The organism is Streptomyces marianii, from assembly GCF_005795905.1.
Taxonomy (GTDB): Bacteria; Actinomycetota; Actinomycetes; order Streptomycetales; family Streptomycetaceae; genus Streptomyces; species Streptomyces marianii.
Window position 1 is genome coordinate 1 of the sequence record NZ_VAWE01000004.1, and the last position, 57,441, is coordinate 57,441.

Below are 57,441 nucleotides of genomic sequence, written 5' to 3' on the forward strand. Positions count from 1 at the left end.
TTCGGCCGATCACTTGACAGCGTTTCACGCTGTCTGCTATGCGGCCCGCTTCGCGGGCCGCTAGTGATCCGCTTCGCGGATCACGTCTGTCGGCTGTCTCTTGACTCTGGGGAACTAGGTGGAACCCGCCATACGGTGCACCCCTGTGGATAACCGCATTTCCGCAGTTCATCGCACGTTTCAGGGGGGTACCGGCCTCGACTCCTGATCGTAAGTGATCGCTGAGACCGCCATTTCGTGCACCCTTTTTCCACATCCCGGAAATCGAACAAGCGTGGGGGGTGCACGGGGTGGCGGGTTCGGGAGTGACCAGGGGGAACGGCCGGTCGGCGCGAGCCTTATTGGGAGCGATTCCCAATAAGCTGTTCGAGTAAGGGTCACCACCAAACATTCACCCCTTACCGATCATGGTGCACCCGTGGCGGGTTCGAGCCTGATTGGGACCGTTTCCGCTGGTCAACGCCGAAACCGCCACCCCGTGCACCCTTTTTCCACAACCGACCCCGGGCCGAGGAAAGCCGCTGTGCGGCCGTCTGACGGCCTGAGTCCCTAGGTGGACGGTAGGGCGCCGAGGCGGTGCTAGGCCCGTAGAACGGCATACAGCCCCCTTCCTGGCCCCCTTTTGGGTGACCTCCCCCCGTCGGATGGGCGCGCGGGCCGAGCGTTCCGGCGCACACGGTGGCGGGTTCGGTCGCCGTCCGTGGCGGGTTCGGTCTCGGCGCGCGAGAATCACACCCAAACTCACAGGTGAACTTGTAACTCAACTACAAGTTGGGTTACTGTGGGGACCGCACCAAACGCCGCGGGCAAGCCGCGGCGGACCGAACGAAAGAGGCTCGAATGACCACCACCACAGTCCCGATGCCCGTTGCCGAGGCTCTCGCCGAGGGGGCCCCGAAGAACCTTGGTGCGCTCGCCGGCGCGGCTACCGGCCGTGGGTGGGGTGCCATGGTGGAGCGGAACGGGGACGCGTGGACGCTGGTCATCACTGGCGTTTCCCGTACGGAGCGCTACACGTGGCGCGCGGGCAAGTGGGTGTCGTCGAACCCGCGCGGCTACCGCGCGGCACTCGCCCACTACCGGGCCGAGGCGGACGGCGCGGCGACGGTCGCCAAGTCTTCCGAGGCTCCGGTCACGGCGGACGGCGGAACGGCGGCCATGGGCGCGGCTGTTGCTGCGGGCAAGGATGCGCGGGAAGCACTGTCGGAGATTGGCACGCTCGCCAACCGTGCCGAGTCGCTCGCGCAGGAAGCGGCGGAGTGGTCGACCGAGGCGGACGACGCTGCCACGGTGGCGCGTGTCGAGGAGTCTTGGGCCGAGTGTGAGGACGTGGCCGGACTGATCGGCCGTACGGAGATCAGGGCCCGGAAGTACGACAGTGAGGACGCGCGTCCGGCGTCCGGTCTGGTCAAGGAAGGTGCGGCGTTGCTGCGCCGAGTGCTGCGGGCCCGCCGGACGCTGTCTGACGCTGCGATTGCTGCCCGTGGGGACGACTCGGCCGAGTCCGTGTGTGACGAGTGGAGCGCGATCGTGTTCAAGGCCGAGGAGGACGCGCGCGAGTGCCTCGGCCGGATTGAGGACGCGTCAGATCAGGCGTGGGAGTCGGTTGAAGCGTGCGAGTCGCGCGCCGAGGCTGTTTGCCGGAAGTGCGAATGCCTGATCGTGCCCGGGGTGGACGGGAACGGCCGCAAGGACATGAACCTTGGTTCGTGCGGGTGCCGCGCGATCATGGCCGCAACGCTCGCCGACGGTGGGAGCGTTCACCAGAACGCCGACGACGTCCGTATCGGGCGCCTGTTGGCGAGTGACTGTGGGTGGGAAGTTTCGGCCGGTCAACTCGCCCTGATCGGGGACGAGTCGGGGGCCCTTGAGTCTCTGGCGGACGCTGCCCGGTACGACGTTGACACGGTCGACGAGGGAGCGCAGGAACGGCGTACGGCCGTAGCGGCGGCGGAGCAGCGTACGGCGCGTGAGCGCGAGTGTGAGCGTCCGGCGGAAGCTGCGGCGGCGGAGTGCCGCGCGTTCGCGAGCATCGCGGATGATCACGCGTCACGTGCGGGTGAGGCGTACGACGTGACGGCGCACGTTGCCCGCTACACGCGCAGCGCGTACGACATGCGGCCGGTCGACTGTCTGCCGGACGCCGAGGCGGACACGGTTCGCGCTGCGCTGCGGCGGATTGACCGGCGCGCGATTCGCGCGAACGCGTGCGCGTCTCGCGCCCGGTACGACGCATGGTGCAACCCCCAGGATGACCCCGAGTACGCGCGACAGTGCGCCGAGCGTGCCCGGATTCTGGCGGACGCTGCGGAACGGGACGCTCGGCGCGCGGGTGAGCTGTTCGCGTACGCGGAGTACGCGACCGAGGCGGAGTTGTGGGCCGAGCGGGAGGCAGACAGGGAGCGTGAGCGCGCCGAGGCTGCCCGGATCGATGGCGGGTACGCACTCGGCGAGCCTCGCAAGGTCGAGGGAGACGCGCGCGCCACGCTGCCCGTTGGGTCTCTCGTGAACGTTCCGGGCCGCGGCTCTTGGGTGCGCGTGGTCCGGGTGCGGCTCGATGGGTCCGGCGCGTGCGTGGTCGACGGTACCGAGGTGATCGGCGACGTCCCGGGCCGCGGTCACGCCCGGGTGCCCGTCGACTACTCGACGCCGGACTCTGGCGCGTGGGTGGTGGCCCAGGTCGCCGGCGAGGGTGCGCCGGTCCGCGCGCGGACTGCGGTCGACGCTGCCCAGGGTGGGCCGACGGGCGAGACTGCCCCCGAGGGTGACCAGCGCGCGGAGGAGCCGCAATCCAGGGAACTTGACGCGGACACGTCAAAGAACGACTCGGCCCCCGGTGGGGAAGGGGGGTTTTCCCGGGAACTTGACGCGTACGCGTCAAAAGAGCGTCCGGCGGTGTTGCCTGACGTCGTGTCGGACCCCGGCGGGGTGGACGGGTGGGAGACCGACGGGGGCGCGGTCGAGGTGCTGCCGGTGATCTGCCACGGCAAGGGGGGCGGGGTGTTCCCGGTGGCGTTCCGTGGCCCGTATGAGGGCACGGTGCGGGTGTCGCGGGCGTGGCTGACGGAGCGTGCGCGCCGCGCGCTGACCGTGGCGCGTGAGCGGCTGACGGTGGCGGAGGAGTACGCGGAGACGTGCGCGGCGTGGCGGCGGGACGCGTACGACCTTCACCAGGAAGTACGCCGGTCGGCTGGTGTGCTGGGTGAGCGGGTGGCGGTGCATTACGAGACGTCCGGCGGGTGGTCGGAGCGTGCCCGCGAGGCGTCTTGGGCGGCGGACAGGCGGCGGATGGACGCGCGGGCCGCGGTCCGGCGGTGTGAGCGTGAGCTGTCCGGTTTGGAGGAGGAGGCCACGGAACCGGGGCGCCGGTCGCAGTCGGCGCGTGCGTTCCTCGCGCGTGCCGTGTCTGGGGATGTTCCGGCCGGTCGTGGGGCGTGGGTGTCCGCCGACGGCGGTACGGCGGTCATGTTCGAGCTTCCCGCCGATGCCGGGGTGAACCCGGACATGGAGCTCGCGCCGGGCATGGCGGAGCGTCGCGCGTTCGTGGATCTCCTCGCGGATGCCGTGTCGGCCCGTGACGAGGGGCGGGCGCTGATCGGGCGTGACCTCCCGTCGAAGAAGACGCACGGGCGTACGGGCGGGATTGAGAAGGGGCAGGCGTCAGCGTCGGTCAAGGCCCTTGTTCAGCTGTGGAAGGCGCCGAAGATCCCGGCGGCGGGTAAGGCGCCGACGGCGGCCCAGTTGGAGGACTGGCAGGACGGTTACGCGGGTGCGCCGGTCGTGGCGGAGACGGAGGCGGCGCCGGGTGTGTGGCTGCCTATGGCTGCCGTGGCGTTCGCCGAGACGGCGACGGCGAACGGGTGGACCGTCGCAATGCAGCGTCAGGGCGCCACGGTGACCGTGCGCGCTGGGGGGCGGGCCACGGGCAAGGTTCCGGGGGAAGTGCGCGCGGTGTGGTCGGCCGGTCTGTACGACGTGACCGCGTCGGGTGCATGGGTGGACGGGGTCCGGCTGGACATCGTGGCGACGCTCCACGCGGTGAACGCCACGATCTCTCAGGAGTGCAAGGCGCCGGGGGTTCTGGCCGAGGACGCGCGGCCGGACGCGCACGCGGATGCGGTCGACCTGGACGGGTGGGAGGGCGAGGGCGGAGCGCTCGCGCGGGAGGGCGGAGAGCTCCCCCCGCCGGCACCCCGTGACGAGATGTCCGCGCGGGCGGCTGACGTGGTGTCCGACCCGTCCGGGGTGGACGTGTGGGAGGCAGAGGGCGGCGCGGTGCCGGGCGTCGCCGTCCCTCGGGGGGTGGCGCAGTTCCGGGAACTTGACGCGAACACTTCAAAGAGCGACTCGACCCCCGGCGGGGAAGGGGGGCTTTCCCGGGAACTTGACGCGTGCGCGTCAAATATGACCCCGGGAGAGGAGGCCGAGGCGGCGGACATCGTCATTCGGCACACCCACGAAGACGGCACCACTGTGGAGGGCTCCGCCAGGGGTGACGGGGTGTGGGAAGCGTTGCGCTCGCTGGGCTGGACCTACCGGCGTACCCCGGGAATCTTCATCCGTGGCAGCCGCTACAAGGGCGCCGACCGGTGGAAGATCAACCGGGCTGCGGATGCGGTGCGCGCACTCGGCCTGTCGTGCGCTGTGGTGATCGAAGAAACCATGTCGTTCGCCGAGCGGGAGGCCGCCCGCGTGGATGCGGCCGAGGACCGGGCGCAGCGGTACGCGGACCGCGCCGGACGTGCGGCGGCATCGTCGCAGTCGGCGCGGGATACCTCGGACCGGATCGGCGAACGGTTCTGGATGGGGCAGCCGATCTTGGTGGGCCACCATTCGGAGGGGCGCGCCCGCAGGGATCAAGAGCGCATGCACAACGCGATGCGTAAGAGCATCGCCGAGGGCGAGCGGGCCGGTTACTGGGCATCCCGTGCGGCGGCGGCGGACGCGTACGAGCGGTACCGGAAGAACCCGGGGCGCACGCTGCGCCGTATCGAGAAGCTGGAGGCGGAGCGGCGCGGCGTTCTGCGGGAGCGGGACGGCGTTGACGACAAGGGCCGTACGGCTGATGTGTGGCGACGCGAGCCGTCCGAGGCGCGCCGGGAGGAGTTGACGCGCCGTCTGGCCGAGTACGACGAAGAACTGACGTACTGGGCGGAGACGATCAAGGAGGCGGAGCGGCGCGGCTTCAAGGTGTGGGGTCGGGCCGACTTCCTGAAGGGCGATTTCGTGCGGTGGCGGGGGTCCTGGTACGAGGTGACCCGGGTCAACGCCAAGACAGTGACCGTGCCGCACATCCACGCCGCGTATGACGGCGGCGCCGTCGGCGCCGTCGGCGGCTGCCGAGTGGTCACCCGCGCGGCAACAGCGGAGACCCGGCACAAGGGCAGCACGTACACGCTCCCCTATGACGAGGTGAGCGGGCGCATGTCGGCCGAGCAGATGCGGGCCGCCCTGGCGGGTGAGGAGATCCCCGCCGACCCGCGCGACGTCACCCCGGAGCCCGCTCCGGAGGCCGCCGAGGCGGAGCGGGCGGCCGAGCACCAGGACCAGGCCGCCCCGGCGCCGGTCGCGCCGGCGGCGATGGTGAGCGCTCCGGCTCCGGCCGGTGTGTCCGACCCCGGAACTGCGGCGGCGTGGGAGGGCGACGGCGGCGCCGTGCCGGGCGTCGCTGCCCCTCGGCCGGTGGCGCAGTTCCGGGAACTTGACGCGAACGCATCAAATGAGGGTGCGGCCCCCGGTGGGGTAGGGGGGTTTTCCCGGGAACTTGACGCGAACGCGTCAACCAATGCGGCGGGCAGTGCCGCCGAGGGGGCGCCGGTCGCTCCCGTGCCGCAGGACGGTGCGGCGCTGCGTGATGCGCTGATTGCTGCGCACGGCAACGAGGATGCGATGCGGGCGGCTGACTGGTGGTGCGACTCGCACTGTGTCACCTGCGCCGACGGCCGCGAGTGCGCCGACTGTGAGACGTGCACGGCGTTCGCCGCGCCGTGGCCTGCCCGCTGGGCGCGGCGTCGCGTCGCGGGCGCTCCGGAACGTCAGGTGCACATCTGCCACGGCCCCGGCGGCATGTCGGAGGGGCAGCGCCTCGCCCTGGGCGGCGACGACAGCGCAGACGTGGACGCGGTGGGAATCGAGATCGAGGCGGACGCGGCGGCGACGGCGCGCGCCGCCGGGTACACGATCATTCACGCGGACGTGCGCACGGTGGACCCGCGGCACCCCGTGCTGATGACGGTTGAGCGGCTGCACTTCTCCACGCCGTGCCCCACGATCAGCCGGGGCGGGAAGGGGTCGGGGGTCAAGCCCGCTGAGGTTGAGCGGTTCATGGACGTCATGTTTCACGCGGCGGAGTGGCTCGGGCACATCGAGGTTGAGGACGTGTGCCAGGACTACGGCGGCCCGCACGACTACGAGCCGCAGCAGGAAGGCGACAAGTACCGCGAGGCGGCATGGGACCCGGACGCGTACGAGGGTTCATGGCAGATGGTGTGCGGCACGCACGACGAGGACACCGACGAGTGCGGCGACGACTGCACGCAGTGGATCGAAACTCAGCACTGCATGAGTGGGCGCGCCGCCGCGGCGGGCACCCCGGATGAGTTCCGCGCCGCCGCGCTGGAGGCGTGCGCCGACCAGCGAACCGCGCTCATGGCGGAAGTTCTCCTGTGGCCCATGGTCATGATCAAGGGGGGCGGTGCTCTCCAGTCGGTGACCATGGAGCAGTCGGACAACCTCATGAAGTCTGCGGCCCCCCTGTGCGCGGCGATCGAAACCGAACTCCGCGAGTCGCTGGAGTTCGATTGGGTGTCGTTCCAGGTGGAATGCGCATCCCGGTACGGGGCCGCGTCGCGCCGGTCGCGTACGTGGATGGTCGCCGTACGCGACGGGGAGCCCGCGGGCGCCGTGTGCACGGCCGACCGTGACGAGGTGCGCGCCTATGAGGCCGGATTGTGGGGCGGCCGGAAGGACAAGATCCCCGCCAACCGGCCCGATATGGCGTACCGGGTTGACTTCCTGGGTGGACGTCAGCCGCTGCCCGCGCTCACCGTGGCGCAGGCGCTCGGGTGGGATTCCGGGCTGGTGGTGGACACGCGCGGCGTGCGCGGCATCGACCCCAAGACGGGCAGGCCCAAAGGCGGCGGCTCGTTCTCGGCTGACGTGGTGTCCCAGTGCGTCACCGCCACGTGGTACGGCGCCACCCTGCGGCGTGCGGACGAACCGCAGGGCTGCGCCTCCCTGGGGAAGGCGTTCACACAGCAACAGCTAGCGCTGTTGGTCGGCTTCCGGTGGGATTACCCCTGGCAGCACGTAGGGCGCGGGGTCGGCATCCGGAACATGGCGCAGATGGCGGCCGATGCGGTGTCGCCGTTCATGGGCATGGCCGTGACCGGTGCGACCGTCAAGCGCGCCCGACGCGTCTGGTACCGGCGCGCCCTGGCCTATCAGCGCGCCCTGTACGCGTTCGCGGAACAGCTCTGGACGGATGAACAGCGGGCCCTAGTCGCCGATCACGTGCGATCCGGGGACGTGCAGGCGCAGGCAGGCGCGCACGGGTTCCCGCGCGTCCAGGTGCCCCCGATGCTCCCCGCCCCGCCGGTCCGGCTCATGCTCGAACGCGGGCCCGTACGCCTCGAACTTCCCCCGGGGTCCCAGGTGCTCGCCGATACGCGGGTCACCCTCGACGGCCGCGCCCACGGCGCGGCGGCCCGTCCCTCGGCGCGCCGGGCGCCGGTGGCGGCGCCGGTCCGTGGGATGCTCGCCGCGGCCCCCGGGGCAGGGGGCGCGGCGCCGCGTGAGCCGCACTCGGCCGCGGCGGCGGCCCCTGTCGGCGGACCCCTGTCGGGTCCGGCCGAGGCCCGGGGGAACAGGGGTGTTCCCGCAGGTCACAGCACACGACAGGGCGCCACGCGACAGGGCACGCGACAGGGCACGCGACAACCGTCCGGGGGTGCAGAGCGGGCGTTGCCGACGGGCGGACTGGGGCGAACACTGCCGAGGAGTGGGGGGCGGGCGCCGCCCTCCTCGGCCCGGCCCCGGGCCGGTCGGGACAGGCGCCGGCACTTCCCCAGAACTTGACAGGTGCGCGTCAGGAAAGGGGCCGGGCCCCGCGCCGGTCCGGACCCCTGTCCGCGAGGTCCCTCGTCCGGGGGACGTCTGTCGGCGGCCTGTGGGACGGTGCCGCCATGACCGACACCGCCCCGTCGTCCGCACCGCTCACGACGGCTGACCTACCGATCCGCGTCCCGCTCATCCACGGCGAGACGACGGCCTCGTTCCTCGCCCGCACGGCCGCCGCCAACGGCGTTGACGTTCCCCGCCTCCTGGCCGTCCTCGACGACGGCCTCGACCTCCCCGACGACGGCCTCGACCCGCAGCGGGAGGAGGCCCTCCTCCCCGCCGAGGCCCTCGCCCGGCTCGCCGCCCTCGTCGAGCGGGAACCCGACCAACTGTCCCGCGCCCTCCCCAGCACCCACCCGGACCGCGTCGCCGACGTCGAGGCCGTACGCATCGAGCCGTGGCCCGAGGAGCTCGCCGCCGCTCCCCTCCCGGCCTGCCCCCTGTGCATGGAACCCGGGGCGTGGCTCGCCGCCACCGGCCACCGTTGGCGGCCGTGCCCCTGCGGCCGTCGGTGGCTCGCCGGGGATGACGGCGGATACCTCGTCGACACCGGTCCCGTCCCCGAGCTCGGCCGGGCACTGCACCGACACCGACAACTCGTCCACCGCCTCGGACCGGTCGGTGACGCCCTCCTCGCGGACGCCCATCAGGTCATGCTCTGGTGGTGGGTCTCCCTCCCCCGCCGCCGCGGCCCCGGCCGAGAGCTCGGGAAGGACGTCGCCGACCTCTGGCACGCACGCGAGGACACCCTCGGCATGACCCGGCACCGCCGCCGGGCCGCACCGGTCGTCGTCTACCCCGAGGCCGTCGCTCTCGCCGAGCTCATGTGGAAGTGGGAGGAGCGGCGCAGGAAGCGCGGAGCCTCCCCCGAGGCGTGGGTCGAGGCCGTCGTCGCCGAGCTCGTTCCCGCCGGCGCACTCTCGCGGCAGGAACGCGCACCCCTCGACTACTGGCTAGAGCAGCACCGGACCGAACCCGCCGGGAAGCCATCGGGCCGCACGGCCGCCGACCGCCGATGGAACCGGCTCCCGCCCCTGCACCGACGGCCGACCGAACCCGGCCCCTTCCGGGCGCCCTCCTGCCTCATGTGGGTCTACGGCCTGCCCCTGACGTCCACCACGGCCGTATGCCCGCGCTGCAACGGCCGCGCGCCGAGCTGCCGATGGGTGCCCTACCCCGGGTGCACTGGCCTGCCCCGGAAGTAGGGCCGCCCCCGGTTCGCCGCCCTGTTGTCGGTGCCCTCCGATACGGTTCTCGGTAGGGCGGGACCGCCGCCCATACCGCCGCCCGCGCGCCCACGCCGTGCCAGGGCACCGACGGTAGAAGGTCCCTCGGGAAACCGGTCCGCAGGCAGTGAGCTGACGATCCGTTCCGTACCGGGCGGGTGGCGTGGGGACCGTGACCCGGAACCGGGAGGGCATCGCCATGCCGAAGCGTGACGCCGCACGGAAGCGGGCGCGAGAGATCCAAGACACCGAGGGTATCGGGTATCACGACGCGCTGAACCGCGCACGGGCCGAGGCCGCAGCCGCAGAACCCGCCACCACCGAGGAGGCGCCGGCACCCGCCCCGGCCGCAGTGGCGTACGTCCTCGAACCCACCGCCGCCGAGGCCGAGCTCGGCATCACCGCCGAGGAGCTCGGCGTCCGGGCACTCCCCGCCGAGGCCACCCCCGAGCAGAGGGCGCACGCCGAGGCCGTGTGGCGCCCCACCGAGGCTGAACAGCCGTGCCGGTGCTCGGGGCCCAAGTGCTACCACGGCGCCCCGTGCGGGATCGAGTACGTCGACGAAGGGCCGTGCCCGGGGCCCATGCAGCACGTCGACCGCCACCCGGGAAGCATGTTCAGCCTCACCGCTTGGTACGACGTATACCGCTGCACCGACTGCGGCGAGACCTACGAGACCACGGTCGAACTCCCCGAGCTCCCGTGGGGCGCGGTCCGCAACCGGGACGAGCTCGACGGGACCGAACGGACCCTGTCGGACGGACTCGGCGGCCCCACCGTGACGGTGATCTATCAGGGGATCAGGCACCCCAACTTCCCCGACCACGACCCCGAGGAAGGGGACGAGGAGGAACTCGACCCCGACAACTACCCCACCCCCGAGGACGACTACGACCGGTACGACGACGAGGACCAGGAGCACGAGGAGCCGCTCGCCGAGGAGGGCCAGGAGGACGAGCCCGACTACCTCGACGACGACCCCGGCCCCGACGACTACGCCGACCCGATCGGCGCACCGCCCGAGGACTACGACGGCCCCGACGAGAACGAGCTCGGGCCGCCGTCGCTGGTGCCGGCCGTCGACCACGACCCGCAGCCCACGGCCGCCGACTGGTCCCTGATGGAGCCGCGGTCATGGTGAACATTCAGGGACATGAGCAGCGTCAACGGAATGTGCCGCAGTTGATCGCTCAGCCGACCGCGTTCCCCGTCGGCGAGGCACTGACGGCGGCGGTCGTGCTCTCGCCCTACGGCGGCGCCGGACAGGCGGAGATCGAGCGGTTCCCCGTGTACGCCTCGCTGACTCCGCTTGACCAAGAGGCGCCGGGCGACGGGGGTCCGTGGCACTTCTGGCAGGACCCCACCGGCCCGGTTCTCCTGGCGCTCAACAAGCCGGGTGCTGAGGGAGAGGTGCACGTGGTGATGGAACTCGCCGACCCCCCGTCCCTGTGGTGGGACCTTGCCCGTCAGCGCGCACAGGTGGTCGTGGTCTGGCTGCCGGACGTCCGCCACCCGACCACTGATGAGATGAAAGCAGCGCTCAAATCCCGGTCGGGGTGGATGGCCTCTGCGCGCTGGATTCCGCCCGTACAACTGCTGTAGAACCGCAGCCCCGATGGAACGCCGAGGGGCCCCGCCGCGTGGTGCGCGGCGGGGCCCCTCGCTCGGCGCCCGGCTCCCTGGTGGGGCCGGGCGTTGCTGTTACGCCTCGGCGGACGGCCGCCAGACGAACACGCACCCGTGGGGACCCGGCTCGATCCTCCACCCGGCCGCGCGGAACTTGTCGGCGATGATGCGCAGCTCGGTGCGGTGCGGCTTCCGGCGGTCCGCCGTCACGTAGAGACCCTCGACGAGCCAGTACACCGCCACGCGCCCGTTTCCGCGCGGATCAACGAGGGCGCCGTTCGCTGTCTTGTCGTAGTCGTCGCCCCCGGTGATGTCGTGCTCGTCCGTGACGGTGGCGAGGCGCAGCTCGGCGAGGACGGCGAGCGCCGCCACGGCGTCGGGGTCGGTGGCGTCCTCGGGGGCAACACCCGCCACGGCCGGGCGGACCGGAAGGCACTCGTCGGCGAGCCACTCGGCCCCGCCCTCGACGACGACCCGGGCAGGCTCGCCGGGCCGGTTGGTGGTGCCGGTCACGACGCGCTCGCGGCCGTCACCGCACACGACCCGCTCGGGCGCCGGGGCCTGCGGCGCCTCGACGGCGGCCTCGGTCGACTTCCGGCGGCCCGCGCGGATCAGGACGGGGGCCGCGGCCGGAACCGGGTCGCACGCCTCCCACGGCGTCTCGCCCTCGGGTGCGAGCGTGACCACCGGGCCCGCCCAGGACTTGGCCTGTTCGCAGCCGGGGCAACCGCACGCCGGGTCGTACGGCCGGGGATTGGCGGTGTACGGGTCCGGGTGCTCGATGACGTCCCGCAGGGTGGCGCTCTCGACGCTCACCCCCTCGACCGTGCACCCGAGGACGGTGTCGCCCGCCCGGACCTCGGCGGCGCGGACGATCACGAGAACCTCGCCGAACGAGGGCCGCGCGGCCGGGACCACGTCGGCGAACATGGGCCGGGTGTCGGCGTCGACCAGGAACATGCGCCCCTCGACGGCGTCCTCGGGGTGGTCCCACAGGTGACCCGCACGGCGAGCGATCCCGGCGAGGGTGGCGAGGTGAGTTGTACCGGCGGCCCACGTCATGAGGCGACGGAACTCCTCGGGGGCGCCCGTCTGGTCGACGTGCGGCCACAGCGACGCCGTCCAACGTGCGAGCAGGGACAGCGACGACGTGTTGTTCGTGCGGGTGACGCTGTCCATCGCGTCACGGAACCGGCGGTTCGCCTCGTCCGCGTCGGCGACGACCTCGGCGAGCTCGGCGGCGGCCCGCGCGGCGGGCGAGGCCGCGGCAAGGCTCTTGGCGTAGGCGATTTCTTCGGCCCCCTTCACGCACGGGGCGCACAGCTCGTCGCCGCGGTCGAAACGGGCCGCGGCCTCCTCGATGCTCAGGTACGAGGTGATCCCCCGGCCGCACACGCTGTCGTCGTTGCCCGGGGAGTAGTGCACCCGACGGCCGCGGCCGACCTCCGCGTGACGGAGCCCCGCCCGCTTGTAGAGGGGTGCACCGCCGGTCGTCGTCTCGGCGGCCTTGCTGTGGTTGCTGTCGGTGTTGGGCATGTGGGGCGGCTTCCTCTCGGTTGGTGCGGAGCCCCCATCGTGGCACAGTTTGTAGGTCAACTACAAGGTGAGTTACAAAATGCGGGAGGCGTGGCCCCGCACTCCGAGCCCGAGTGGCGTATGTCCCCAGCTCATGAAATATGGGCAAGCGGCATAACCGCAGGCCATAAGGGGGGTGCACCGAATGGCGGTTTCAGAGCCACCGGCGGGACCGAACTCCCTCAGGTCACAGGCGCAGGACCAGGCGCGACGTCCCGCAGGGGTGCACGGGATGGCGGACTCGCCCCCGAGGGGGTGCACGGGATGGCGGGTTCGGTCCCACCTGCGGAATTGCCGCGCGGGCCATGGCGGGGCCTCGACTGCCCGTGCACCCGTGGCGGGTTCGGCCGATACCCTCGCCGTCGCGGGGTGAACGGGAGAGACTCGACCGGCGCCCGCTCGAACCCCAGGAGGACGCCCGTCCATGACCAACACCGAACCCGCCACGGTCGGCCCGATCGTGGCGCCGGTCCCCCTGCCGGCCCCTCTGCGCATCCTCGACGCCGACGAGTACGGCCGCGCTATCGACGCCGCCAGGGAGGCAGGGCGCCGGGACGGCGTCGGATGGAAGACGGCCGAGGAGATGGCCGCCGCCGCACTCGTCGCCGCGGGTCTCTTCCCGCCGCCGCCGGACGCCGAGGAGCTCGAAGCCGAGTGCTGTACCGCGCTGAGTGTGGCTTGGGAGGCCGAGGCGGTCGACCCTCACTCTCTCGGGGAGTGGAACCAGTGTGGTGACGAACCCGGCCACGACGGCGACGATCACGACAACGGCGAGTTCGCATGGTCAGACGGAATGCCCGGCACCGTCCCGGCCCGCACGGCTGAGGGGGGATGAGACCGAGCTCCCCGCACGCAACGGCGCGGCCCCAGGAACGCAGAGAGTTCCCGGGGCCGCGCCGTCCGCGTCTGACGCGCTAGCCGCGCCAGATGCCGGGCGGAACGTCCTCGGCGGGGAGGTCGGTGTCGCAGTAGTAGAACGTGCCGCGCTCGGGGTCCTGAACCTTCCAGATCACGAGCCTGTCGCACGGCTGGCCGTTCGGGCGGATCGGCGCCGCGCACAGCGGATTGACGAAGCCGGACGCCGGATGTCCCTTGGGTTGCCGCTCGGCCGTCCGAACGGTCTCCGCTCCGGCAGGGCGCCACTCGAACCGTGCGCCCCCGTCGCCGAGCTGTTCGCCGTAGCGGCTCTCGACCCGGACGGACAGGGCCGGGAGAGGGGGCACGCCGTTGCGCGCCGCGTACTCCAGGACCAGGCCGACGACGTCCGCCACTGCGACCGGCACGCGGTGGCCGTGCGAGAGGTGATCGGCTACCTGCTTGAACACGGCCGCCACAGGGGCCGGGACATGGGTCGTGATCGGTACGCCCGCGGGAGACGCCTCGGGCTCACGCTGCCCGCCGCCCGCCGTCTCCTCGCCCGCCGGCGCGGCCTCGACGGCGGCCCGCTGCTCGGGCAGTACCACCCCGTTCGAGTTTTCCGCGGAAAATTCCGGGCCCGCCGACGAGGAGTCACCGGCCCCGGCGGGTGCCTTCGAGGGCTCCGTCGGTGTTGACTCGGAAGGCTGTGGGCCCGGGTTCGGGGCAGGCTTGTCGGAGTTCTTGCGGGCCCTGCGCCGGACGGCCTTCCGTTCCTTGCTCGCTTCAGCGTCGGCGCGAAGGAGCTCGGCGAGGGCCTGGCGCTGTGCGCCGAGCTCCATGCCGCTGATCCCCTTCACGGCGCCGAGGCGCCGAGCGACGTTGATCGAAAGGCCCTCCTCGCCGCGGGCCCTGGCCCGTACCTCCTCCTGAAGTACGGGATGAATCTTGAGCAGGTTCTTTCGGTGCGAGATCCACGGCTGAGACCAACCCTGTGCCGCAGCGGCATCCTTGGCGGTCGCGTACTCCGCCACGATCCCCACGACGGCGAGGGCCTCCTCGATCGGGTCGAAGTCGCGTCGCTTCGTGTTCTCGTCGTACGCCGCCCTCATCACGTCCGCGCGACTCGTCGCGATCGTGTCGTCAGTGACGACGTACAGGTTGATGCGCCCGTACTTCTCGGCCGCGCGTCGGCGCCGGTTGCCGTTGATGATCACGACGTTGGCCCCGGCCTCGAAGTGCTGCCGGTCTGCCGGCCACAGACGCAGATAGGCGCCAACCGTGATGGCAAGACAGCTTTGGAGCTGCCGCTCCTGGATTCCTTCGAGGTCGGACAGGTCGTCGGGGAGGCCGTTGTCTCGGGGATTGCGGGGGTTGAGTGCGCACTCGGCGAGGGGCATCCAACGCCCTTCGGGGGCCGTCTCTTCCTGGTCCATGCGCTCGGCCAACTCGACATGCGACGTCTGGTCAGTCATCAGACACCCCCCGTACCGCGCTCATCATCATGCAAGTATCCGTCGGGCACGCCGGATCGTGATCACGGATTTCCGTCGGAGTGCCCGCTCGAACGCCGAGGGCCCGTGTCTGCGAGCACTTCGCAGACACGGGCCCTCGGCCTGACTGTCTCCTACACGTTCGGGAAGTTCTCCGCCGCACGTGCCATGTGGTCCCGCACCTGTTTGGCGATCTCGTCGGCCTTGGCCTTGTCGACGCTCGCGGCCTTGTCGTAGGCCGCCGACATGCCGCCGGTCTTCTCCGCGAACGCCTCCACGATGTCCACGTACTTACGGAACACTTCGACCGGGTCGGTAGCGACCTTCTTTGCGGCGGCTTCCTTCTCGGTCTGCTTCACGGCCAGGGTGCGGACGCGCTCCTTGAGCTCGTCCTCGCTCAGCTCCGTGTCCTTCTTCCGGGGAAGCTGCTGCACGATGCCGGTGATGGTCTTCTGGCTGACCTTGTCCTTGCCGGTCACTTCGGCGACCGTGCGGTACGCGTCGGCCGCCGCCGTGGCCCCATAGTCCTCACGTACGCGGGTGAGGGCCTCGGCCGCCCGCTGGCTGATCACCAGGGGCTCGGAGCCGGGGCCGGGCTCGGGGTCCTGTGTGGGTTCGGGGTCCCGCACTTCCGCCGAGTCCCGCATGCGGGACAGATCGTTCGATTCAAGTTCGATTCTTGGGGGAGAGGCCAGTACCGCCGCGACCTCCGCACCCGCGATCTGACGGTAAGCGTTCGACGTCGACATGCCCGCCACATCACCGATGAACGCCTCGGCCGTGTCGTACTCGGCACGCCACAGCCGCCCCCGGAGCGAGATGTCCAACGCCTTGGCTGCCACCCACCAAGCCTGTCGGTACTGCTCAAAGCTGCGCTTGCACAGCTCCCACCGCTCCGCTTCGTCACTGCTGAGGGGGCCTTGCGCCTCGGGCGCGTCGATGGGGTCCGGGAGATCCTCGACCCTCAACATCGGCTGTGGGCGCCCCTGAGCGAAAACCGGCTCTCCGCGCACCTCGACGGTCCCGGAAGCGCCGCTCTCGGGACCGTCCGAGCTATCGCCCCGGCCGCGACGCTCGCGCCGCCGCCGACGCAGCTCCTCAGGATCTACCGTCGGGCTCACTTGCTGATCAGCCCCCGGTGTTCCATCTCCGTCACGAGCTCGTCGAACGCCGACCCGGCCGCCTTGATCGGTACTCCCTCGGCGGTGCTCGCGTACAACTGAATCGACGGGATCATGGTCGTGAAGACGTTCCACTCGTCAGCCATCAGACCCTTGCGGATGCCCTTTGGCTGCACAGTGCTGCCCGGCTGGACACGGCACAGCAACACCCATGTGTTGGGCTTCTTCTTATCCGCGCGCTTCGGAATGACTTGGTTGATGAAGTGGTCCATCGGAAGTTCTTCCATACGCTCGACGTCGCTGTTGGTCGCAGCGCACGCGACGATGGCGAGGTCCGCGACACGAAGGACGCTCCAGCCGATTCCCGCGTGATTCTCCAAGTGGCCGCAGTCGACACCGCCAATGTGCCCGTCGGGCAACAGCCTCGGAGCCTCCTCATGGAACCGGCCGTTGGCGAGACGGTGAACCTCGAAGGGGTAACTACCGTCGGGGCGTGCCTCCCACCAGCGGTACAACTGCTCGGATTCGTCAGCGTCGAACCCGGTGACGGGATAGCCGCGTTCATGTAGCGCATGCAACAGCCACGCCATGATCGTCGTCTTCCCCGTCGAACGGGGGGAGATGGTGGCAATGAACATGAGCCGCACGATACTGCGCCGCCCATGGTCCACTCACCGTTTGGCCCTGGCCGTACCCGCATTGTTGACCTCTGCGACCGGCTCGCGGCGAGTGGCTACCGCCCGTAAGTGTCGTGACACAGCTCGACCTGTGACGGGGCGGTGATTCCCCGCGCCGCCCGGCATAGCCGTGCCCGATACCGGCGGACTGTCCCCCCGCCGCGCGACGCTCCACCGGTTCGAGGGACACCCGCCCCCGACCCGGCGCCCCGCAGCCTTTCGGGTCGGCCGCAGGGCCGGGGAAAGGAGGAGTCTGCCCAGGTTGACCCGCACGACAACGCAGGGCGCGACAACCCGCGCGACAAGAGCCGCGACCAAGCGGCCGAGGGGGCGAGCTCGACCGGCCGCGCCGGGGCGGGGGAGCCGTGGAGTTCGGCGGCCTCCTGGCCCTGGTCCTCGACGACGTCCTCGGCCGCCGTCTCCTCGACGAGCTCGACGACGTCCTCGGCCGCGGTCCGGGCCGGGGAGTAGATGTCAGCGAGGCGGGCGAGCTGCTCGCCGATCCCGCGCGTGCCCGCGAGGAGCGCGGTGAAGTCGTCCCAGACCTCCCCGGCGAGCTTGACGTACGCCTGGCCGCCGAGGACCGTCACGGCCGCCCCGGAGATCCCGAGCTCGTGCGCCTGCCGGCGGAGCGTCTCGCCGTCGACCGTGCCCGGGTCGCCCGCCTTCAAGTCGTAGTTCAGGATGTGCCGGTCAAGCTCGACGAGCCCCCACTTTGCCGACAGGATCAGCACGCGCCCGCTCCGGCCGCCGCGGGTGAGGACGTCGGCCGCCCGCCGCATCGCGCGGTGATAGTCCCCCACGTAAAGCTCACCGGCCCGCGCACCGATCACCGGCTTCCCCTTGTGGATGCCGTCGGCGTACACCGCCTTACGGCGCCCGCACGCCACGATCACGACGCGCTCGCGCTCCTCGTGCGCTGCCCGGCGACGGCCCGCCGCCGAGATTTGGACTACGCCCGGGTTCGGCTTCAACGAGTCGGCGATCCGCACACGGCGGCCCCACGCGTAGCGCGGTGCGATCTCGACACACCCGGCGGCCTCAAGAGCGGCGAGCGTCCGCAGGTTGCAGCCGTTCGGGAAATGACCCTCGGGGTGCGCGGCGGCGGTGTGCAGCCAACGGCGCTGTACCCGGGTGAGCGGGACGAGGGGGAGCTCCTCGTCCTCCTGGTCCTCGACGATGTCCTCGGCCGCGGCCTCCTCGACCGGCGCCTCGGCGGGCGCGAGCTCCTCGCCGTCGAGGGCGGCGAACAGGCGGGCGCTGCGGCGCAGCTCGGCGGCGACGAGCTCGGCGGACTCGCGGTCGTGTGCCTCGGCGTAGGGGTTCGGGGTGTCGTCCGCGTTGGCGAGGAGCTCGGCGGCCTCGTCTTCGTCGTGCATCGCGTACAGGTTCACCGGCCCCTCGTCTTTGACGAGGTCCCACGCGACGCGGGCGGCCTGGTCCCACATCGGGGCGGCCGGGTCGACGTAGCGGGGAAGGGCGGAGATTCCGAAGTAGTCGACGGCCGCCTCGAACGCGGCGGCACGGAATCGGGCGGCGTACGCGCGGCGCCCGCCGGCATCCACGTATTCGAGGGCCTCCTCGGCGGCCACGCTGCGGGCCCACCGGCCGTAGACGCGGGCCGCCTTGGTGGCGAGGGCCTCGACGCGGGCGAGGTAGCGCGGGACGGCGGACAGGAAGCGGGCGACGCGCTCGGGGCTGCCGGACAAGTCGAGGTGCAGCTCATCGGGAGTCGGCAGGGGAGCGTCAGGGCTGGCCGGGTTGTAGTGCAGCGTCCTGTACGGATGACGGGCCTCTACCCGGTAGATCACCGCGAGGCGGCGGACGGCGGCGGCGCGGGCCTTGCCCTTCCCGGCGGCGCGCTCGAAGTCGAGGGCGGCCTCGGCGCGGCCACGGTCGATGGAGATCCGGCTCCGGGTGGCGTACTCGGTCGGCATTCGGTGGGGCTCCTGTGCTCGGGTGTGCGGCGTCCGACCACAGTCCCACATTTGCATTAGAGCTACAAGTTAAACTGTTAGTTGAGTTGAAAAGTTCGGGATGGTGTGGGGAACGCGAAGGGGCCCCGGCAGATAGCCGGGGCCCCTTCACGGGCGCCTTTCAGGAGGCTCCCCCAACGTCCTCGGGTTCGATGCCCAAGGCATAGAAGACCGCTTGACGAGCGCGGTAGTAGTCGGGCTCGGAAACCGTCTCGTCGTCCTCGACCTCCCCGAGCCACTGCATGAGCTCGTTGGGGTGCCAGCGGTCGAACCCCGCCGGAATCTCCACGGTGGTAGAGGCTCGGCACAGCTCCTCGAACTGGCCGGGAGTGCTGATCAGGGTCATGGGCTGAGTCATCGTGTCTTCCCTCTCGGGCTGTGACGGAATCGGACAGGGGCGCGTACGCCTCTATTCGCCCTCGCGGACGGCGTCCCGGCCTTCCTTAATGAACCGGGCAGGGTTGGCGCCATTGGCTACGGTCTCCCGGTACCACTGCATCGGGCGGACGCCCTCCTCCTTGCAGTAGCCGGGGTTCGGCCCGAGGCGGAACCCGCCGGGCAAGGGCGTGCCGTCCGGCTTGCGCGGCACCACCGCGCGGGCCGTCGGGTGCGCCGAGGGGTAGATGATGCAGTCCGACAGGACGGCGAGCGGGACGAGACCCGTTGCGTTCCACGTCTTGACCATCTTCCTGTGGGCGCCGACCCGCGCCGCGCTGATCACCGCGGCGCGAATGTCCGGCCGCCACGTCGGCCGCTTCAGCGCAGGCCACGGCGCGTGACGGCCCTCCCGCTTCCCCTGCGGCCTCTCCCTCAGCTTGCCGATCCCGCCTTTCGCCGTCTGCTTGATTGCAGACAGGAGGGCGACGGCCTCGGGGTCACGCTCCTTGATCGTGGCCATGGCCGCGAGGAAAGCCTCCTCGGGCATGTCGGGCGTGATGCCCAGATCGGCGAGGGTGTCCATGTAGGCGTCCCTCAGCCGGTTGTGCCACAGGTCGAGGTACCCGCCCGCTTCGGGTCGCAGCCACGCCGCGATGGGCCGGACCTCGATCCCCAGCTCGACCGCGTACGCGAGAGTCGGCGTGGCGTACCAGGCCGGTCCCGCCGGCGCCTTGCCGTCCGGGGTGAACGGACTCGGGAACTCGGCCGGGAGGGTCTTCCACTCCTTCGTGACGAGATCCTTCGTCCGCAGCTCGGCGCCGGACAGGTCGACGAGCCACGCCCCCGGAACCTTTTTGTCGAACCGCGGCCCGTCGGTGTAGACGGCCTCGCCGAGGCCCACCGTCAAGCGGCTGGCCGCCGCGAGGAACGCCACGTTCACATCGACGCCCACGACGTACGGCGCGGCGGCCTCGGCCTCGGTCGGCGCGCGATGCCAGACGAGGGCCTCCTCGACCATGACGTGACCCGGGTCCTGGGCCTCGTCGCGGGTGCGGTCCTTGGCGAGGGGGTGCTCGTTCGGCGCCTCGGGCGGGGCCGGGTCGACCGGCGCCGAGAGGGAGCCGTCGACCGGCACCCGCATGAGGCGGTTCGTCGCGCGGTCCCGGACGAGGCGAGTCGGCGGCCGTACGGCGGTCATCAGGGCGAGGCTGCAAGCGGCCGTCGAGCCGCTCGGGGTGATCACGCGCGAGGCGTACAGGCCGAGGACGTACGCGAGGGCGCCCGGATCGAGCACGTCCCCGATACCGCCCCACCGCAGATGATCGGAGAACGCGCCCCACGGCACGACGGCGACGTGAACCTCGGTGCGGTTCTTGAACAGGAAGGACCAGGGCGACAGACCCGCGCGGGAGAGCTTCCACCCGGCCTCTTCCACGGCCTTGACCGCGGGGTGATCGTCCCCCACACGCAGCCGCTTACGGTCGTCGAGCTGCGCGGGCAGGCCGAGGGCCTCGACAGCGGCCTCGGTGAGGACCAGGAGCGGGCCGGACCCCTCCCCGTACTGCGAGAGCGGACCAGCGCCCAGGCCGTACGCGACGGCCCACTCGGCGGCCGTCGCCAGATCGACGACGTCCGCCGGCACTTCCACGCTCTGCACGTCGGGACGGTGGCCGACGAGGACGCCGTCCTTGGCGTCGAGGACCAGGAGAGAGGCGGCGTAAGCGGTCTCGGTCAACGTCATCACCGGAGGTCCAATTCGATGTAATCAATGTCCGTGAACTCGACGTCGAGTTCCGCGGCTTCAGTACCGGGCGTGCGGAAATACTCCTCGGCGAGGCCCTGCCCGAGGAGCTCGGCGAGCCTGTCCTCGTCGTTGTCGCGCAGAGCCTCGAACACCTTCGGAATCAGGTCGCTCGGGACGTCCTCGGTGAGGCGACGCATCCGGGGATCGTCCGTGCTTCCCGCATCGGACGTGAAACCGAACCGGGCCCGCGTCTCGATGGTCATCCCCTGCCGCTGGGCCTCCTTCTGGGCCCTCGCGGTGACGCGCGGCTGATGATCCTTGGCGGCCTCCTTTTGCAGCCGGTCAAGGATCTCGGGCTTCGACTTGGCGATGTTCCGCTCACCCTTGACGTACCGCTGCACCGTCCGGCGGGAGACGCCGAGACGCTCGGCCACCTTCGCCGTGTTGCCCTTCTCCTTCCTCATGAGCGCGTTGAACTGTCCGCGCGCCGTCTTCGGGGTGCTGCGCGTCTGGAACCGCGCCCGCATCGCGTCGATGATCTTTCCCATGGCAACGGCTCCTTTCAGGCGATCCGGAAGACGGGCGCGGCGGGCGGCTGGTCACTGCCGACTTCGAGGCACACGAGGCCGCCGCACAGGACACGGCCGGGCAACGTGGTCTTGACGGCGGTCCGGCAGATCCGGCACTCGGTCATACGCGGCGCGGTGCGCTGGGTGACCACCTGCCGGGCCGGGACGACGTACGACGTCGGGAGCTTGCGCAGGAGCTTGGACAGGTAGCCGTTCGGCCGGTACGCCTGCCGGTTCTCCGAGGAGTCGAGCGCACGAAGGAGGGCCTCCTCGGGCCACCCGTTGCGCAGGCACCACGCAACCGACTTGACGGCGAGATCCCGCTCGTCGTCGGTGACCCCGACGAACCAGCGGACCCGGTCGACGACCGACTCGGCTCGTGCCGGCGCCTCGTCCCATGCCGCCCCTTCCAGGCGGGGCGCGGTGAGTCCGGACATGAGGGTGAAGCGGTCCGCCTTCCGGCCCAGGTTCTTCCCGTCCTTACGGACCGGCACCGCCCGGAAGTGGACGAGGTCCGCGCGTACGAGGTGCGGCCGGTGGCGCTCGATCGTCCGCAGACCAACGCCCGCGATCTTGGCGAGCTCCTCCATGGAAACTTGCCCCTCCCACCCGATCCCGGCGAGAGCGACGAGACATTTCGCACAGGTGGGGTCCGGCGCTACGACCTTCGACGCCCAGTCTTGCGCGCCCGGCAAGAGCGGCTGACCGATCCCGCCGCCCAGGGGTGTGCGCCGGTCGGCGTCGATACGGGAGTGCGCGAACAGGTGCGCCAAGTGGTCCTGCGTAGCACGCTTTTTGAGGCCGACCACCCGGCCGAGGGTCTCAGTGGTGAGCCACGTCTCGGGGTCGGCGGTCTGGTGTTCTTCGAGGGCCCCGTACACCTTCCGGCAGTTGGGGCAGTCATCGGGACTGATGTCGCGGTGGGGTGCCACTAATTGGCCTTTCCGTCCGCTGCGGGTGTCTGGCCACGCGGTGCGCGGGTAGACTCCGCCGCAGACCTAGAGCAGGGTCCACGCGGAAGCCTCGGCCGGGTAGGAGTGCCACCTCCCATGACCCCGACGGGGCTTTTCGCATGTGTGGAGCTAGGTCGAGGACAGGCGCACGGCCTGTGCAGGGGGTCAGACGGTGATGACCTCCTGCGATCCGCCGACGACGGCGGCGATCCGGCGAGGCGACAGCTTTTCCACGGCGTGCGTCGGGCCGCACAGGAGATCCGGAACCGGGATGCCGTAGTGGGCGGACAGGCGGTCGATGTCGCCGAGGGACCACGCCGCGCTTCCGTTCTGCTTCCGGCTGACCTGTCCCTGAGTGATCCGCAGGCCGCGAGCCAAGGCCGTCTGATTCTCACCGCAGGCGCGCATCAGGGCCGCGACCGTGATCCGGAGCGTCTTCTCGCTCGAACTCAGGGCGGCAGCGAACTTCCCCATATGCTCTGACCTCACTTTTTGTGAGCTGGACTCATAACGGCAGCTAGACGGGTCCGGCGGTTCCGGCCCACCCGGGGGATCACTCTTCCACACTCTCACCTGAGCTACAAGTCTCGCTTGTAGTGCATCTGTCTTCGTGTCATCCTCGGTGCATGACTACCGAATCGCGAATCGCCAAGCTGCGGGCGAAGGCCGAGGCGTCCGAGGCGCAGGCTAAGAAGGACAAAGAGGCCCTGTTGGATGCCGCCGTTGAAGAGGCCGTGAAGTCGACCGCATGGGGTCACCTGTCCTCCGTGGCCAAAGACGCCGGCATCGTCTCGCAGTACCTACGGACCTTGATCGAGAACAAGCACCCCGGATGGCTCGCCAAGGCCGCCGAGGAGCGCGAAGCGGCCAAGGCCGCAAAGGGCACCCGAGCGGCGTGATCACCGAGTGGGGGAAGGCTGTCGCCCCCATCGAGCACCGGACCCGCTCCGCTCTCGTCAAGGCCACTCCCTGACCGCCCGGAAGGACTCCCATGGACAGTCAGCCCGAGCCCGCCCCCAAGGCCCGCGGGCGCGCCGCCCCGCAGGACCGCCCCGAGCCGCCGCTCGTCGTGATTGAGGACCTGGCCCCCGCCGTCTCCGATCAGGCGCGCGAGCTCGCCGAGCGCGTGATCGCCGTGGGTCGCACGAGCGGGATCTCGCCCGAGGCGCAACGCGCGCTGTTCCTCTCCCAACGGGAGCTGTTCCCCGGTGGCATGGGGTCGGGGAAGACGTCCGCCCTCGCCGTCACCCGGGCCCAGCTCGACGCCGCCGGCACCCCGTACGAGGAGAGCGACGACGGCCGCGGCACCACCACCATCCGCATCCGCCCCGCGGGTGCCGAGTCCACCGAGGAGTGACCCCGTGAGCGCCCTCCCCGCAGAGGAACCCGTCAACCCGTACCGCACCCAACCCGGCGGCGGCCCCCGCACCGTCACGCAACTGCGAGCCGCGCTCACCGCGGCCTCGACCGCGGACCGCGAGGAGTTCGAGGCGCAGCTCGGCGAGCTCGACCTCGACAACCCGGAGGAGTACGGCGCCCTCGTCCGCATGTGGCGGCACCGCCTCGTCATGCGCACCCGGCCCGAGATCCTCGCCGCCGTCGCCGCCTCGACCGACCCCGCCGCCCGGCGCTGGACCTCCGACGAGATTCTCGGCGCCGACGGCCACCAGGAGGCGAGCCGGTGACCGACGGCACTTCCTGGTCCGTCGTCTACAGCGACACCGGCCGGGCCGGACTCGCCACGGCCACCGCCGAGGAACGCGCCGCCGTCCTCGGGTTCGAGAAGCAAGTCGCCGAATCGCCGTACACCTGCGGCGAGCTCTACCCGGATCGGGTCGGCGGCCTCTATACGGCGCTGATCACCGTCGGCGGCCGGTTGGCGTGGACCAGCGTCCTGTACCGGGTCGACGAGGCCCGACGCGAGGTTCTGATCGTGGCCATCGTGTCCGGCCCTTGAGTGCCGAGCGGCTCCCGCCAACTCCCCGGGAAGGGCAGACATGACGCTGACATTCCACCCGAAGCCGTGCGGATGGCCTGGCTACAGGAGGTGCATTTGCGACCCCGGCGGCAGGACAGGCAAGGTCGTTGGGGCCCTCGTGGAATACGCAGTCATGCCGTCCTACCACGGGCGCATCTCCGCCACCGTGCCACTCAAGGGCGGCAAGCCGGGTGATGTCCTGTACGAGGTCGAGTGGGACGGCCCCCAGCCACCGCACAACCGGTACAACCGCTTCACCTCAATCGAACTGCGTCTCACCCGTGACGTGAGCACTTCCTGAGCGGCGCCTACGTGCTGGCACCCGGCCGCGACACCAAAGACGAGCGCCTGACGACGACTGACCCGCGAGGCGCCGGCACCACGGCGAAGGGCCCCACGCTCCCGAGCGTGGGGCCCTTCGCCATGCCTGCCGCGAGGACTACCTCCCCAGTGCGGCGAGCGGAGAGCGACGCCCCTTCCCGACGGCGCGCAGCGCGGACCAATCGACCTCGGAGTGAGCGGCCGGCAGGGCGTCGACCTCGGCGGTGCGGTAGAGAGGCACGTCGACCGCCCCGGCCCGGCTGGTTCCGAACTGCACTTCCCGCCACTCGGCCGGGGTGACCCACCCGAGGCGAACCATGTGATCCCAGTCCGTACGGCGCACGCCGAGGCGGGCGGCGGCCTGGTCCGGGCCGAGCGGGGAGTTCGCCGCGACGAGCTCGGCGAGGTCCGCGCGGATGCAGACCTCGGCCACCTGGGACGGGTGGACGAGGGAACCGTCGGGGTTGCCGGACAACTCCGTGAGCAGCCCGGCCGCCATGAAGCGGCGCACGACGAACGCCGTCACGACCGTGGGTTCACCGGGAACGTTCGGCGTGCCGAGGGCCTCGGCGATACGGTCCGCGGCCTGCCGACCGGACAGCGGGTCGCCGGGCAGTCCCGCCGCGACGGCGTCCCGGTCCATCGCCTCAACCGTCGCCCGCGACCACGTCCATTTGGAAGCGTCCGGCCGGGGCACGATGCCCGCGTGAACAGCCCAGCGGAACGCCGTGATGGCCACGCGGAGCCGTCCGGCGGCCTGCCTCTCGTCGTACTCGGTGAGTCGCGTCATGGGGTGATCGACCTCTCTCTCGGTGCGCCCGGAGTGGGCGGGATGGAAACGTGACAGAACGCCGCGAAAACGTCAAGGGCCCATGAATTAGGGCGAGTTGGGCACTCTCCATCAGGGCTGCGCCCGCGTACGCGAGGGAAAATCCACCCGTTCGGACGGCGGGCACGGCGGCCGGGAACGCAAGAGCGCCCGACCCCTTCCGGGGCCGGGCGCTCGTCCTGTGTGGTGCGGCACTGCGCGGTATAGCGGGAGGTCTACCCCGCGGGCCTACTTGCGGATCTTGAGGGGGAGGGGCGCATAGACCAGGCTCAGCCGGTCCGCCGCGCCCGCAATCCGGACGAGCTCGATAGCGCGGCCTGTTTCGTCCCGGGTGACCCGGTCGACCAGGAGCACGGAAACCCGAGCTCCTATGGAGAGTTGGGCGGCCTGCTCTGTGCTCGGGGCGTCTGCGGTCACGTACTCCTCGGCCTCGGTGGGCACGATGCCGGCGCCTACGAGCGCGCCGAGGACGCCACCCTTGATCTTCTGCGGACTGTCGAGCCCGGCGGCCTCGGCGACAGCGAGGGGATACCACGCCGTTTGTAGCGCGACCACTTCCCTTCCGATCATGGCGCGACGCCGACGGCGTACGACCGGCGCCCCCGCGTCGAGTTCGAGGCGGTCGGCGACGTCGTCCGGGGCGTCGAGGGTTTCGGCTGCCGGGTCGTCGACCTCCATACGCCCGTCTAGGCCCTGTTCGGCGGTAGCGGTTTCCCACGGGCCGCGCGCCCCGCCCGGTGCGAGGACGTGCTCGTACCGGCTCAGGGGCACGCGCACGCGGGTACGGTCCCGGACCACCGTCCCCCTGCCGCGCTGTGACGAGACGAGACCGGCCGCCTCCAACTCCTGATAAGCCCTGTTGACGGTCGCTTTGGAGCCCTTGCCTTGTGCGACCAGATCCAAGATGTGCGGCAGCGACGAACCGGGCGGCCGTGTGCCGTCGCGGATCTCTGCGGCGAGTTGATCCGCCAGCGCCTTCCACTTCGAGGCCATTCCCTCTCGCTCCTCCCGTCGGGTGTTCTCAGTACAGCACATTCCTAGGAATGGTTGACAGTGATCCCCAGGCAATGTCATGGTCGTAACCGGTCGCCCATTCCTAGGAATGAAGACGATCAAGACGTGACCCGCTGTCCCTAAAAAGGGGCGCGGCCCCGTGCGTGGTCAGACGCAACGGAGCCGCTAAGCGGGCCGACTCAGCAGAGGAGTTGATCCGCGTGCGCACCACCTTGCCCGAAACCGACGCCGTCCGGCGAATCGCCACGGCGGCCCGTGGTCTCGACACCGAGGCCCGCCTCGACCTGTCGGCCGTGATCGGCCTCGACGTCGACCTCGTCCTCGGCTACGAGTACGAGATCCCCGAGGACCTGACCGGTAAGGCCCGCACCGAGGCCCTGTTCGCCGCGTTCGCCGACGACATGACCCGCCTCGCGGCCCTGGCCGACATGCTCGACGCCGGATTCATCGACACCCCCCGCTCGTACGGCCGCCTCCTCGTCCTCGCGGACGAGCTGACGCAGGCCGACGACGCCGATGGGTTCGAGGCCGACGAGACCGACGAGGCGTTCGCCGGGGGGTGGGCCGCGTGACCCGCGCCTTTTCCCTCACGCTCGGTCACATCTGGACCGAGACCCGCACCATCGCCGTCAACGTCGCCGAGGCGATCGAGGACGCGAACAAGTGGATGACCGTTCCGGCCGTCCTGCTCGCGCTCCTGGTCCTGGCGACCGGCGCTGCGGTCGTCGTCCTGGTGGCCGTCACCATCACGTTCTTCGCCGCTCTGGGCGGCATCGGATACCTGCTCTACCGCGCACTCGCGTACGTCTGCGACTGGACGCCCCACCCGAAGGGAGCCCGCGCGTGAACGGGCCCGAATCCACCACCCCCGAGAGCGCACCCGCGCCCCGCACCCGCGCGGCACGGGTGGCCTTCGACCAGATCACCGTCAACCGTGAGGCCGCTGCCGCCGCCGAGGCCACCAAGTCCGGTGCCGTCGTCGGGCGCGAGGAGCGTAAGACCGCTGCCCTTCGCGGCAAGTTGGAGCGCCAGGCCCTGAAGGAGAACGGCAAGGGCGCATCCAAGCGTCGCCGGTCCCGGGCCCGCGCCGAGCGCGCCGAGCGCACCGGCCGGATGATGACCAAGCGCCGGTCGCTGATCATCACCGCCCTGGCCTTCGCCGTCTCCGTCGGCGCGAGCATGCCGCTTCAGATCGACTACTTCTCCGGCCTCCACAACGCCTCTACCCCCGGGCAGGTGCTCGGCTGGATCGGCGTGTCCCTCGCCCTCGTGGTCGAGACCGCCGCATGGGTCTTCGTCATCCACGGCTTGGACGCCGCACTCAAGGGCGGAGCCGCCGGCCGCTATCGCGTCGGAGCGTTCGCCCTGGCCTCCGTCGCCGCCTACATCAACCACCAGCACGGAACCGAACTCTTCGGCCCCGTCGCCGGATGGGCACTCGCCCTCGCCGCCCTGCTGTCCGTGGCGGCCGTCGAGTCGTACGTCTCCCTTCAGAAGGAGACCGGCGCCACCAAGCACAAGCGCCGCTCGCTGGACGAGCGCCGCGCCGACTGGGCGTTCCGCATCGCCCACCCGATCGCCGCGTTCTGCTCCTGGCGCCTCAAGACCATTCACGGGCTGGACATGACCCCCCGCGAGGCCCGCGAAGCGTGGTGGGAGCTGAAGCACCAAGCCGGACTCGGCCTGACGAAGCGAATCATCGGCCGCGCCGCCGACAAGCGCGCCAAGGTCGCTACCGCGCTCGCCGAACTTGCCGCCGCCCCCTACAAGAACACCGCCGACGACGACCCCGACGGCCCCGTACTCATCATCCCGGGCGTCACCGCCGCCCCCTCCACCGTGACCCTCGTAGACGTCCTGGGAAGGCCGCTGAAGGGCGCAAAATTCCCCGTCCCGTCTGGGAAGCAGGCCCGTCGTGCATCTGCCGGCGGAGCGCAGATCGAGCGGACCGAAGACGAGTGGAACGCGCTCATCGACGCCGCCGCCGAGGCCCTGCCGAAGCTGGAGGAGCGAGCCGAGCGTGACGGCCGGTTGATCGGACCCGAGGGCACCGTCAGCCCGCGCACTCTCGCTAAGGCCGTCGGTATCCGGGCCGAGCAGGGCGCGGAGCTGATCGACCGGCTCGGCTCGGCCCGCGGGATGACCCTGCGGAAGTTCCACCGGGTGAACGGTCACGCCTTCGGTGAACCGAAGCGCCTCGAAGAGGCGGGGATCTGACGATGGCCACCACCACGAACCACGGCGGCCGGGTAGGGGCCCCGGCCGCCGGGCCGCACATGGTGCCGGTCGTCATCGGGGGACGCCGTCGGGTGCTGGCTGTCCCCCCGCCCCCCGGGCGTGGCCGCACCCTCCTGCCCCGCCCCGTCCGTACCGCCCTGTCCAACTGGGGTTTGGTCTACGACTCCGTGGCCCAGCCCCTCATCCCCTCCGCCCACCTGGTCCAGCTCAAGCACCTGTTGCAGGCGTGGGGGTGGGGCCAGTCCTTCGACATCAGCCCGTCCGGGCGCCTGTGCATCCGGGGCGGTCAGACCGTCCTCGAATACCACGGCTACGTCACCCCCGCCGGCCGGGCCCGCGCCGTCGAGTACATGCAACAGACCCTCGCCGCCGACGGCGTCTCGATGGAGTTCTTCGCCTGGAACGACTTGACCGGGCGGACCTTCGGCGAGGTCGAGCACCTCATCACCCGGTCGGCCGCTGCCGCCCTGAGCAACAAGGAGTAACACCAATGTCCCCCGACGAGCGCGAGACCTTCGACCAAGTCATCGCTGGCTTCAACACCGAGGCCGTCGAGATCATCGACCCCACCCCCTACGGCGGCGCCCCGGCCGGTAAGACGGGCCTCACCCCGCGCGGAAAGGTCGTCATGGGCCTTGCCGGCGCGGCCATCCTCGGCGCAACCCTCGTCGGCTACACCGCCTATTCCGCCGACTCCGACCAGGCCGACGCCCGCGCCCAGGAGATCACCCTTCAGCGCGAGCGCCTGGAGCTGGAGCGCATGAAGGAGATCAACAAGGCCAACGCCGACGACCGCAAGGCCGCCACCGAGGCCAGCACCGCCCGGCAGGCCGCGCTGAGCGACTGCATCAAGGACGGCTCGGCGCAGATCGGCAAGACCGGCGGGCCCTGGAGCCGCACTCAGGTCGTGGACGAGTGCCAGAAGCTCGGCGACGGCGACGACTGGTCCGACACCAAGACCGGTACGGACATGGCCAACGCCGCCAGCACCAGCGACCTGAACACCAACGACGACGGCGGCGACTCCGGAAACAACGGTCTGTTGTGGCTCGTCGGCGGCGGCGCGGCCCTCGCCGTGATCGGCGCCAAGAAGGCCAAGAAGGCATAGCCACCGACTTACTTACTTACTACTTCCCAGGTCAGAGGCCCCCTCACGCGCCCGCGCGGGCCCGCGCGGGGCCTCCTGGCCCGGAAGTAGTAAGTAGGTACGACCGAGAGTGACGACTCATGGATGAGACCACCGGCGCCCCGGGCGCCAGCCCGGAGCCCGCTCCGGCCCCGGCTCCGCCGGCGGACGAGCCGCGGGGCTTCCTCGCCTCCGCCCTCACCCCGATCGCTCCCGCCCACCCGGCTGCCGACGACGCCGACGACGAGACCGCCGGATCGAGCGCCGACTACCACGCGGGGGAGTACGAGGAGACCGAGGAGGCCACCGCCGCACAGGGCAACAGCGTGATGCGCGCCCTTCTGTTGGCGGCCGTCGAGCGGTGGCGCAAGGGTGCCGGAGCCAACGTCAAGGCGCTGGAGGTCGAGAAGGCCAAGGCGCAGGCGCGGCAGACCCGCACGAACCACACGATCAGCGAGAACCGGGTCGGGGGCACCACCACGACCAACGCCAACGAGAACAAGGGCAACAAGGACGCCAAGTCGGCGAACAGCCGCACGCACACGGTGAACAACGCCAACCAGGCCAAAAGCAACCGGGACGACAAGAACGCCTCGAACCGGAACCGGGACGACAAGAACCACCGGCAGAGCCAGGGCAAGACCAACCGCGACGACAAGACGTCCTCGAACAAGGACGACAAGAACGCCTCGAACCGGAACCGGGACGACAAGAACCACTCGGCCAAGAACAGCTCGGCGAAGACGTCCACGGACAACAAGAACCACGACACCGACACGAACGCCAACAGCCGCTCGGCGAAGTCCTCGAACGACGCGAAGAACTCCGGCGACTCCAAGACGGCGAGCGACTCGAAGAACACCAAGGGCGACCAGCGGACCACCACCGTCCATGACGGCGAGGGCGGCGGAGCCCTCGCTCCGAACCGCAAGACCGACTCGAAGACCGGCAAACCGACCGACTCGAAGAACCAGCGGCCCGGCGCGACCGACGCGGAGCAGGGGAAGCCCCAAGGCCAGCCGGTACAGCAGCCGAACGGCCAGCAGTCCCCCCAGCCCGCCGACACCACCCCGGCCGCGACCGACACCCGCCCCCGCACACAGGACGCCCGCGAGGCCGGTTACCGCGACGGCCACCGCGCCGCGCGCGGAGTCGCCCAGGTCCGCGCCTACGTCGACGGCACCCGCGACGGCTACGCCGACGGCACCGAGCAGGCCGCCAAGGAAAAGGCCCAGCTCGACGAGGCCCGCGACGAGCGCAAGCAGCAGCGCGCCGACGCACAGCAGAACCCGCAGCAGACCAACACGAACGGAGAACAGCAGCCGGTGAGCGGCACGAACAACGTCGTCCCGATCACGGTCAAGGGGATCGACAAAGAGAACGTCTACCTCGGCGAGGGCGCGGCCCGCGAGTCGATGACCCGCGGCGAGGTCCGCAGCCTGAAGACGTTCGAGCGGCGCCTCAAGGCGCGTTCCTCGCAGATGATCAAGGCCGCCGACGTCCTCAAGGCCCTTGTCGCCTACGAGAAGGAACAAGCGCGCCAGGCCCTCGCCCTGGCGGAGAAGGCCAAGAGCGTCAAGGGCGGCGAGAAGCTGATCCCGAAACTCCAGCGCATGGCCGAGGCAGCGAAGCAGGAGGCGGCGGCGGCCGAGGAGGCGCACAAGCAGGCCGTACGCGCCGCCGAGTCCGTAAAGGTGCTCCTCGCCAACGTCGAGAAGCGAGACGGCCTGATCTACAAAGCCGTGGTCGACAGCCCCGAGACGATGCCCGCCGAAATGGCGTTCTACAAGGAGACCGCGTAATGGCCGTCAAGATCACATACCGGCAGCTCCGCACCGAAGTGCGGGCCCTCGCGAAGAACGTACGCAAGGGCGGCGAACAGGTCCGACAGCGCGCCAAGGCCCTGGAGGCCGCCGCGAAGGACACCGGCAAGGTTGCCGAGTCCATCGGCCGTATGGGAGTCGCTCAGGCCACCATCGCCGAAACCACCGAACTGGCCAAGATCATGGACGGTACGTCGAAGGCGATCCTGAAGTATTCGGCCAGCACGGACACCACCGGGAAGGCCGCCGAGGCGGCCGACGCCCAAGCGAAAGCCTCCCATGACGGCATCAACGCCGCTGTAGGCCGCAGCCCGGACCACGCCAAGGATCACCGCTGGTACCGGCAGGAGTAGCCGGACACACGAAACGGGGCGCGCTTCCATTGCCCGGCCGCGCGCCCCGCCCATGGCCCCCATCAGCTGAGAACCAGGAAGGACCCTACCCCCGATGAACACCGCCACCGAGCGCCGCGTCGCCTACGCCACCACCGCGGCCCCCGTCATCATCGGCGCCGGCGCCCCGTTGCTCGACTCCGGCGCGGCCGGTCTCGCCGGTCTCATCGTCGGCGGCGCCGGGGCCTTCGCCGCTGCCAACTACATGAACCGCGTCCCGCACTCGGTGATGGAGCAGATCCCCGGAAACGAGATCATCCGTGCCCACCGCTCCACCCTCTTCCTGTCGTCGGTGACGTCCGCGGCGGCCCTCGCCGTCGGTGCGTTCGGCGGCGGCAGCGGCGCGGACAACCTTGCTTTCGGCTTCCTCGACTTCCCCTCGGTGCCCGCGGCGGTCTCTCTCGCCTGGTGGGGCGGCGTCGCCCTGGTCCCGCTCAAGCTCCGCGCGGTGTTCGGCTCGAAGAAGCCGGGCAAGGCCAAGGCCGCACCCTCGATGCAGGCTGCCGCCAAGCCGGTGCAGGCATCCGGCGCCGTCGCCGAGATCTACCGCAAGTGGGCCGAGTTCATCAGCGGCCCCGAGGGCACCAACCCCGCCCAGGAGCTCACCGTTCGCGGAGCGTCGGCCGACTCTTGGCGCGGTGTCATCCGCGCCCCCATGCCGCAGCCGGTCAACGTCACCCGGGAAACCGTGGGCGCCCTCTACGAGGTCCCCGCCGGACAGGTGACCATCACCCCCGGCACCCACCCCGGCGAGAAGCTCATCACCGTGCACCTGGTGCCGCCGCCGGAGATGGACCCCAACACCCTTGAAGGCGCATGGCTGGTGCGCGTGGCCCGCAAGAGCGGCCCCATGCCGAACACCCACCTGGAAGACGTTCAGGACGACCCCAACACCGGGGGAAAGGCCGCGCTCGTCGTCGCCGACGAGGACATTTCCAAGCTGCCCTCACCCGACCGGATGGAACTCGCCGGCGCGCTGCGGACGAACCCGCTGTTGATCTCCTACGAGCCGCGGCTCAACCCGCGCGAGGGCGTGATCCGCATCATGCACACCAACCCCCTGGAAGAGGGGCGGGCCTTCCCCGGCCCGCACGTGCTGAAGGCCAACCCGAACGGGTACGTCGTGCTCGGGCAGGGGATCAGCGGTCACCCGGCCCGGGTGCAGATGGCTGACCCCAAGTTGGGTGCGCAGCACATCTGCATCTGTGGCGTCACCGGCTCCGGCAAGGGCGGTGCCGCTCAGCTCGTGGCCCTCTCCGCCCACGCCAACGGTCACGCCGTCATCTACGCCGACCCCAAGGGCTCCAGCAACCCGGCCGTCGAGGAACTGGCCGCGCATGCCGGCACCGGCCTTGCGGGCGCCCTCGGTTCTCTCCGCGTGGCCTACAACCTGCTTCAGCACCGCATCGCCGAGAGCGCCGAAAAGGGTCAGAAGAACTTCGCCGCCACCAAGGAGCGCCCCCAGGTCACAGTCATTCTGGACGAGGCGTCACGGCTCCTGGGCGAGGAGGCGCCCGACAGGAAGGAAGCGGCGTTCATCGTGGACGCCATCGCCACGCAGGGCCGAAGCCTCGGTGTGCAACTCGTGCTGATCAACCAGATTCTTCAGCTCGACCAGCTCGGCGGACTCTCCTCGATCCGGGACAACATCATCTATGGCGGCGCGCTGATCCTCCTGCGCTCCGACTCCAGTCAGAAGAACTTGGTCGACCTGCCCGACCACTTCGAGGGCTGCAACCCCGCCGACATCCCGGCCGTCTGGCGTGAGGAACGCGGGATCGTTTTCGACCCGGACATGCCCGAGGACGACCCCCGCCGGACGTTCGGCCTCGGCTACATCGCCGGGCCCGGCGGACACCCCGAGATGATGCGCGTCTGGATTCTGGAAGACGCCTCCCCCTACATCGAGCACGACGCAATCGCCTTCCCGGCCGACATGCCCAACTGGGACGACCGCGAGGAGCTCGCCCTCGTCTGTGTCCTGGAAGACGAGGAAGGCAACTGGTCGGTCGGCGAGATCACCGTTAGCGCAGGCCGCGAACCGTCCGCCGATGACAAGGTGTTGGCCGTCCTCGCCGAGCACGCCGACCCCCTCGAACTGGAAGTCATCTACCTGCACAAGGACGCCATCGGCGAGGCCGCCGGGCTGGAGGGCTCGACCCTCAACAATGCGCTTTCCAAGCTGGTGAAGGCCGAAAAGATCCACCGGCAGAAGAGGGACGGCAAGGAGGTACGCGGCATGTACGGCGCGGGCGCCGAACCCATCACCGGCTGACCGGCACCACGTACGAGAGCCGAGCACCCCGCCCCGCTCACCGGGGCGGGGTGCTCGGCAATGTGGCAGGCACGCCGAGGCCGGAATCACCTCGCGGACCCGCGCCCGCGGAAACCTGATCGAGAACAAGCACCCGTGCAGAGAAGAGATTCGGGCGCCCCCGAGGGCCGATTCCCCCCGGCCCTCGGGGGCGCCTTTGCGTCCGGTGTCTGCGGCGGTGGGCTGGAACCGACCCCGGACATCAGCCGACAGTTTCAAGTCAACTCACAGTTGAACTTGTAGTTCACATACAAAATGTGCCATGGTTGAGCCCGGTATCGCAGCAAAGGAGAAACCCCCTTGAAGATCACCGCCGCCCAGACCAAGACCCGCCGCGAGGAGTTCGCCACCGCCCGGCTGTCGCTCCTCGCCGAGGCGAGCACCAGCACGCAGTACCGCGCCGCCGGCATCGAGGAGAACGTCGAGACGACCCTCGCCGATTACGGCATCGAGGTCACCGCCGCCGCGAAGTGGGGCAACATCCGCCACCACATCGCCGACTACGCCGCGTGCACCGCCGATCAGGACGACGCCGAGACCCTCACCGCCCTTTACGAAGCCGTCGCCGCCCTCGACGAGGCCGAGCTCGACGCCTACCGCAGCGGCGAGCGCGACGCCCTTCCGGCCGAGATCACGGCCCGCGTCCGGCACGACCTCGGCCCCTGCGGTGAGGTCCTCCTCCCCCTCCCCGCCCGCTTCCGCAAGGCGTACGAGACCGAGCTCGCCGACGTCCACCACGAGGCCGACAGTGCCTTGTACCGGCAGGTCTGCCACCACGTCACCAGCGGACGAACCACCGCCCCGCGCTGGCTCCTCGGCCCCCTCGCCGACGTCGCCGCCCTCCTCGCTGACCTCGACGAGGAGGAGTCCGACCTCCCCGCCGCCATCCGCACCGCCCGCCGCCGCAGCTACGCCGAACTCTTCACCCTCCTCGCCCGCCACGGCGCCCGCCCCTGGCCCCGCACCGGCCACGGCGTACGCCCCTGGGGCGACGCGCCCGCCCACTGCGACGACTGCGCCGAGCTTGTCGGCCACCGCGCCCCGGGCGCCGTCGTCGCCGAGGCCGCAGCGCGGGACTCCCGCCCGCTGCGGACCGCGAACCTCACGCCCTGACAAACGGGCCTGCCGGGGCCCCGCTCGGGGCCCCGGCCCACGAAACCGAAAGGACGCCTGAATGTCGCAGGACGACACGCCCACGCCCCCGAGCGAAGCCGCATCGACCGCATTAGGCATCACACCCGCCGTCTTGAACGAGAAACTCAAAGAGGCCCGTACCGATGTGATCACCGAGTTCGGGCGGACGGATGTCAAAGCGGCAGCCTTGGTATCCGCGTTCGGTATCCCCTTCGCCGTACTGGTGGTCGCCCTTCCCGGTCGCGAGTTGAACCCGGTTGCGGCCGTCCTGGTGGGCCTCGGCGCGGTCGGCCTGGTGGCCGCAATCCTCGTCGTCCTCCTGGCCCTGCGCCCCCCGCGGGTCGGGCGGCCTCGCGGCTCCTTCTTCTACTGGGCCACCTGCACCACTCCCGAGGAAGTCATCGCGGACGTTGTGGTCGACCGCCGCGCGGAGAGGCTCATCACCCTGTCGGGTGCTGTCGAGCGGAAGTTCGCCGCCCTGCGCCTGGCGATCGAAATCTTCGGCGGCTCCGTCGTCCTCCTGGTCCTCGCCCTCATCACCGGCCTGGTGTGACCGCGATGCCGCGCGCGCCCCGGACCCCGAGAACACCCACCGCTCACACCCTGCACATCTTTCGAATCACCGACCAGGGCCGCGCCGCAGCCGAAAGCGCCGGCACCACCAAGGAGGACACCTCAGCCATGACGACCCCCGAGCAGACCCTCGCCGCGTACCGCGAGATCGCCGACATACAGCGCGAGTCCGACCGGCTGCACGCCGCCCTCATGCGACGGACCGCGTACGAGGAGCTCACCGCCCGATACGCCCACCTTGAGGAGGACGGGACCAAGGCGCGGGAGTTCAAGGAGGTACGCGAGGAACTCGCCGAGTACACCGAGGGCCGCAGGGAGGTCCCGCCCCCCGTTGACTCCGCCGAGCTCATCGCGCACCACCGCCGCAAGGTCGACGTCTACGGCCGGCACGCCGAGGCGGGATTCGAGGGAGCGGCCGAGGCCCTCGTCGAGGCCGAGGCCCAGCTCGCCGCCGAGCTCGACCGCGCCCCCGCCGCCGTCGAGCTGATCAGCTTCGGATACCTGCACAGCTTGGCCCCCGAGGCTGACCTCGTCATCGACATGCGCCGCCACTTCCGCGACCCGCACGTAACCCCCGGCCTCCGGGAGCTCACCGCCGATCACGAGCTCGTCATGAGGGCGGTCTTCGACACCGACGGCGTTCCCGAACTCGCCGTCGCCATCCGCGCGGCGGTCGACGCCTTCCGCGCCGGTCCCTCGGCCGGAACGGTCCGCGTCGCCGTCGGGTGCGCGGGCGGACGCCACCGTTCAGCCGCAATGGTGAACTACCTCGAAATGCAGTACCGCGGCGACGGGATCAAGGCCAGCAAGGAACACCGGGACATTCACCTCCCCGTCGTCAACCGGTAGACGCGTCAACGTCCCAACCGAGCACCCCGCCCCGTTCAACAGGGGGCGGGGTGCTCCGTAGTTCGGCGGGTGTGACGGACTCGCCGCCCCGGCCGTAACCGGCTCCGTGTCGGTCCCTGCCGCTCCGCTGTCGGCAGCGGCAGGACACGCACACCATCGCGTTGTGGGTCCCTATGTCCCCAGCTCACGGAACATGCGCAGACCTCATAGAGCGAGTGAGATGCGAGGAACGGCGGGCGCCCTGGTGCTCAAATCGCAAGGGGCCCGCGGTGACGATACGGGACTCATTCCTTCCTGGGGGGCGTTCTGTTGCCCTGGCGTCGCACTGTTGCAATCCGCGTACTCTGGGTGTAGTCCCGCGTCGTCACGACCCATAAGGGGTGCCGGTGAACACCTACTCGCGTGAACTCACCACCGGCGACCGAATCAAGCTGTACCGCCAGCGCAAAGGGCTTTCGCAGGCCGCGCTAGGTGGCCTGATCGGCCGCTCGGAAGACTGGGTAAGCAAGGTTGAGCGGGGAGTCATCCCCGTAGACAAGCTGTCTGTACTGCTCGAAATCGCCCGCGTCCTCGACATACGGGAACTCGCCGAACTGACGGGTCGGAGTATCGCACTGGCCCCGAACGGCTCACCCGAACACGAGTCGGTGCCAGCGATCCGCCGAGCACTCAACACGATCTCTTCACGCCTGGGCGCCGATCTGCCCGGGGACCCCCTGACTCCGGACGAGCTGACACAGCGCGTCGGCGAGGCGTGGCACGCGTACGAGTACGACGTCAATCGGTACGCGGTCGTCGGGCCGCAGTTGCCGACGCTGCTTGCCGAAGCGCACTACGCCGCTCGCAACGCCACTCCCGACGACGAGGGCACGGTCGCCCGCGCCGTGATCAGCCTCTATCACCTGTTGCAGGTGTTTCTACGCCGTGTTGGCGAACCGACTCTTTCCCGCGTGGCCGCGGACCGAGCGCTACAGCTCGCCGACCAGACCGGCGACCCGGTGCTACTCGGCGCATCCGCGTGGAACATGGCCCTCGTGCTCACCAGCACGGGAGACGTGGCCGAGTCCGCAGACCTCGCCCGTTCGGCTATGGAGGTCACCGAGCCGGGTGACGACGCCTCCCCCGAACTGCTGTCTGTTCATGGCGCCTTGCACCTCGCCGCCGCCGTCGCCACCATGCGCGACAACCGGCCGTCGGCCGCGTGGGACCTACTCCACGATGCTGACCACGTCGCACGCCGCGCCGGCGTCGACCGTAACGACTGGCGTACGGCATTCGGTCCGACCAACGTCGCCATGCACGGGGTACACCTCGCTGGGGAGGAAGGCGACGCCGCCGAGGCGCTACGCCTCGCCGACACCATCGAGCCGGATAGCCCGGTGCTCCCACTCGAACGGCGCACGCGGTACCTGGTCGAGGTGATGAACGCCAACCGGTTGAAGCAGGACGACTATGCGACGCTCTACATGATCGGACGCATTCGCAAGACCTCACCCGAAGAGGTCAAGTTCTTCCCCTTGGTGCGCGAGGCCGTCCGTGACCTGTTGAAGCGGGAACGCCCTGCTTACCGGGCCGAGTTGCGTGACCACGCCGCGCATGTCGGCGTCCTCGCTGGCTGATCGGCAACCCCGGAATAAAGGCACCCCGGAACTTTTTCCGGGGTGCCTGCTCTTGCGCCCCCTACGGTCTGGCCAGTGGTGAACTCCCTTGCCACATCGACGAGTCGAGGGGGCACGATGACCGCAAACAGTCAGATCGGGTACCGCGTTGAGCGGGTGCCTGACAAACCGTTGGGCCGCACACAAGCCGGCCGCTTCTTCATTCCCTTACGCATCACGGACGGCCAAGGGACCACCGAGGCGCACCTCGTGCTGTCCGGCACCGATTCCGAGCAGCTACTCGGAGAGCTGTCCCGCCTGCTGGCCGGTGGCGAGCCTGCACCGCTCGACCCCATCGGAGAGCCCGCATGACGGCCCTCACTCTCCCCGGATACGCGTTCCTTGGCTTCACCTGCGCGCACCGCGTCACGGCCGGTGCCGTCGTGTGTGACAACAACGAGTGGCGTGAGGTCTCCGAAGTCCTCGACGAACGGCTACACGCCGGCATCGCCATCATCACCTTCGCGGTCGACGGCACGTTCATACACGTTCGGCCCTCGGCGCGGCTGCTCGTCTGCGCCCGTGAGACCCCTGACCCCTGCGAGCGGCACAAGACGCCCCAGCCCCTCGCCAACCTGCCCGCGGCCTACCCGTCCCCGGTGGCCCCGGAGGGCGAGAGGTGACCAGAACCATGACCGCACCGCACGACACTGGGGCCCTCGTGGGCCCCCCGCCCCGGATGGTCCTCGACGCAGTCGAGCAATCAGTCAAGGAGGCCCGCGACTTCGCGAAGGAGTACATCGAGTTTCACCAGATCCGCAGCGACCTGTGCGACGACGTGTTACTCGTCGTCTCTGAGGTCGTCACCAACGCCATCCGGTACGGCACGGAACCAGGTGACTCTGTACTCGTTGAGCTCGGCCACGGCCCCGACAACGTCAGTATCGAGGTACACGACACCCGACGTGCCGAACCCCGTTTCCGCCCGGAGTCCGTAGAGCGTCAGCGGGGCCGTGGAATGTTCATCGTGGACGCCCTCGCAACCTGGGGTGTCCGCGACCGCCCGTTTGGAAAGATCGTTTGGGCGGAGGTAAAGGCATCGTGACCACCGTGTCCCAAACCGACTCGCCTCCCGGCCCTGGGTTCGTCGCGGGCATCCGACTTGCAACCGGCATCCATCAAACCGACGCGTTCACCGTGGCCAACCTGCTTGCCTTCCACGCTCCGCCCCGACTCGCACACGAGACCGACGAGAGTATCCGCGAGGGCATGCAGGCGTTCGCCGCCGCGATGGATCTCGGACCACACGACGAACACCCGCCGTACATCGGCCATCGCATCCGGATACGGCAGGGTATGCCGTGGCTCAACTACGCCGACGAGTACAGCCTGTGCGTACCCGCGGCGCGGTCGTGGCTCGACGTGGCCGACAACGGCGGGCCTATCCGGGTCTTAGTCCTGTTCAACCCCCTGGCCCCCGGGGGCGATCAGCAACGGACCGCCGAGCACGTGCGCGACTGCTACGAGCGCGGCGCGATGCGCTGGGGGACGACGTACCACGTGTGACCGGGTCACGCACATGAGAACGGGCCGCCCCGAAGTGGTGAATACTTCGGGTCGGCCCGTTCGTGTCGAGGGTAGCGGCATCGCCCCCTCGCACCGTGCCCGGCCTCGCAGGGACGGGCGCGGTGTGCTGGTGCCGGATCAGTCGTCAGGTGGGAGCTGTTCCGGGTTAGGGCCGTCGTACGGCGGTGGTGAGCGTCCGTGCCCGTTCGCCGAGCGCCTGAGCGATCTTGTTTCCTGGGTGCTGCCGGACCGAGCTCCGCAGGGTGGCGAAGTGGTCGTCACAGCGGGCCGAGCTGACGTGTTGGTAGTCGTCAAGGAACACACCCCACGTCGCGCACGCCGCTTCGAGGTGGCCGTACTCGAACTGTCGCTCGGCGAGGAGGGCCGTCGAGCGGGCCCGCGCGCGGCGCTCGGTCTGCGGCCGGCACCGGTTGGACTCTTCCATAGCGGCGATCGAGCCGCCGAGGTCGCCGAGCTCGTGCAGGACGTGACTGGTGTGGTAGTGCAGGGCGGCCGGGTGGTATCCGGCGACGGTCCCTGATCGTGACGTGGCCTTTTCGAGGGCGGTCTCGGCCTCCCTGAGTTGCCGTTTGGCGTCGTCCCGAGCACCGACGGCCGCCGAGGCGTGCGCCTGCTGGCCGACCAGGAAGGCCCGCAAGCGGGGACCGGCGGCCGGGGCCGCGGCTGCCGCAGCGTCGGCGTACTGAAGCGCGGTCCGTCCGTGACCGAGGCCGACGGCTTGCACGCTCATGCCGCGCAGTGCCGTGCAGTAGGTGAGGTGGTCCGACCCCTCCCCGGCGAGCCGTAGGGCCTGCATGTAGTACCGCTGGGCAAGGCCGTGTGCGTTGGCGTCCATCGCCATCCAGCCGGTGAGGTAGGCGAGATCGGCGGCGGCCGAGCACATCGCCCGCCGGGTCTCCTCGGAAGCGCTGCACTTGAGGTACCGGGCCACCGTGTTACCGAGGAAGGCCGAGGCGAGCGGGCGGACGTGGCTACCGCCGAACTCGTCGTCGAGGTCGGCGAGGCGGGCGGACATGGCGGTCACGGTGGCTACCTCGTTGGGGCCGATCCGTGTCCCGGGGATGGTCTGGGCTCGCCGTGCGCGGTCGACGACGTCCCACTCGGGAACGGCGAGGGTGACCGAGTAGAGACCGACGGCGCCGAGCACCGCCCGGCGGGAGGGGTCCATATCTGCACTCCACAGGTCGATAAGGGCGGCCACGGTGTCGGCCTGGTCGGGCGCGGGGGTGTCGGCTCCGAATCCGGCGGCCGAGCTGGTGATGGTCCGGCCCAGCCGCCGGGACAGGCATTCGAGGATCGCCGCCTGTGCCGGGGGCCGGGGGATAGTGCCGCGTAACCAGTGCGACACCGCCGTTGCGTCGTACCGGAGGCCGAGCCGCATCTCGGTTCCCACGGCGTTGACCTGGCGGGCGAACTTCGCGTTCGCCCATCCGGTTTCACGGATGAGGCATAAGAGAGCGATGTTCCGTGTGCGGTCGGGCATGACTGTCCCTCCCCCGGAAATTCAAGGGTTTCAACCCTAGCCCCGGCACCGGCCCTAGAAGCGTGCTGCGAGCGGGAGTTGACTCTCCGTCAGCCGCTCGGGGGCCGGGAACCATGGCGCCGGGCGGCGGCCACCGACCGCCGAGACCCCGGAGGGATCATGGACACCAGCGCGCTCGCGGAACGGCTCCCGGCCCGCACCGCTTGGGAGGAGACGGGCACGGTTGTACTGCCCGACGTGCTGCCGCCGGACCGCTTCAAAGCCCTGGAAGAGGAGTCGGCCGGACGGCTCGACCTGGTCACGCCGCACGTGCACACCCACACCGCCGCCCACCGCGACGGCTCGTTCGCGACGCCGGTTCACTGCGGTTTCATCCCGCCGGGCCCGGTGCTCGAAGAACTCGCGTACGACAAACCGCTACTGAAGGCGCTTCGGGAAGCGACCGGCATCCCGCGCCTGATTCCCCGCGGCGGGGCCGTCGTGCTCTACCGCAAGGGTGACTTTCAGGGGCTCCACACCGACTCTTCGAAAAGCACGGTCACGGTCGGTATCGCCCTGACGCCGGACCTCCCGCCGATGGGGTGGGCGCCGCACCTCCGCCACCCGGACGGCCGCCAACTCGCGAACACTGTTGCCGAGTTCGGAATCTTCCCGGTAGGGGAGGAGTTCACGACGCTCGATCACCCCTACAACGACGGCTCGGTACGGGCGTTCGCCGGGTACCACTTCGCGCACTGGCGGCCCCCGCTCCCGGTCGAGGCGGGCCTCCTCGTGACCATGTCGTTCATGGACCTGTGATGGACGGCACGACGCTACGGCGGACGTGGCTCGCCGAGGGCCGCGCGGACGTGCCGGCCGACGTCATCGAGGCGGGGCTCTGGGACGAGCTCGCCGAGGAGGCCGGACGGCTGGAAGCCGTCGCGGTCGACCGGCACAACCAGCGGCCGGGCCTCCTGGCGATGAGGGACGGGAGCATCACCTCCCCGCAGCGCTGCAAGGTCCACCCCGGCGCGGCGGCGCTGCGGGCCCTCGCGCAGTCCAAGACGCTCGCGGACGTGGCGGCCGAGGCGACCGGCGCGCGGAGCATGACCGCGATCCGCTTCGGCTTCAAGTTCTACAACCCCGGCGACTACATGCACGTTCACCGCGACGACGGGAAGTGCGAGATCACGTTCAGCGCCGCCCTGACGCCCGGCCTCGGCTCCATGGGGTGGCTGCCGAACCTGCGATGGCTGACGACCGAGGAAGTGGTCGAGCGGCTCGCCGATACGCCGTACCCGGACGGCGACGCGTTTCCCGTGCAGTACCGGAACCTGACCGGATTCGACGGGTCCCGGATTCCCCACTGGCGTGCCCCGCTCGACAGCCAATCGCGCGAGGTGCTGGTCACCGTCTGCTTCACCGACCTTTCGGTGTAGCAGCAACCGCTACGAGTTCCGAGGAGGAACCCATGCCCGAGATCGTGACCACCGTCGTGCCGGCGGACCCGGCCGACTTCATCGCCGAACTGCACGCCGACGGCGCCATGCCGCAGAACAGCGGCGGCGACCCGGCCGTTCCCGACTCCGCGTTCCCCGACACCCACACCTACCCGACCGTCTGACCGGCGGGCCGGTAGTCGGTAGCTGACCGGCCCGGCCGTCGGACGCCTCCCCGCGTCCGACGGCCGGGCCTCGTCGTCCCCGAGAGGAGAGACGCCCATGCGAAAAGCGTTCTTCACCGGTACCCACCGCACCCGCCACCCCGGCGAGACGTGGGCCGAGCTGCGCCCACTACTGACGGCCTACGGCATCACCCGCGTTGCCGACGTGACCGGGCTCGACGACCTCGGTATCCCCGTCACCATGGCCGTGCGGCCCCTGGCCCGCACGCTGAGCGTCGCGCAGGGCAAAGGGGCGTCACTGGACGCCGCCCGCGTGTCCGGCGCGCTGGAAGCCGTCGAGGCGTGGCACGGCGAGCGCGCCGTACCCGCGCCAGTCGAGCGGGCCCCGGCCGAGGCCCTGCGCCTGCCGTATCCGGTGACCGCGCTGGAGACCCACCCCGGATCTCTGCTCACCGCCCGCACGGTGCTGGACTGGATCACGGCCCGCTCGGCGGTCGACGGCACCCCCGTGCCGGTGCCGGCCGCTTGCGTACGGCTCGGCCGAGAGGCTCACGACCGGTGGCGGCTGCATCTGCCGAGCGCGTCCACCAACGGACTCGCGTCCGGCAACACGGCGGCCGAGGCCATCACTCACGCGCTGTGCGAGGTGATCGAACGAGACGCCGTCAGCAACCTGACCAGCCCCGCGCCCGAGGGCCGCCCGGTGCGCATCGACCCGGGAAGCGTGGCCGATCCGCACTGCGCGGAACTGATCGAGCGCGTCCACCAGGCCCGCGCATGGCTGGAGTTGTGGCACCTGCCGAGCCGTTTCGGGGTGCCGGTGATGAGCGCCTATCTGTGGCGCGAGGACCAGCCCGCGCTACTGGTCTCCGGGTCCGGGGCACACCTCGAACCGCACGTCGCCCTGTCGCGGGCGATCACCGAGGCCGCACAGTCCCGGCTGACCGCGATCACCGGAAGCCGCGAGGACGTCCACCCGGCCACCTACCGGGAGGCCGGACACCGCGGCCCCGCCGCCGCGGCCGAGCCGGGCGCCGACTGGGGACAGCTCGCCGCCCAGTTCACTGCCGGATTCGACACCGACGAGCGCGAGGCCGGGCACCTGGCCGCCCGCATCGCGAGCGTGACCGGCACGGCCCCCCTGGTCGTCGACCTGACACACGGCCCGTACGCGAACGGGGTGTTCTCGGTGGTCAAGGTGGTTGCGCCGAGCCTTCGGTACGACTCCCGGCACGTCATCCCCCGCCCTCGACAGGAGGCCGCCGCATGAGCCGTACCGTCCATGTCTTCTCGGGCCCGACCCTCCCGGCCGCCCGCGTCCGCGAGCTCCTGCCCGACGCGGTGTCCCATCCACCGATCGGGCACGGTGACCTGTTACGCCTCGACACCGCGCCCGGCGATACGGTCGTGATCATTGACGGGGTGTGGCACCAGAGCGCACCCGTGCGACACAAAGAGATCCTGTTGTTGCTGGCCGAGGGCGTGCGGGTGGTCGGCGCGGCGAGCATGGGCGCACTGCGGGCCGCCGAGCTCGCGCCGTACGGCATGACCGGTGTCGGGCGCGTCTTCGAGGACCTGGCGGCCGGGGTGCTCGACGCCGACGACGAGGTTTCCGTTCTGCACACCCCCGAGGGACAGCCGGTGTCCGAGGCCCTGGTGAACATCCGGGCCGCCCTGGTCCGGTGCGCCGCGGCCGGGCAGATCAGCGAAGCCGACGCCGCCACGCTCGAACGGCTCGCCCGCGCGCTGCCCTACACCCGCCGCACATGGGCCGCGCTCGCCCACCGGGCCCGCGAGGAGGGCGCGGGGGCCGCGTTCGCCGCGGTCGACGGGTGGCGCCGCCGGAACACGTACGACGTCAAGGCCGAGGATGCGGAACGCGCGCTCGTCCTGGTTGCCGAGGGCGGCCCGCCGGCACCCGAGGACGGGGCGCAGGCGTGGGCGGGGGAGGCGTGGCGGACATCGCACGTGCGGTACTGGACGGCGGCCCACCGTCCCGGCCCCGGCGGCGTGCCGTTCCTCGCGGTGCTGCAACACCAACAGCTCTACGACGACGGGTTCCCCGCCCGGTGGCGGGCCCGGGTCCTGTCCGCCATCGCGGGAGAGGACACCGGCCCGGACGGCATCGAGGCCGCCGCGCTGCGTACCGCCGCGGCCGAGGGGGTCGACGTGGCCGCCATGTCCCGGCAGCAACTCGCCCATTGGCTCGCCCCGGCCGAACTGCGGGCCCTCCCCCCGGGCGAGGCACTGCTCAGGATCATGGTCCGCTCGGCCCGGCTGGATGGCGCCTGGTCGGTGTGGCCGTCGAGCCGCGCCGAGGCCGGGGACCTGGTCGACGACTCCTTGCCGACGGCCGAGGACATCGCCAAGGCGTACGCCGTGAACGCGGCCGTCGAGGCGGCCGACCCCCGGCACACCACCGCCCGACTGTCCGCCGACCGGATCGGCCGACACCTCATCACCCGGTGGAACCTCCCGGCGTGCGCGGGGCGGCCGGTACTGGACGCGGCGGCCCGCGACCGCGCATTCCGTGACTTCGGCGGGGCGGTCGAGGTGGCCCGAGCGTTCTACCTCGGCGCTCGGACGGACACGGCGGCCGTGCCCTCGGGCACCGGCTCTTGCGAGGGATGCCCGGCGGCCATGGCCAGGGCGCGAACCTGACGGATCAGCAGCGGCACCACGGCAGCGAGGACGATCACCAGGGCGCCGCCCGCGAGGGTGGCACGGACCCCGACGGCACGGGAGACCGGCCCGGCCAGGAGATAGCCGAACGGCACGGGAACGAGCTGCCCGAGCGTCGAGTACGACAGTGCCCGGCTCAGCCGGTCCGCCGGGATGCGTTCCTGAACCAGGCCAGACCACACGGTCATGCTGACCGCGAGCCCCGCACCGGCCGCCGCCGTCGCGGCGACGAGCACCGGCAGCGGCGCGGCGGCGGCCATCGCCGCGAGCGGCAGGGCCAGAGACCCGGTACCGGCGCACACCACCCGGCCAACCAGCCGGGGCCGCCACACCAGAGCCACGGCGGCCCCGGCCACCAGTCCGCCCGTGAACCCGGAGACCACCAGGCCCCACATTCCCGCACCGCCGAGGAACCGCGCACCGTAGACCGGGCCGAGGAGCTGATACCCGACCAGCCACACCGGCACGACGAGCGCGCCTTGTACGACCATCACCCACAGCCAGCGGCGGGACCGGAAGTCGGTCCAGCCGTCCCGCAGATCGGCCAGGAACCCCGTCTTCACCTTCACCGGCCCCGGCTTGAGGTCGATCCGCGCGAACAGGAGGGCAGAGGCCGCGAACGTGGCCGCGTCCCATCCGATGGCCCAGGCCGACCCGAACGCGGCGACGAGGACACCGCCGAGCGCCGGGCCGCCGACCTTGACGAGGTTCTGCGCGATCTTCAGGAGCGCGTTCGCCGCGTGCCGCGCCTCGGCCGGCACCACTTCTTTCACGATGCCGCCCGCGGCCGGGGTGAAGAACGCCGCCGCCACGCCACAGATCCCGGACATGAGCACCAGATGCCACACCCGGGCCGCACCGGACCACAGCAGCGCCGCGGCGAGGCCCTCGGCCACGGCACACACCACGTTCGACCACACCATGACCCGGGCGCGCGGAAGCCGGTCGGCGACGACGCCGCCCACCAGGAGTAGAAGGATCTGCGGCGCGACGCTTGCCGCGAGGACCAGGCCGAGCGCGCCCGCTCCCCCTCCGATGTGCAGCACCGCGAACGCGAGGGCAATCGGGCTGACGGCCGAGCCGGTCCACGACAGGACGCGGGCGGTGAAGTGCAACCGGTACGGCCGGATCGTGAGCGGTGCCCCGGCTTCCCGGACGCGAGCCGCCCACCCGATCCGGGGGACGGCCCCCGCCGCATTTCGGTTCGGCAAACGCACGTTCCGCAAGATCCAACTCCGCCCAGAGAACACGAAAACCCGGCGGCGAGACAGCCACCGGGAAACCCGCGCCCCGACTCTAGGGCAACCGCAAGATCCTCTGCCGCATACGCAACAGCCCGCCCCCAGTGAACTTCAGTACAGCCGGATACCACCCTCACATGCAGCGCCGCTGGTCACAGATGACCGCTCGAAGTGCCGAAGACGACAGCCCCCGTCATTCCGGTCACCGGGGCTTTCCTGCTCGTCCGGTTCTTCTTGTGCGTCGCCGATGGCAACACGGATGTCGTGCATGTTCCGCTGTACCTCGATGAGGCTCGCCTCGGCCCGGCCGAGGGCTCGCCGCACCCCCTCTACGTCACCGTCCTGGAAGTGGAGGTGAGCGCCGAACGTGTCCGCAGCCGCCACCACGGCCATAGCCGACGCCGCGCGGCCGGGGAGGGTCTCCTCCTCATCGAGCCCCATGAACTGAACCCCGGTTCGGTGCAGTCGATTGACCAGCACGTTTGCCGACAGGGCGGAATCGGGTCCCACCTGTCCGGCCCAGCCGAGCAACACCTCGGCCTCGTCCTGGTCGTTGTCCAGCCGCATGGCGGCGGTGATCTCCAGCTCGACCTGTGCCAGCAGGACCCCGAGCAGCCGCCGGCGGTCCTCCTCCTGCGGGCCCTGCGGCCACAGCTCGGGGTCGAGCACAGGCTCGGCCCCCAGGGCAACCAGGGCCGCATAGACCTGTTCAGCACTCACCGGGTGCTCACTTCGGATGCTCACCCGCCCAGCCTCACCCCGCTGGGGCGCGAGCGCACCCCAGCGCGGCGCCGGGCCTGCCTGATCACTCCAGTCGTACCGGCCAGTCATGGAACGGAATGGGTGGCAGGCTGGCGCGTTCACGCTCGGTCTCGTCGATTCCGCAGGCCACACAGATGTTCCAGTCCGCCTCAACGCTGGATCGACAGGGGAAATCGAGCAGCCCATGACACCGCGGACACGGCCGGTCGGGGACATAGGGGACGTACTCCGGTTCTGACATCTCAGGCCCTCCACGGAGCGGCGTCACGGTGGTGCACACCTGGGCAACGAGTCACCTCTCCCGGAAGTCATTGTGATCACTGAAGTGTGAAACGGGCACGTGCGAGCTCCCCGATAGCGTCACGGGAAACCCCACGGCGTCCGGCCGTGGCCGTGCGCGAGGATCACTAGGGCACGCCCCGCCGGGCGTGCGGCACAGAGAGGGGGAAGCGTGGAAGCCCTACCGAACCCGAGGGACCTCGTCGACGGACTACCCGGCGGCGCGCTCGGCCTCGGCGGGGGCGGCCTGTTGGCCGGGATGATCGTCGTTGCGGTGCTCGCCAACCAGGGCACCCCGGCGGACCGCGAGAAGTTCAACCGGAGCATCGAGCAGTTCTTCGGCAACGCCGCCGCCGGCATCGGCCGGTACGTCAGCGGGCGCGAGCTCGTCGGCGAACCCCGCAGCGAGGCAACGTGGTGGACGGCGGGCGCACCGTTGCCCGACGACCGGGCCACCGAGACCCCCGTCGAGCAGCTCGGCGCCGACCCGGGCGCCCCGGCCGCCGTGTCGCTCGACAAGCCGTCCAAGGTCCGCCGTGCCCTGCACGTCATCGCCGCCCCGTTCCGCCTCCTGTTCGGCGCCCTCGCGGGCCTGTGGCGCGTGCTGGGTGTCTGGCACCGATGGCCGCGCGCCGCCCGCTCGGCGGTCCGCCTGTCGCCGATCGTCCTCGCGTGGGCATGGTGGCGATTCCCCGCCGAGCTGGAACTCGCGCTTATCGCACTCGCGTTGGCCGTCTTTGCCGCCGCCCTCACCAGTCCCGCCGGACTCGGGTGGTGGCGCGTCCGGCCCGTGTGGACAGATGGACAAATCTACGGGCCCGGTGTGTGGGTAGCGGCGCGTCAGATCCTCCGTTTGGAGGACAAGGAACCGCGCTCCCGGTGGCTCGCCGTTCCCGACGACGTCCGGGCCGAGGACGCCCGAATCGTGCTGCGTGTTCCCGCGAGTTGGATCGGCGGCCCCGAGGCCGTCACCGCAATTGAGCGCATCATTGAGGAGCGGGTTCCCGGTGAATGGGTGCCCCAATGGGAGCGCACCGGCAAGGAGCATTACGTCCGGTGGACTCCCAAGCCGAAGCCCGTACCGAGGCCGGTCCTTCCGGACTACGTCCCGTGGAAATCCACGGGAGACCCGCGCAGCGTCTTTGTCGGCCTCGCCATTCAAGGCGATTACCTCGTTGACGCGGTCGTTCAGACGCAGACCGCTACGCCTCATTGGGGCGTGGCCGGTGGCACCGGTTCGGGTAAGTCGACAGTTCTTTACATCCCTGTCGTACATGGCCGTCAGAACGGCGAACTGATCGACATTCTCGACACGAAGAGGAACAGCCTCGCCGAAGCGGAAGGGTTTTCCGGCGTTCGCGTTCACAAGACCGTGCGGGCATGTATCGCGGCGTTCGGGGAGTTCCTCACGTCGATGATGGCGGCCGAGGCCGCAATCGAAAAGGGAGCCGATCCCGCCCTACGCGCCGCCCTTGTTCCCCGCACGCTCGTTGTGGATGAGCTCCCGACGTTGATCAAGCTCGCTTACACATGGTGGCGTTACGGCCTCAAGGGGAAGGGAACCCCGCCGTTCCTTAACTGGCTCTCGATTATCCTCCTGCAAGGCCGCTCCTCGAATCACCGTGTCGTCGTTGGAACGCAGCAGTTCGCCAACACGTTTTTCGGTGGAACGATGGAGCGCGCCCAGATCGGGACCAGGATCGCCGTCGGCCATCAGGACCGCGTCAGTTGGGGCGTTGCCTTCGGGCAGAGCACACCGGTTCTCAAATACGACACGGAAATCCCGGGGCGTGGCGCTTTCGCCGACAATCGGCAGGACCCCGAGGCCGATTACCTGTACGTCCGGGAGATTCAGCCGTCCTACATCACGCCCGACGTGGCAAAGCTCCTGGCGCAGTGCGCCCCGGCCCCGGCCTGGTTCGACGCGGGGGAAATGGCGCCGTGGATTACCCCCGAACTCCTCGACGAGGTGAACCAGACCGCGGCGACGGGCGCGTTCCTTCCCGGCGGCAAGTACGGGCCGCCGTCGCTCCCCTCTGTCGGCTCCGCTGCCGCTGGGGGGATCACCGGGGGTTCGCCCAGCTCACAGCACACGACAGCAGCACTCACGACAGGGGGCACGACAGCAGGCGCGACAGGCGCCGGCGCCGAGCTCGTGCCCGCCGAGGCCGAGGACCAGGACGAGGCCCTCGTCGAGACGTACAGCCTCGCCGTCGCGTTCGAGCGCGGCATCATCCCCTATAAGGCGGCCACGATCCGGACCTATTTCAAGCGCGGCGAAAAGCGCGGGATCAAGGCGCCGGAAGGCATCACCGACGGGCAGACGTCCTTTTATAGTGAGGAGGAACTCAAGACCTGGCTTGCGGAATGGCACGCATGGCAGGAGAAGAACAACACCCCGGCACCCCGCAAGGCGGCCGAGGCCGACAAGGAAACCGAGGGCGCCCCGAATGGCTGATCCCGCCGAGGCAAAAGAAATCACCCGTCAGTACCTCGCACAGGGAGAGTCGGACCTCAAAGAAGGAAAGGCCGCTTTCGTTTCGGTGGACCTCGTCCACGGACGGATTCGGGCGTACGCGTCCGTGGAGTACGCCGACATTACCCCCGTCCTCGTCGGCACTGGGTGGCACATGCGATGGCCTATTCCGCCCGTCGACAACGACCGCGCAAACGGCCTCATCGACGCAATCGCCGATCATGCCGAGAACCTGTTCCGGATGATCTCGGTTCGCGATGAACCCGACCCGTGCGGCGTCATTCTGTATGCCGGTGCCGGGACGTGTATCGATGAAATCCAGCGGCGTTGCGCCGAGGAGTGGAAAACCTACTACGAGGCCCCTCGGTAGGGGCGGGTAAGGGAATCGGCGGGGGCGTCCGGGTCATCACCCGGCGCCCCCGCCGATTCTTGTAGCGGGCAAGGTGTCGCCGACGTCCCGAACGACTCCGCCGGAACTCCAAACGTCCTGGCGAGAATCGGGAACCATCGGGAAGGAACGTTCTGGCGTCCCCGCTCGACCTTGCAGTACGTCGATTTCGTGACCTTGAGTATGCGAGCAACATCCTTTTGGAGCATTCCCGCTGCGAGACGGAGAGAGTGCAGGGAGAGGGATTCACCTTCCTCTATCAACTCGGATACGGGAACGCCGAGGACGTTCGCGAGGAGTTGCAGCCGATTGGGGCGGGGGAGTCGGCCGGTCGTTTCCCACGTGGATACAGCGCCCCGGGAACATCCCAAAGCGGTGGCCAATTGACTTTGCGTCATCCCGCGCTTCCTGCGCAGGTGTCGCAGCCGCTCACGGCGTATGCGCACCCCTCTGGCTCCCCCGTCTCGTTGTGCTCGTGGGGCGGCACTTTAGCCGTCCTTGATCACCTCCGTGGCGCGCGATGTCACAGCCAAGCCACAACCTGCCCGAGGCCGTTACCAACTTCTTTGACGCTGTGATCGGGCGCGGCATATGGTCGATCAAGGTGTGACCACATGTGCCCAAGTGGGGCTAGATGCGGGGGAGGTTACGGGGAGTGGTGTCGCTAGGAACCATCGCCCGGAAAGTCATGGGTCTGCCGGAGCCATCCGGGCAGAGCGGGGCGGCCGGGAAACCGGCGGCCGGTGTCCCCCAGCAGGGCGAGGCGGCACCCCGGCCGGTGAACCCGTGGGAGTCCGCGGGCGCCGAGCTGAGGCAGCAGACCGCCAACGGAAAGGCCCCGGCCGCCGCCCGGCCCGCGCCGACGACCGCCGCCTCGGGCACGCCGTGGACACCGCAGGACGAACGGTCGGGCGCCGTGTTCGTGCGCCGCCTCGGCCGCGGCCTGGTCTGGTTCGTGCTCATCCTCGCCGCCGTCACCGGAGTGCGGGCGTGGTTCATCCCGCCGAAGGTGGAAGCGCCCAAGGCCCCCACCGTGAAGGCCGAGGCGACCTACCCCGACGAGGAGGCGCAGCTCGTCGCCGCCCGCTTCGCCCGCGCCTACCTCGGATGGGACGAGGCCAAGAAGGATGAACGCGCGCAGCTCCTCGCGTCCGTCCTGCCCGCCAACTCCGACACGACCATGGGATGGGACGGAAACGGCCGTCAGGACGTCCTCGCCGTCCAGCCGGGCGCCGTGACCGAGAGCAGCAACGACCAGGCCCGCGTACGGGTTGACGTCCTGATCCGGCCCGTGGCCGAGGCGGAGCCCGCCAAGAAGGGCAAGAAGGCGACGGCCCCGGCCGAGGAACCGGCCCGGTGGATCGGCCTAGACGTGCCGGTCGTCGAGACGTCCGGACGCGTCGTCGTCACCGGTCGGCCCGGCCTCGTCGGCATCCCCAAGAGCGGCCCCAACGCCCCGGAACTGCCCACGACCAAGACCGATCCCGAGCTGAGCACACAGACCGAGTCCGCCGTCGACAAGTTCTTTGCGGCGTACGCCGAGGGCGACACCGACGCCGTCACCGCGCCCGGCGCGAGCGTTCCGGCGCTCCCGGCCGGGGTCGAGTACGGGGGGCTCGTCTCCTGGTCCGCCGACGCCGGCAGCGGCGACAGCCGCACCGGGACCGCTCTTGTCTCCTGGTCCCTCGGCGGCGCCAAGGTCGAGCAGGTCTACCGCGTGACCATCACGCGTGTGTCGTCGTCGGACGCCCACCGTTGGCAGGTCGACGACGTCCGCGGCGGGTCGGCCTGACCCGCGCATGTCCCCAGCTCATAAACCATGAGCATCCGTCATAACTCCTGGCTAGCCTGCCCATTCATGCACAAGGGGGAACCTGTGGAACCGCACCGCCTCGTTGAACTCGCCGCACTCACCACCGGGGCGGAGCTCAAAGACTGGATTCTGATCGTCGTCGGGAACCTCTTCGCTGCGTTCCTCGCGATCAGGGCGCTTGGGCACTTCCTCAAAAAGGAGTGGGGCGAAATGATCACGCTCGCCGTGGCCGCCGTGTTCGTCGGCGCCATCATCTGGGCCCCGGATACGGTCCAAACCTTCCTGGAAGACGTCTGGGGCAAGGTCTCGGGGTCCGCCTGATGCGCCTCGGACACACCTACACCCGCAGTTTCGACCTGGAGACCAAGCAACACGAGTTGCTCGGGATGGACCTGGGAGAAGGGGCGCCGCGCCGCGCCCTCGTCCTGGGTCTTTCGCTCTACGCGCTGTGGACCGGAACCCTGTTGCTCCTGTTCGGCCTGCCCAGCAAGATCACATTCACGCTCTACTTCCTGCCCCCGCTGATCACCACCGTCTACGGCACGCAGCGGTCACGGATAGTCGAGCGCCGATGGAACATCACCCGATGGAGCATCGGCATCCGGTACCTCGTCCTCGGCCACCGTCCGATCATCTGCGGCGGACGCCGCGCGGCCACCCGAGCCGAGTGGATCAGCCGCCGCGCCCGCTGGTCCCGTAAGGCCGAGATCCTCGCCGAGTCGCCGCTCGGGCCTCTCGTCGAGCGATGGCTCGGCGCCGAGGAGTCCGTCCCGACCGGTGCCGGCGCCCCGATCCGACTCGCCGCGCGCCCGCGCCTGTACGGCCCGGATGCCGTGGTCAAGGCGTACGGCCGCAAAGCAATGAAGCAGCACAGGGGGAAGTCGTCGTGAAGGTGCTACAGAGGCTTGGAACGTTTCTCGGTGTGGGCGGTGACCGCTCGGCGATGCCGCCGCAGTACGTCGCCCTCGCCGACGGTCTCGTGATCACGGAGAGCCACACAGAGGCGTGGTACGTCCTCGCCTCCTCGAACACCGACCTGATGAGTGAGACCGCGCGGGACGGCGAGCTCGACGCCGCGAACTCCGCCCTCGCCCGGACCCTCGCCGGGCATGACTGCCAACTGCGGGTGCTGTGGTCCCCGCTGCACGCAGCCGACTACGCCGCCGAGGCCGCCGAGATGTTCACCGCGGGGGACTGGCAGGAGTGGGCACAGATCCGCGTCGGCCGCCTCGAACAGATCGCCTTGCCCTCGCGTCACCTCCTCCTCGGCGTACGGCTGACCGAGCGCGCCGGGCAGGCGCAGAAGCTCAGCCGCCGGGGCGTCGAGGGCGGCCTCGGCCTCAGCTCCTCGACCGTGGGTTCCCGCGAACTGACCCGTCTCGATGCCCAGATGCGCCGCCTCGGTCGACGGCTGGAGTCCTCCCCGTGGAAGGCGCAGCCCGCTTCCGTCGAGATGCTCGCATGGATGATCAACCGCGAGCAGCACCGGGCCGCGCCGCTCCCGGCCGCCAGTGCCGGCGTCATCACGGGCGCCAAGCTCGCCGCCCTCACCCGGGGCCGCATCCTGCCCCACCCCGACCACCTGCGGGTGGTCGACGCCCACGGCGACGTGGCGGCCTGGGTGTCCGTGCTGACGATGTCCGGGTTCCCCGAACAGATGGAATCCCCGGGCAACGGCGAGTGGTTGCGAGTGCTCTCCGAGATCAACTACGTGCCCGACGTGGACGAGGACAGTCTCGACCCCGACCTCGACCCGGCCGCACTCATCCAACCCGTCTCACCCGAGGCGTCCGTCCGGTTCCGCGTCATGCCGAAGCGCGACGCGCTCAAAAAGGTGGACGAGGCCCGCCGGTTGGCCAAGGAACAGCGCCGGAGCGCCGCCAGGGCGTCCGCCGAGGACCCCGGCCGGGACATCGAGGAGACGGAAGACGTCATGGCCGAGCTCACCCGCGACATGCGGCGTGAGGACGTGACCCTCGTCGAGGATCACCCGCGGCTGATCGTGACGAGCGAGACGTCCCTCGAAGACCTCCGGGCCCGCGTCGATGCCGTGATCACGCACTATGGCGGCCTCGGTATCGAGGTCAACGTCGGCGAGGAGGAACAGCGCGAGCTCTGGCTCGAAATGCAGCCGGGCGACCAACTGCGCGTGCCTGACCTCGGCCACACCCGGGACGTCACCGCCCTGTCGGGCTCCTGGTGGTGGGGCGGCGCCAAGGTCGGCGATGATCACGGCCCGATCGTCGGGTACCTCACGGGCAGCACGCCCGGGGTGTTTCGCAACGACGTGACCGCGGGCAGCGACCGGGGCGACGCGACGACGACGGCGTTCGTCGGCCGGTCCGGACGAGGCAAGACCACGGCCATGATGTTGAGCCTCCTCGATGCCGGGTTCCGCGGCTCGTACGCCCTGGCGCTCGACTTCAAAGGCGACCTCGGCGGCCTCGTCACCGCAGCCCGCCGCTACGGCCTGAACGCGCACCTGATCGAGACCGGCCCGCGTTTCGCGGGAGCCTGTGACCTGTTCACCCTCCTGGCGTCCGAGGGTGTCGACGTCGCCCGCGGCGAAGTGCCGGCGCAGCTCTCCATTGCCATCCCCGAGTGGCTCCGGGAGGCGGGCGCCGAGACCCCGATCACCCGCGCCGTGAACGAGGTCATCGCCCAGGGCGAGCCCGCCACGTGGAAGGTGATCGAGCACCTGCGGACCATGGACGACGAGCTCGGCCGCAAGGCGGGCGATGCCCTCTATGAGCTGTCGCAGAACGCCTTGGGCGCCCCGTTCATGGGCCGCCCGACCGGCGCCGGATCGCCGATCTCCCCGGAACCGGGGATCTTCGTCGTGCAGATGCCCGGCCTCTCCCTGCCGCAGCCCGAGGAGTCCCGCCGCGACTGGACGCCCATGAAACGCCTGTCCGTGGCGCTCATGCACTCGATGTTGGCGTTCGGTATCACCACGGCGGGCCGCCGAGACCTGCGCGGCCTGCGCAAGGTCGTTGCCGTCCCGGAGGTCCACGTCCTCACCGCGACGCGGGAAGGATCGAGCTTCCTCCAGTACGTCGCCCGAGTGGGGAGGGCCCTCGCGACGTCGCTCCTGTTGGACACGCAGGACCCCGAGTCGCTCGTGTCAATGGTCGGCGTCCTTGAACAGCTCACCACCGTGGCCGGGTTCCAGTTGACGACCCGCGAGCAACAGAACGCGTTGGCCGAGCTCCTCAGCCTGCCCAAGGACGCCCACACCCGGGCCCTGATTCAGTCCGTCGGTCTCCTGCCCGATGGGGAGATCCGCCACGGTCACAGCGTGATCCGTGACCGCCGTTTCGCCTGCGCCACCGTCCAGTGGGACGTACCGAGCGCCGAACTCTTGACCCTCCTCGACACCTCGCCCAAGGCGGCCCAGCAGACGGCCGACGACCACGTGAGCATGGAAAAGGTGGACGCATGATGCGCAGGACGACGGCCGCCGTGATGACCGCCGGCATCCTCGCCCTCGCCGGGTGCTCCTCGTCCGGAGACGACGACGGGAACAAGGGCAGCGACCCCAGCAGCAGCCAGGCCGCCGCCGATGACGCCCTGTTGAAGGTGGCCAAGGACTACCAGGAGGCCGCCAACCGCCTTGACTGGAAGGCCGCTTGCGGCCTGAGCACGGACCGGCTCCGTGACGGCACGGTCGAGGAGTGCGCCGACCGGAACACCCCGGACGACCCCGCGACCGACCCGGCCGAGGAGTCGAGCAGTCCCTCGCCGTCGGTCTCGCCGCCGACGTACGCCGACGGCTCGACGCCCGCACCGATCGAGTCCAGCACGCCCACCGGACCCGACCGCGCCGACACCGGCCCCGTCTCGGCCTCGGACGTCGTCAAGGTCTCCGCGGTCGACGACCACCCGGCCGGGTACGGCGTACTGATCACCTACACCGTGAAGTGGCCCGACAAGGCCGCCACCACCAAGCGCCGCGCGCTGCGCCTGGTCGAAGAGGGCGGGTCCTGGCTCGTCGACCAACACGAGGACGTACAAGCGGGCGACACGGGCAACGGTTCACCGGTCCGCGCCGCCCTGTCGGGGGGATAAGAGTGCTGGTCTACTACTACAAGTTGCCGCGGATAAGGACCGTGGCGATTCCCTTCCTGTTCGCGTTCACCACGTTGATGGTGTTCGCCGGACAGGCGCACGCCGCCGATATCGACCCCACCGGAATCGGCGACCTCATGCCCTCGCCAGATTCCAAGGTGCCCGAAGGTGAGGGCACTCTCTATGAGACGTACCGCAATCCCTCGCTGTGGCAGCTCGATTCGGATTTCGGCAAGTGGGACGTGTTGGACCCGATGGCCGAAGCCATCGCGGATATCTGCATGGGCCTGATCGCCGTACTCGGTACGGCGTGCATCGTGATCGTGCAGTGGATTTTCCAACTGACGAGCATTCCGGCCCTTGAGGACGCCATCACCAACAGCATCGGCGGGGCCGCGAAGGGGCTTACCACGACGCTCCTCCCGAGCGCCCTCGCCGTCGGCGGCCTCGTCGCGTTCGTCCAGCACAAGAAGGGCGGCGGGGGCGGGGGCCTGTCGCAAGTCGCCTGGGTGCTGATCTCCGGAGTGGTGTCCGTCTCCCTCCTGACCAGCCCTCAGAC

At 70.2% G+C, this 57,441-nt stretch carries 55 protein-coding genes (1 of these 55 only partly in view); 39 read left to right on the forward strand and 16 right to left on the reverse strand.

The window, feature by feature from the left end:
* The first annotated feature begins 840 nt into the window (after window positions 1–840).
* From FEF34_RS40125 to FEF34_RS40140, 4 genes are all read left to right on the forward strand, one after another.
* A complete protein-coding gene (locus FEF34_RS40125) occupies window positions 841–8,076 on the forward strand; it encodes a DUF3560 domain-containing protein (protein ID WP_138058394.1) in 7,236 nt (2,411 codons plus the stop codon).
* 107 nt (window positions 8,077–8,183) lie between these two features.
* The gene (locus tag FEF34_RS40130) at window positions 8,184–9,323 is read left to right on the forward strand and encodes a TniQ family protein (RefSeq protein WP_138058395.1); all 1,140 of its coding nucleotides are present in this window, start codon (window positions 8,184–8,186) and stop codon (window positions 9,321–9,323) included.
* Between the two features lie 220 nt (window positions 9,324–9,543).
* Window positions 9,544–10,485, forward strand: coding sequence for a hypothetical protein (locus tag FEF34_RS40135; RefSeq protein WP_138058396.1), 942 nt, complete (start codon window positions 9,544–9,546; stop codon window positions 10,483–10,485).
* Window positions 10,479–10,946 (forward strand): hypothetical protein, encoded by a 468-nt coding sequence (locus FEF34_RS40140; RefSeq protein ID WP_138058397.1) that lies wholly within the window; start codon window positions 10,479–10,481, stop codon window positions 10,944–10,946. The genes FEF34_RS40135 and FEF34_RS40140 overlap by 7 nt, the downstream gene beginning before the upstream one ends.
* Before the next feature lie 99 nt (window positions 10,947–11,045).
* On the opposite strand, the gene FEF34_RS40145 is transcribed toward FEF34_RS40140, so the two are convergent.
* Window positions 11,046–12,506: a hypothetical protein gene (locus FEF34_RS40145; protein WP_138058398.1), complete on the reverse strand. Its 1,461-nt coding sequence runs from the start codon at window positions 12,504–12,506 to the stop codon at window positions 11,046–11,048.
* Window positions 12,507–12,969: 463 nt separating this feature from the next.
* On the opposite strand from FEF34_RS40145, the gene FEF34_RS40150 reads away from it, so the two are divergent.
* Window positions 12,970–13,380, forward strand: a complete 411-nt coding sequence (locus FEF34_RS40150) for a hypothetical protein (RefSeq protein ID WP_138058399.1) — start codon at window positions 12,970–12,972, stop codon at window positions 13,378–13,380.
* Between the two features lie 79 nt (window positions 13,381–13,459).
* On the opposite strand, the gene FEF34_RS40155 is transcribed toward FEF34_RS40150, so the two are convergent.
* The 9 genes from FEF34_RS40155 to FEF34_RS40195 all read right to left on the reverse strand — a co-directional run bounded on the left by FEF34_RS40155 (window position 13,460) and on the right by FEF34_RS40195 (window position 22,785).
* Window positions 13,460–14,875: a ParB/RepB/Spo0J family partition protein gene (locus FEF34_RS40155; protein WP_138058400.1), complete on the reverse strand. Its 1,416-nt coding sequence runs from the start codon at window positions 14,873–14,875 to the stop codon at window positions 13,460–13,462.
* A gap of 152 nt (window positions 14,876–15,027) precedes the next feature.
* On the reverse strand, window positions 15,028–15,864 hold the full coding sequence (locus FEF34_RS40160) for a hypothetical protein (protein WP_138058401.1): 837 nt from the start codon (window positions 15,862–15,864) through the stop codon (window positions 15,028–15,030).
* A gap of 146 nt (window positions 15,865–16,010) precedes the next feature.
* Window positions 16,011–16,652, reverse strand: coding sequence for a ParA family protein (locus FEF34_RS40165; protein WP_138058402.1), 642 nt, complete (start codon window positions 16,650–16,652; stop codon window positions 16,011–16,013).
* Window positions 16,653–16,747: 95 nt separating this feature from the next.
* Window positions 16,748–18,628, reverse strand: coding sequence for a DUF6884 domain-containing protein (locus tag FEF34_RS40170; protein WP_138058403.1), 1,881 nt, complete (start codon window positions 18,626–18,628; stop codon window positions 16,748–16,750).
* Window positions 18,629–18,788: 160 nt separating this feature from the next.
* Window positions 18,789–19,025 carry a hypothetical protein gene (locus FEF34_RS40175; RefSeq protein ID WP_234043365.1) on the reverse strand — a complete coding sequence of 79 codons (237 nt, stop codon included), beginning with the start codon at window positions 19,023–19,025 and terminating at the stop codon, window positions 18,789–18,791.
* 51 nt (window positions 19,026–19,076) lie between these two features.
* Window positions 19,077–20,780: a telomere-associated protein Tap gene (gene tap, locus FEF34_RS40180; RefSeq protein WP_138058404.1), complete on the reverse strand. Its 1,704-nt coding sequence runs from the start codon at window positions 20,778–20,780 to the stop codon at window positions 19,077–19,079.
* 5 nt (window positions 20,781–20,785) lie between these two features.
* A complete protein-coding gene (gene tpg, locus FEF34_RS40185; RefSeq protein WP_138058405.1) occupies window positions 20,786–21,337 on the reverse strand; it encodes a telomere-protecting terminal protein Tpg in 552 nt (183 codons plus the stop codon).
* 14 nt (window positions 21,338–21,351) lie between these two features.
* Entirely contained in the window at window positions 21,352–22,290 is a 939-nt protein-coding gene (locus FEF34_RS40190; protein WP_138058406.1) for a hypothetical protein, read from the reverse strand.
* Window positions 22,291–22,476: 186 nt separating this feature from the next.
* Window positions 22,477–22,785 carry a helix-turn-helix domain-containing protein gene (locus FEF34_RS40195; protein ID WP_138058407.1) on the reverse strand — a complete coding sequence of 103 codons (309 nt, stop codon included), beginning with the start codon at window positions 22,783–22,785 and terminating at the stop codon, window positions 22,477–22,479.
* Between the two features lie 152 nt (window positions 22,786–22,937).
* On the opposite strand from FEF34_RS40195, the gene FEF34_RS40200 reads away from it, so the two are divergent.
* From FEF34_RS40200 to FEF34_RS41845, 5 genes are all read left to right on the forward strand, one after another.
* Window positions 22,938–23,210 (forward strand): hypothetical protein, encoded by a 273-nt coding sequence (locus tag FEF34_RS40200; protein WP_138058408.1) that lies wholly within the window; start codon window positions 22,938–22,940, stop codon window positions 23,208–23,210.
* A 92-nt stretch (window positions 23,211–23,302) separates the two neighbouring features.
* Window positions 23,303–23,668, forward strand: a complete 366-nt coding sequence (locus FEF34_RS40205) for a hypothetical protein (protein WP_138058409.1) — start codon at window positions 23,303–23,305, stop codon at window positions 23,666–23,668.
* A 4-nt stretch (window positions 23,669–23,672) separates the two neighbouring features.
* Complete coding sequence (locus FEF34_RS41840; protein WP_171053409.1) at window positions 23,673–23,996, forward strand: hypothetical protein; 324 nt, start codon at window positions 23,673–23,675, stop codon at window positions 23,994–23,996.
* Window positions 23,993–24,268 (forward strand): hypothetical protein, encoded by a 276-nt coding sequence (locus FEF34_RS40215; protein ID WP_138058410.1) that lies wholly within the window; start codon window positions 23,993–23,995, stop codon window positions 24,266–24,268. Before FEF34_RS41840 ends, FEF34_RS40215 begins: the two co-directional genes overlap by 4 nt.
* Window positions 24,269–24,422: 154 nt before the next feature.
* On the forward strand, window positions 24,423–24,590 hold the full coding sequence (locus tag FEF34_RS41845; protein WP_171053410.1) for a hypothetical protein: 168 nt from the start codon (window positions 24,423–24,425) through the stop codon (window positions 24,588–24,590).
* 138 nt (window positions 24,591–24,728) lie between these two features.
* On the opposite strand, the gene FEF34_RS40220 is transcribed toward FEF34_RS41845, so the two are convergent.
* Complete coding sequence (locus tag FEF34_RS40220) at window positions 24,729–25,400, reverse strand: hypothetical protein (protein WP_171053411.1); 672 nt, start codon at window positions 25,398–25,400, stop codon at window positions 24,729–24,731.
* A gap of 267 nt (window positions 25,401–25,667) precedes the next feature.
* Window positions 25,668–26,432 (reverse strand): GntR family transcriptional regulator, encoded by a 765-nt coding sequence (locus tag FEF34_RS40225; protein WP_138058411.1) that lies wholly within the window; start codon window positions 26,430–26,432, stop codon window positions 25,668–25,670.
* 221 nt (window positions 26,433–26,653) lie between these two features.
* On the opposite strand from FEF34_RS40225, the gene FEF34_RS40230 reads away from it, so the two are divergent.
* The 16 genes from FEF34_RS40230 (at window position 26,654) to FEF34_RS40305 (ending at window position 40,066) form a co-directional block, all read left to right on the forward strand.
* Window positions 26,654–27,025 carry a hypothetical protein gene (locus FEF34_RS40230; protein WP_138058412.1) on the forward strand — a complete coding sequence of 124 codons (372 nt, stop codon included), beginning with the start codon at window positions 26,654–26,656 and terminating at the stop codon, window positions 27,023–27,025.
* Window positions 27,022–27,300: a hypothetical protein gene (locus FEF34_RS40235; protein ID WP_138058413.1), complete on the forward strand. Its 279-nt coding sequence runs from the start codon at window positions 27,022–27,024 to the stop codon at window positions 27,298–27,300. Before FEF34_RS40230 ends, FEF34_RS40235 begins: the two co-directional genes overlap by 4 nt.
* Entirely contained in the window at window positions 27,297–28,670 is a 1,374-nt protein-coding gene (locus FEF34_RS40240) for a hypothetical protein (protein WP_138058414.1), read from the forward strand. Before FEF34_RS40235 ends, FEF34_RS40240 begins: the two co-directional genes overlap by 4 nt.
* A 2-nt stretch (window positions 28,671–28,672) precedes the next feature.
* On the forward strand, window positions 28,673–29,176 hold the full coding sequence (locus FEF34_RS40245) for a DUF6197 family protein (protein WP_138058415.1): 504 nt from the start codon (window positions 28,673–28,675) through the stop codon (window positions 29,174–29,176).
* Between the two features lie 5 nt (window positions 29,177–29,181).
* Entirely contained in the window at window positions 29,182–29,799 is a 618-nt protein-coding gene (locus FEF34_RS40250; protein ID WP_138058416.1) for a hypothetical protein, read from the forward strand.
* Window positions 29,800–29,918: 119 nt separating this feature from the next.
* A complete protein-coding gene (locus FEF34_RS40255; protein WP_138058417.1) occupies window positions 29,919–31,619 on the forward strand; it encodes a hypothetical protein in 1,701 nt (566 codons plus the stop codon).
* Window positions 31,619–31,993, forward strand: coding sequence for a hypothetical protein (locus FEF34_RS40260; RefSeq protein ID WP_138058418.1), 375 nt, complete (start codon window positions 31,619–31,621; stop codon window positions 31,991–31,993). Before FEF34_RS40255 ends, FEF34_RS40260 begins: the two co-directional genes overlap by 1 nt.
* Before the next feature lie 94 nt (window positions 31,994–32,087).
* Window positions 32,088–34,307: a type IV secretory system conjugative DNA transfer family protein gene (locus FEF34_RS40265; protein WP_138058419.1), complete on the forward strand. Its 2,220-nt coding sequence runs from the start codon at window positions 32,088–32,090 to the stop codon at window positions 34,305–34,307.
* 339 nt (window positions 34,308–34,646) lie between these two features.
* On the forward strand, window positions 34,647–35,459 hold the full coding sequence (locus tag FEF34_RS40270) for a hypothetical protein (RefSeq protein WP_138058420.1): 813 nt from the start codon (window positions 34,647–34,649) through the stop codon (window positions 35,457–35,459).
* A gap of 133 nt (window positions 35,460–35,592) precedes the next feature.
* On the forward strand, window positions 35,593–36,033 hold the full coding sequence (locus tag FEF34_RS42235; RefSeq protein WP_199800788.1) for a Pycsar system effector family protein: 441 nt from the start codon (window positions 35,593–35,595) through the stop codon (window positions 36,031–36,033).
* 128 nt (window positions 36,034–36,161) lie between these two features.
* Window positions 36,162–36,902, forward strand: coding sequence for a RapZ C-terminal domain-containing protein (locus tag FEF34_RS40280; protein WP_234043366.1), 741 nt, complete (start codon window positions 36,162–36,164; stop codon window positions 36,900–36,902).
* 386 nt (window positions 36,903–37,288) lie between these two features.
* Window positions 37,289–38,521, forward strand: coding sequence for a helix-turn-helix domain-containing protein (locus FEF34_RS40285; RefSeq protein ID WP_325063683.1), 1,233 nt, complete (start codon window positions 37,289–37,291; stop codon window positions 38,519–38,521).
* A 117-nt stretch (window positions 38,522–38,638) separates the two neighbouring features.
* Complete coding sequence (locus FEF34_RS40290; RefSeq protein WP_138058422.1) at window positions 38,639–38,872, forward strand: hypothetical protein; 234 nt, start codon at window positions 38,639–38,641, stop codon at window positions 38,870–38,872.
* Window positions 38,869–39,183 (forward strand): hypothetical protein, encoded by a 315-nt coding sequence (locus FEF34_RS40295; protein ID WP_138058423.1) that lies wholly within the window; start codon window positions 38,869–38,871, stop codon window positions 39,181–39,183. The genes FEF34_RS40290 and FEF34_RS40295 overlap by 4 nt, the downstream gene beginning before the upstream one ends.
* A gap of 8 nt (window positions 39,184–39,191) precedes the next feature.
* Window positions 39,192–39,605: an ATP-binding protein gene (locus tag FEF34_RS40300; protein WP_138058424.1), complete on the forward strand. Its 414-nt coding sequence runs from the start codon at window positions 39,192–39,194 to the stop codon at window positions 39,603–39,605.
* A gap of 5 nt (window positions 39,606–39,610) precedes the next feature.
* Window positions 39,611–40,066 (forward strand): hypothetical protein, encoded by a 456-nt coding sequence (locus FEF34_RS40305; RefSeq protein WP_234043367.1) that lies wholly within the window; start codon window positions 39,611–39,613, stop codon window positions 40,064–40,066.
* A gap of 166 nt (window positions 40,067–40,232) precedes the next feature.
* Here FEF34_RS40305 and FEF34_RS40310 read toward each other — a convergent pair whose 3' ends face one another.
* Window positions 40,233–41,570: a tetratricopeptide repeat protein gene (locus FEF34_RS40310; RefSeq protein WP_138058426.1), complete on the reverse strand. Its 1,338-nt coding sequence runs from the start codon at window positions 41,568–41,570 to the stop codon at window positions 40,233–40,235.
* Between the two features lie 159 nt (window positions 41,571–41,729).
* Here FEF34_RS40310 and FEF34_RS40315 point away from each other — a divergent pair, with 159 nt between their 5' ends.
* From FEF34_RS40315 to FEF34_RS40330, 5 genes are all read left to right on the forward strand, one after another.
* Window positions 41,730–42,368, forward strand: a complete 639-nt coding sequence (locus tag FEF34_RS40315; protein WP_138058427.1) for a hypothetical protein — start codon at window positions 41,730–41,732, stop codon at window positions 42,366–42,368.
* Window positions 42,368–42,988 (forward strand): hypothetical protein, encoded by a 621-nt coding sequence (locus FEF34_RS40320; protein WP_138058428.1) that lies wholly within the window; start codon window positions 42,368–42,370, stop codon window positions 42,986–42,988. Before FEF34_RS40315 ends, FEF34_RS40320 begins: the two co-directional genes overlap by 1 nt.
* A 32-nt stretch (window positions 42,989–43,020) precedes the next feature.
* Window positions 43,021–43,173: a hypothetical protein gene (locus FEF34_RS41850; protein ID WP_171053412.1), complete on the forward strand. Its 153-nt coding sequence runs from the start codon at window positions 43,021–43,023 to the stop codon at window positions 43,171–43,173.
* Between the two features lie 97 nt (window positions 43,174–43,270).
* A complete protein-coding gene (locus FEF34_RS40325) occupies window positions 43,271–44,443 on the forward strand; it encodes a YcaO-like family protein (RefSeq protein WP_138058429.1) in 1,173 nt (390 codons plus the stop codon).
* Window positions 44,440–45,834 carry a TfuA-like protein gene (locus FEF34_RS40330; RefSeq protein ID WP_138058430.1) on the forward strand — a complete coding sequence of 465 codons (1,395 nt, stop codon included), beginning with the start codon at window positions 44,440–44,442 and terminating at the stop codon, window positions 45,832–45,834. The genes FEF34_RS40325 and FEF34_RS40330 overlap by 4 nt, the downstream gene beginning before the upstream one ends.
* Here FEF34_RS40330 and FEF34_RS40335 read toward each other — a convergent pair.
* Complete coding sequence (locus FEF34_RS40335; RefSeq protein ID WP_234043368.1) at window positions 45,741–46,970, reverse strand: MFS transporter; 1,230 nt, start codon at window positions 46,968–46,970, stop codon at window positions 45,741–45,743. The genes FEF34_RS40330 and FEF34_RS40335 overlap by 94 nt on opposite strands.
* 237 nt (window positions 46,971–47,207) lie before the next feature.
* Entirely contained in the window at window positions 47,208–47,816 is a 609-nt protein-coding gene (locus FEF34_RS40340; protein WP_138058431.1) for a hypothetical protein, read from the reverse strand.
* 493 nt (window positions 47,817–48,309) lie between these two features.
* On the opposite strand from FEF34_RS40340, the gene FEF34_RS40345 reads away from it, so the two are divergent.
* Both FEF34_RS40345 and FEF34_RS40350 read left to right on the forward strand, forming a co-directional pair.
* Window positions 48,310–50,595, forward strand: a complete 2,286-nt coding sequence (locus FEF34_RS40345; protein WP_138058432.1) for a type IV secretory system conjugative DNA transfer family protein — start codon at window positions 48,310–48,312, stop codon at window positions 50,593–50,595.
* Window positions 50,588–50,983: a hypothetical protein gene (locus FEF34_RS40350; RefSeq protein WP_138058433.1), complete on the forward strand. Its 396-nt coding sequence runs from the start codon at window positions 50,588–50,590 to the stop codon at window positions 50,981–50,983. Before FEF34_RS40345 ends, FEF34_RS40350 begins: the two co-directional genes overlap by 8 nt.
* On the opposite strand, the gene FEF34_RS44440 is transcribed toward FEF34_RS40350, so the two are convergent.
* A complete protein-coding gene (locus tag FEF34_RS44440; protein ID WP_407698381.1) occupies window positions 50,965–51,447 on the reverse strand; it encodes a helix-turn-helix domain-containing protein in 483 nt (160 codons plus the stop codon). The genes FEF34_RS40350 and FEF34_RS44440 overlap by 19 nt on opposite strands.
* Before the next feature lie 212 nt (window positions 51,448–51,659).
* Here FEF34_RS44440 and FEF34_RS40360 point away from each other — a divergent pair, with 212 nt between their 5' ends.
* From FEF34_RS40360 to FEF34_RS41855, 6 genes are all read left to right on the forward strand, one after another.
* Window positions 51,660–52,793, forward strand: a complete 1,134-nt coding sequence (locus FEF34_RS40360; protein ID WP_171053413.1) for a conjugal transfer protein — start codon at window positions 51,660–51,662, stop codon at window positions 52,791–52,793.
* Between the two features lie 66 nt (window positions 52,794–52,859).
* Window positions 52,860–53,135 (forward strand): hypothetical protein, encoded by a 276-nt coding sequence (locus FEF34_RS40365; RefSeq protein WP_138058437.1) that lies wholly within the window; start codon window positions 52,860–52,862, stop codon window positions 53,133–53,135.
* On the forward strand, window positions 53,135–53,704 hold the full coding sequence (locus FEF34_RS40370) for a hypothetical protein (RefSeq protein WP_138058438.1): 570 nt from the start codon (window positions 53,135–53,137) through the stop codon (window positions 53,702–53,704). The genes FEF34_RS40365 and FEF34_RS40370 overlap by 1 nt, the downstream gene beginning before the upstream one ends.
* On the forward strand, window positions 53,701–56,256 hold the full coding sequence (locus FEF34_RS40375; RefSeq protein WP_138058440.1) for an ATP-binding protein: 2,556 nt from the start codon (window positions 53,701–53,703) through the stop codon (window positions 56,254–56,256). Before FEF34_RS40370 ends, FEF34_RS40375 begins: the two co-directional genes overlap by 4 nt.
* Window positions 56,253–56,882: a hypothetical protein gene (locus FEF34_RS40380; RefSeq protein WP_138058442.1), complete on the forward strand. Its 630-nt coding sequence runs from the start codon at window positions 56,253–56,255 to the stop codon at window positions 56,880–56,882. Before FEF34_RS40375 ends, FEF34_RS40380 begins: the two co-directional genes overlap by 4 nt.
* Before the next feature lie 41 nt (window positions 56,883–56,923).
* Window positions 56,924–57,441: the start of a hypothetical protein gene (locus FEF34_RS41855; RefSeq protein ID WP_171053414.1), read on the forward strand. The gene runs 1,513 nt beyond the window's last position; only the first 518 of its 2,031 coding nucleotides appear in the window; it begins with the start codon at window positions 56,924–56,926; the stop codon falls past the right edge of the window.

Coding starts and splice junctions, on each gene's coding strand:
- FEF34_RS40125 (WP_138058394.1), top strand. CDS start 841: ATGACCACCACCACAGTCCCGATGCCCGTTGCCGAGGCTCTCGCCGAG.
- FEF34_RS40130 (WP_138058395.1), top strand. CDS start 8,184: ATGACCGACACCGCCCCGTCGTCCGCACCGCTCACGACGGCTGACCTA.
- FEF34_RS40135 (WP_138058396.1), top strand. CDS start 9,544: ATGCCGAAGCGTGACGCCGCACGGAAGCGGGCGCGAGAGATCCAAGAC.
- FEF34_RS40140 (WP_138058397.1), top strand. CDS start 10,479: ATGGTGAACATTCAGGGACATGAGCAGCGTCAACGGAATGTGCCGCAG.
- FEF34_RS40145 (WP_138058398.1), bottom strand. CDS start 12,506: ATGCCCAACACCGACAGCAACCACAGCAAGGCCGCCGAGACGACGACC.
- FEF34_RS40150 (WP_138058399.1), top strand. CDS start 12,970: ATGACCAACACCGAACCCGCCACGGTCGGCCCGATCGTGGCGCCGGTC.
- FEF34_RS40155 (WP_138058400.1), bottom strand. CDS start 14,875: ATGACTGACCAGACGTCGCATGTCGAGTTGGCCGAGCGCATGGACCAG.
- FEF34_RS40160 (WP_138058401.1), bottom strand. CDS start 15,864: ATGTTGAGGGTCGAGGATCTCCCGGACCCCATCGACGCGCCCGAGGCG.
- FEF34_RS40165 (WP_138058402.1), bottom strand. CDS start 16,652: ATGTTCATTGCCACCATCTCCCCCCGTTCGACGGGGAAGACGACGATC.
- FEF34_RS40170 (WP_138058403.1), bottom strand. CDS start 18,628: ATGCCGACCGAGTACGCCACCCGGAGCCGGATCTCCATCGACCGTGGC.
- FEF34_RS40175 (WP_234043365.1), bottom strand. CDS start 19,025: ATGACTCAGCCCATGACCCTGATCAGCACTCCCGGCCAGTTCGAGGAG.
- tpg (WP_138058405.1), bottom strand. CDS start 21,337: ATGGGAAAGATCATCGACGCGATGCGGGCGCGGTTCCAGACGCGCAGC.
- FEF34_RS40195 (WP_138058407.1), bottom strand. CDS start 22,785: ATGGGGAAGTTCGCTGCCGCCCTGAGTTCGAGCGAGAAGACGCTCCGG.
- FEF34_RS40200 (WP_138058408.1), top strand. CDS start 22,938: ATGACTACCGAATCGCGAATCGCCAAGCTGCGGGCGAAGGCCGAGGCG.
- FEF34_RS40205 (WP_138058409.1), top strand. CDS start 23,303: ATGGACAGTCAGCCCGAGCCCGCCCCCAAGGCCCGCGGGCGCGCCGCC.
- FEF34_RS41845 (WP_171053410.1), top strand. CDS start 24,423: ATGCCGTCCTACCACGGGCGCATCTCCGCCACCGTGCCACTCAAGGGC.
- FEF34_RS40220 (WP_171053411.1), bottom strand. CDS start 25,400: ATGACGCGACTCACCGAGTACGACGAGAGGCAGGCCGCCGGACGGCTC.
- FEF34_RS40225 (WP_138058411.1), bottom strand. CDS start 26,432: ATGGCCTCGAAGTGGAAGGCGCTGGCGGATCAACTCGCCGCAGAGATC.
- FEF34_RS40245 (WP_138058415.1), top strand. CDS start 28,673: ATGGCCACCACCACGAACCACGGCGGCCGGGTAGGGGCCCCGGCCGCC.
- FEF34_RS40250 (WP_138058416.1), top strand. CDS start 29,182: ATGTCCCCCGACGAGCGCGAGACCTTCGACCAAGTCATCGCTGGCTTC.
- FEF34_RS40255 (WP_138058417.1), top strand. CDS start 29,919: ATGGATGAGACCACCGGCGCCCCGGGCGCCAGCCCGGAGCCCGCTCCG.
- FEF34_RS40260 (WP_138058418.1), top strand. CDS start 31,619: ATGGCCGTCAAGATCACATACCGGCAGCTCCGCACCGAAGTGCGGGCC.
- FEF34_RS40265 (WP_138058419.1), top strand. CDS start 32,088: ATGAACACCGCCACCGAGCGCCGCGTCGCCTACGCCACCACCGCGGCC.
- FEF34_RS40280 (WP_234043366.1), top strand. CDS start 36,162: ATGACGACCCCCGAGCAGACCCTCGCCGCGTACCGCGAGATCGCCGAC.
- FEF34_RS40290 (WP_138058422.1), top strand. CDS start 38,639: ATGACCGCAAACAGTCAGATCGGGTACCGCGTTGAGCGGGTGCCTGAC.
- FEF34_RS40295 (WP_138058423.1), top strand. CDS start 38,869: ATGACGGCCCTCACTCTCCCCGGATACGCGTTCCTTGGCTTCACCTGC.
- FEF34_RS40300 (WP_138058424.1), top strand. CDS start 39,192: ATGACCGCACCGCACGACACTGGGGCCCTCGTGGGCCCCCCGCCCCGG.
- FEF34_RS40310 (WP_138058426.1), bottom strand. CDS start 41,570: ATGCCCGACCGCACACGGAACATCGCTCTCTTATGCCTCATCCGTGAA.
- FEF34_RS40315 (WP_138058427.1), top strand. CDS start 41,730: ATGGACACCAGCGCGCTCGCGGAACGGCTCCCGGCCCGCACCGCTTGG.
- FEF34_RS40320 (WP_138058428.1), top strand. CDS start 42,368: ATGGACGGCACGACGCTACGGCGGACGTGGCTCGCCGAGGGCCGCGCG.
- FEF34_RS41850 (WP_171053412.1), top strand. CDS start 43,021: ATGCCCGAGATCGTGACCACCGTCGTGCCGGCGGACCCGGCCGACTTC.
- FEF34_RS40325 (WP_138058429.1), top strand. CDS start 43,271: ATGCGAAAAGCGTTCTTCACCGGTACCCACCGCACCCGCCACCCCGGC.
- FEF34_RS40330 (WP_138058430.1), top strand. CDS start 44,440: ATGAGCCGTACCGTCCATGTCTTCTCGGGCCCGACCCTCCCGGCCGCC.
- FEF34_RS40350 (WP_138058433.1), top strand. CDS start 50,588: ATGGCTGATCCCGCCGAGGCAAAAGAAATCACCCGTCAGTACCTCGCA.
- FEF34_RS40365 (WP_138058437.1), top strand. CDS start 52,860: ATGCACAAGGGGGAACCTGTGGAACCGCACCGCCTCGTTGAACTCGCC.
- FEF34_RS40370 (WP_138058438.1), top strand. CDS start 53,135: ATGCGCCTCGGACACACCTACACCCGCAGTTTCGACCTGGAGACCAAG.
- FEF34_RS40380 (WP_138058442.1), top strand. CDS start 56,253: ATGATGCGCAGGACGACGGCCGCCGTGATGACCGCCGGCATCCTCGCC.